Consider the following 53,620-nt stretch of genomic DNA (forward strand, 5'->3'; position numbering starts at 1 on the left):
GAGTCGACCTCCCCCTGGACGACGACTCGCCCGCCCCCACCCACCTACCCCAGCTCCGTTGACCGGCGGCGTGTTGTTGTTTTCGACGCGCTCATAACAACAACACGCCGCAGGTCAACAAGGCGGCGGCCCGGTGGGGGGTGGTTCCTTAGGGGAGACGTGGGTCACGTTCAGGGAACTTTCAGGTCTGTGCGCTTGGGTGGCCGTACAGGGCGCGCCCCGGGCTCGACGGGGAACGGGAGTCCGCGCCCTGGCCAACGTCATCACCGGGCCGGCCTCGCGCCGGGGCCCCGGCACCGCGGCTGAGGGGACGAATCGCCGCACGTCCCCCCGGTCGCGGTTTTTCATGCCTTGTCGGCTTTCAGCACACTTTCAGGTTGGATCCAGGCGGCCTGCAGCCGGGGAGCGCAGTCTCGTTGTCGAGGGAACGACAGGGGGATCCGAATGAACACCGACCGGCAGCAGCAGCCGCCATGGGAGCCGCAGAGACCCGACTTCACCCCGCACGGGGCCGCGCACGACGAGTACGGGGCCAGGCGAGACGAGTACGGCGGCGCGCACGGCGGCTACGGCGGCGCGCGAGACGAGTACGGGGCCGCGAACGGCGGCTATGGCGGCGCGCGCGGTGAATGGTCTGGGCAGAACGTTCCGGCGCCGGAGCGGCCGGCCGCCCGGCCGAGCCTGTTCGGCACGGCCCGGCGGAAGGTCGCGGCGGTGGGGGCCGCCACGGCACTGGCCCTCGGGGCGGGCGGCGCGGGCGCGGCGATGACGCTGGCGCTGACGCACGAGAAGACCGTCTACGCGAGCCCGACGGCGGTCTCCGGGGTGACGGCCGGCAGCACGACCGCGCAGGTGGCGGCGGCCGTCCAGCCGAGCGTGGTGTCGATCCAGGCGCAGACGGCCTCGGGCACGGCGACGGGCTCCGGGGTGATCCTCCGCTCGGACGGCGTCATCCTCACGAACGCGCACGTCGTGTCGGGGGCGCAGCAGGTCGCGGTGAAGTTCAGCGACGGCAGGACCGCGGCGGCGCAGGTCCTCGGGGCCGAGACCGGCGACGACATCGCGGTGATCAAGGCGCAGGGCGTGTCGGGCCTCAAGCCCGCGACGCTCGGTGACAGCGGCCGGCTCGCCGTCGGCGACCAGGTCCTGGCCGTGGGCAGCCCGCTCGGGCTGGACGGCTCGGTGACGTCCGGCATCGTCAGCGCGCTGGGCCGGCAGATCCACGAGGGCGACTCCGAGCAGCAGCTCCCGCCGGGGCTGCGCGGGCAGCTGTCCCAGCAGCAGCAGACCGTGATCAAGAACGCCATCCAGACGGACGCCGCCATCAACCCGGGGAACTCCGGCGGCGCCCTGGTGAACGCGTCCGGGCAGGTGATCGGCATCAACACCGCGATCGCCACGTCCGGCAGCAGCGACGGGAACATCGGGGTGGGCTTCGCCATCCCGATCGACTCCGCGAAGAAGACCGCCGACAGGATCATCGCCGGCGCCACGGTCTGACCCGGTCGCCGTCCGGCCAGGCTCTGGGGGGAGCGGGCGGACGGGCGGCGGACCGGTCAGAAGGTCCTCCCGGCCGGGCCGGGCATGGGAGGACCGGCAAGGGAGAACGGCCGCGTGACCAGCCTGTGGGTCACGCGGCCGTTCAGCCTGTTCATGGCCTCAGCCCTCTCGCGGGCTCGGCCTGTTCATGAGCCCGGCCTGTTCATGAGCTTCGTACCCTGATGGCCGGCTTGCGCTTGACCTTTGACAGCATCTTGCGCGTGGAGTGCAGGTAGACCTCCCGGGGCAGGGTGCGCACCCGCACCGGCAGCCGCGGGTACACCGTCGCCAGCACCGCGACGAGCAGCCGGAACCGCAGTTCCCGCGCCCGGCTCCACTTCCACCCGTACTGGACGCGGATGGGCTCGGGCATCATGCCCGCCGTGAGCAGCCTGATCACCATGAGGCCCGGCGCGTTCAGCGGCCCGCCCGGCAGCTTCGGGTGCAGCACCTGCTCGGCGACCGCCCGGGACGCGTCGCTGATCTCCAAGCTGTTGAGCATGCCCGCGTAGTACTCGCGAAAGTCGCGGTAGGTCTTCGGCATGCGCTCTTCCGGGCAGCCCAGGATCGTCGCGTAGACCTTGGTCTGCTGGTAGAACTCGTCAAGCTCGCGCTCGCTGAACGTCCGCCGGAACAGCAGCTGGTAGAACTGCGTCGCCACCGCGAACAGCGTGGACGCGACCCACACCTGCAACTCGGGGTCGTTCGCCTCGTAACCCGGCCCAGTGATGGACTCGTGCCCCTTGGTGACGAGGGCGCTGAGGGTCTCGGCCTCCTCCCGCGTCCCGAACTGCACGACGTAGAGCCACCCCATCGTGTTGCGCAGCCGCCGCGCGGGATCGTCCGCCGTATAGCTGTGGTCGTAGACGCCCTGCGCCACCTTGGGATGCGCGGTCTGCAGCAGCGACGCCGCCCCGCCCGCCGCGATGAGCGCCCCCTCCTGGGAGACCAGGCGGATGAGGTCGCCGTCCGTGAAGATTCCGTCCTTGAAGTTTCCGTCCGTGAAGATTCCGTCAGCCATGGCCGACAGTGTAAGTAAGTACTTGCAGTCGTCGCTACCGGAGGGTAATCCAGGCGACAAGATCAGATCGTTGCTGCGACAATGGGGACATGCCCGAGCAGATCCATGTCCGCGGCTCGGTCTCCATCCCGGAGTCCGAGCTCGGCTGGCGTTTCTCCCGCTCCTCGGGGCCGGGCGGGCAGCACGTCAACACCAGCGCCACCGCCGCCGAACTGTCCTTCGACGTCGCGAACTCCCCGTCCCTCCCCGAGCACCTGCGGGCCCGCGCCCTCGACCGCCTGGCCGGACGCCTCGTCCGCGGCGTCCTCACGATCCGCGCGGAGGAGTACCGCTCCCAGCAGCGCAACCGCGACGCCGCCCGGACCCGCCTCGCGACGCTCCTCGCCGACGCGACGGCCCCGCCACCGAAGAAGCGCGTCCCGAAGAAGATCCCGCGCGGTATCAACGAGCGCCGCCTGGAGAACAAGAAGCGCCGCGCCGCGGTCAAGCGCCAGCGTTCGGCCCGCTGGGACTGAGCGGCCCACCGCCACCCGAAGGCGGCAGTGGGCCCGGTCCCGGCGTCACCGGTTCCGGCGTCACCGGTTCCGGCGGCCGCGCTGGTCGGTGTCCTCCTCCAGCTCGATGTGCTCCTTGCGGACCTGGCCGCCGACGGTCCTCTGCTCCGTACGGGTCTCCTTGGTGGCCCGCACGCGTTCCACCGGGATGGTCTCCTTGGACACCACCGGCTCCTCTTCGTGCAGGGTCACGTCGTACTCGGCCTCGCTGATCTCCGGCCCGCGCATCGCCGCGTCCCGGTTCTCATCGGTGATCGGCTCGCGCTCGACCCGGACCTCCTCGTGGCTGACCGGGACGGTCATCTCCTGATCTTCGGTCACCACGTACTTGTGCAGCCTGGCCCGTCCGCTCTCGTGGGTCTCCTTGCTGACGTGCAACTGCTCCTCGGAGCGGGTCATCGCGTTGTCGCCGCGCGTGGGGTCCGGCTGCTGCCTGCGGCCCCGCTCGATGCTGTAGTAGTCGTACAGCCGCCGCTCCTCACTCGCCGACATGTGGCCGTTGGCGTCGACGTCGATGTCGGGCGCGTGCTTGATGAAGTCCTTCTCATAGAGCGACTCGATATGGTCGGCCACCACCTCGACGCCACTGACGGGTACGAAGGTCTCCTTGGTGCCCATCATCCCTGTCTGGACGCCCAGCCACTCGGGCCGTCCCGTGGCATCGTCCTGGAAGACGTTCTTCACATCGCCGACCTTGCGGCCCTCCGCGTCCTGCAGCGGGTGGTTCAACACCTGGGGAATCTGCCGTTCGTTGATCATTGCTTCCTCCCTCCGCTACGCGACCCTTAACCCCCGACCACGAAGACATCCACCCTCCAGGGCAAACCTCCTTAAAAGTCCCCTTTGTCCGCTTTTGCGTTCTCCTGGCTCGACCTTCCCCACCACCTGCCACGCGATGGTGGAGCTGCCCGTGATCAAGCCGGCGAACAGGCGCACATGGCCTAGGCTTGCCGTGTGGGCGAGGCTTGGGGCTCGTCACCAGCAATCCCACCGGCGAGGTTGCGAGTCACTCCTCGCAGGCACCTTCTGACCACCGAGGACGGAGCATGCGGGCATATGAGCGGCTGCGCCCGACGGCGATCGCCATCATGGAGCAGCTGGACGCGTACGGCGTGGAGCTTGATGACCAGGGCATCCACGTCATGATGAGCCCGGTCAACCGGCACGAGCTGGCAATTTCGCGACTGATGCGCCAATTGCTGCCGCAAGTCGGGGGGCACATGGTCGCACATGCCGGTACTCCGGAGATCGACGACCCTTCCACCGGGAGGATGCGCAGGCCCGATCTCGTGGTGGTACCCGAGGCCGCGTTGGAGCGCCCTGGCCGGAGCTACTTGCGGCCCGAGGACGTGGAACTGGTTGCCGAGGTGGTCTCCAGCCCCAACCCCGAGAACGACTACGAGCGCAAGACCGTCGACTACCCCGCGATGGGAATCCCCACGTACGTCATCATCGACCCGCGCAAGTCGACGGTCACGGTGTTCAGCGAGCCCGGCGCGGGTCCGGAGGGACCGCGTTACAACGCGCGACGGGACTACGTGTTCGGAGACCAGATCACGGCCGGCGGCTACGCCATCGACTCCGGCGCCTTCCTGCCCTACGAGGACGACGACTGACCTACCAGGTGCCCGGGAACATGCGGCGCTTGAGCAGGTTCGCGATCACCTCGGCCGCCGCGCCGGCGTTCCCGCAGTCCGCGAGGAATCCGGCGCGTCCGCGCTTGGCTTCGTAGTAGCTCCAGGCTCCGCCGGGGACGGCGAGAACGCTCACGGCGATCCCGACGTCCCGGACGTACACCCACAGCAGTGGCCCGGGGATCAGGAACTCCTCCGGCCGGTACAGCCGGACGAACCGCCACCCGTCCACCTGCATTTCGGCGACGAGCGCATCCAGGTACCGGACCGCGACCTCGGGCCGCCGCCGCGTACGCCACCACAGGACGCTCCGCCGCACTTCCCACGGGAGCATCATCGGACGTCCGCCTTGAGCGCCGCGCACACCCACTTGCCGCGCGGTGGCGTCGGATCTACCCAGCAGCGCGTGGCCAGGCTCTCCACGATCGAAAGCCCCCACCCTCCGTTGTCGTCGAAGTGCTCCGGGCAGAGGTCGAGCGTCTCCAGCGACAGTTCGACGTGACGAGTGACGGGCCGCGCGTCGCTCCCGTCCCACACCGCCAGGACGACCTCGCCGGCCCCGAGCCCGACGTGCACTTTGATGACGTCCGCCGCCCCGGACACCTCGACCGCGTTCGCCGCAAGCTCCCCGACGACGAGCACGGCGTCCGAAACGAGCATCGGCAGCCTCCACCTACGCAAGGCGCCCGCAACCTGATCCCGCGCCATTCCCGCAACGGCCGAAGAAGCCGCGAATTGCCGCGTTACGCCCGAATTCCACCCCATTGGCGTCATACTCGAATCACTCCCTTCCGAATTCTCGTGAGACACGCCACAGATTCGCCGCACAAGAGCCTCTTGTCGCGTGTACGGTCAGGAGTTGGGAAAGCCTGGGACAGGAGAAGATGGCCATGGCCACGAAAAGATCACCAAATGATCTTCCGCGCCCCAAGAACAACTTGTGGGACTTCATCGCCTACTACCTGCGCTTTCAACGCACCCAGCGCGGCCTGTCCGGCGAAGCGGCCGGACGCATCATCAACGCCAGCAAGTCAGAGGTGTCCCGTATCGAAATTGGCGCCGAACGCCTGGACGGGACACAGGCTGCCCTCCTCGACAAAGCCTGGGATACGGGTGGTTTTTTCTCCGTACTTGTCTGGTACGCCGCAATTGGCCACGACCCGCAGTGGTTCCCTCAGTACCTGGCGCTGGAGCAGCGGGCCAACATGATCCGGATCTTCGCCTCGCAACTGATCCACGGCCTCTTCCAAACCGAGGAGTACGCCTGCGAAATGATCAACGCGGGTAGCCCGGCGAACCTGGAGGAGGCCCTTCAAGAGCGACTCGCGAGACAGGCCGCCCTCGCCAGGCAGCCTGCGCCGTATGTCGCCGCCCTGATCTCGCAGGCGAGCCTAGAGTGGCCTATCGGATCTCCAGAGGTCATGCGAGCACAGTTTCAGCACCTTCTCGACCTGGCGGAGCGCCCGCACATCGTTCTCAGGGTTGTACCGCGCACCTGGAACGTCGGCGCCCACCCGGGCCTCGACGGAAGCTTCCAGTTGATGTGTGGAACGGACTTCGGCGAGGTGGCCTTCTCCGAGTCGGCAGGAGGCGGACGCCTGGTCTCCTCTCCGGCAGACGTGATGGACTATGCCGTAAGGTACGACCGCATCAGTGCGAAGGCTCTGCCGGAGGGGCCTTCGCTCGACCTCATCCGATCGCTGATGGAGGATCTCAAGTGAGCAGCCCAGTGTGGCGGAAGTCCAGCCACAGCGGCACCGGAGATCAGAGCGTATGCGTCGAGGTAGCTGGTCTCTACGTAGGCGTAGGCATCCGAGACAGCAAGAACCCTCAACTCGGACACCTCACCATCACCCCCGAAGCCTTCGCCGCCCTCGTGGCACGCGCCAAGCGCGACCAACTCAACTTCTGACTCCCCTCTCCCCGCGAGCCCCGGCCCATCCGCCGGGGCTCTGCCACGTCCGCGCAAGTCCAGTTACAGCGGGTTCCGGGTTGTATCGGTCGTCTGGTGGATGTGGTGGTCCGCTGGGGGCGTCAGGGTTGGGGCGTGGCTTTTAAACGGTGGCGGCGTGTGTCGCCTGGGGCATTGATCGTGCTGGCCTCGTTTGCCTTGGTGTGCGCGGCCGTGCTCTACGTGTTTGCGTGGGTGTCGTACGGCGTCTGGTACAAGCCGGATATGGCGTGCATGGCGGACGGACCGGATGCCGGCGCGTTACCTGCGGTGTCGCATCGCGACTTTCCCATCAGCCTCGTCTGCATCAATGACGAAGGTGTGCCGGCTGAGAGGGTCCCGCCGTGGCTCAATCCGATGCTCTTCGTCCTGCTGGGATCGGCTCCGGCGTTCTATGTCGCGGCGTTGGTCATGCAGGCCCGTTCACAGCTCCGACGGGACCTTCCGCCTATTCGCTGACCTCAGCGTTGCTCGCTGGGGTTCGTGAGGGCCTGCTCGGCGATTTGCGGTCACGCCCGGTTCGTAGGCGCGGGTGATCGTTTTCGGGTGGGCTCGGGCCAGGCGTGGCCAAAGCCGGGCAGAACGGGCGATGCGGCGGGGAGGATGGGAGCCGGTATTTCCTGGGACGGAGTGATTCTCGTGACCGAGATCGACACGGACGTGCCGCATTCGGCGCGCATCTGGAACTACTGGCTCGGCGGCAAGGACAACTATCCGGTCGACCGGGCGATCGGCGCACAGGTCGAGCAGGTGTTCCCGGGGATCGTGCTCGCGGCGCGGACGTCCCGGATGTTCCTCGGACGGGCCGTCCGGTACCTGGCGGCCGAGGCCGGAGTGCGGCAGTTCCTCGACGTCGGGACGGGGCTGCCGACCGTGGACAACACCCACGAGGTCGCGCAGCGTGCCGCGCCCGAGGCGAGGGTCGTCTATGTGGACAACGATCCGCTGGTCTTGGCGCACGCGCACGCCCTGCTCACCTCCACGGCGGAGGGGGCGACGTGCTACATCGAGGCCGAACTCCACGACCCCGCCGCGATCCTCGCGCGGGCGCGCGAGCATCTCGACTTCACTCGGCCGGTCGCGCTGATCCTCAACGGGATCATGGGGCATGTCGGTGACGACGGGGAGGCGCGGCGCATCGTCCGCGGCCTGCTGGACGCGCTCCCGCCGGGCAGCTACCTGTCGCTGTCGGACGGAACGGACACCGACGCGGCCTCGGTGGAGGCGCACCGGCAGTACAACGAGTCCGGCGCGATCCCCTACAACCTGCGCTCTCCCGAGCGGATCGCGGCGTTCTTCGAGGGGCTGGAGCTCGTCCCGCCGGGGCTGGTGACGTTCACCGAGTGGCGTCCCGAACCCTCGCCGTGGAACAGGGAGACGGTGCCCGGCCTGTGCGGCGTCGCCCGCAAGCCCTGACCCCGTGCGCGCGGAGGGCCCGCGGCGCCCCTCCCCGCAGGGGGCGCCGCGGGCGTGCGGTCAGACCTGCTGCCAGAGGGCGGGGACGTTCGGCGGCGTCCAGCCGGGCTGCGCGGTGTGGGCCTGCAGGCAGCGGTACGACGCGCCGTTGTAGGTCACCACGTCGCCGACGCCGTACGCCGTGCCGACCGCCCAGGTGCCGCTCGGGTCACCGGGGTCGCCCGGGTCTCCGGGGTCGCCCGGGTCGTCGACGCGGCTGCCGACGTTGACGCCGGCCCAGGCGTTCGCGGTGGCGGCGTACTCGGCGCTGTCCGCCCCGTACAGGCCGGACGCGGCCGCGAGGGTGGCGCGGCGGGCGTCGGCGTAGTCGGTGGTCGGGCGCATCTCCTCGGTGAGCGCCTTGTACCAGATCGCGGCGGCCTTCTCCCGGCCGATGCCGGTGACGGGCTGCCCGTCGGCGGTCGGCGAGTTGTACTGGACGCCGTTGATCACCTTCGACCCGCTGCCCTCGGACAGCAGGTAGAAGAAGTGGTTCGCGATGCCCGACGAGTAGTGGACGTCGACGTTCCCGGCGTTCGGCGACCAGTTGTCCAGGGAGCCGCCGTCCTTGCTGGGACGGTCCATGTACCGCAGCGGTGTGCCGTTGCCGCTGATGTTCAGCTTCTCGCCGATGAGGTAGTCGCCGATGTCGCTGGAGTTGTTCGCCCAGAACTCCATGGCGGTGGCCATGATGTCGGACGTCGCCTCGTTCAGCCCGCCGGACTCGCCCTGGTAGATGAGCCCCGCCGTGTTGGACGTGACGCCGTGCGTCATCTCGTGCCCGGCGACGTCCAGTTCGGTCAGCGGGCGGCTGTTCCCCTGCCCGTCCCCGTACGTCATGCAGAAGCACGAGTCGTCCCAGAAGGCGTTGACGTAGCCGCTGCTGTAGTGGACGCGGGAGTACGCGCCGACGCCGTCGCCGCGGATGCCCGTCCGGCCGAAGACGTTCTTGTAGAAGTCCCACGTCTCGCCGGCGCCGTAGGCGGCGTCGACGGCGGCGGTCTGGGCGCTGCTCGGCGAACCGGTGCCCCACACGTCGTCGCTGTCGGTGAACAGCGTCCCCCGACCGGACGTGGCGCCGTTCAGGTTGGTGGTGTCGTGGTTGCCGCGCCCGGTGTCGCGCAGGTAGTAGGTGCCGCCGGAGTTGGTGGTGCCCAGTTGCACGGTGCCGGAGTACTGGCTGTTACCGGTGCCGGTCTGGACGCCCTGCCACTCGATGATCTTCTTGCCGGTGAGGGCGTCGGTGATGACGTGGAGCCGGTTCGGGGTGCCGTCCCGCTGTGTCCCGCCGACGACGGTCTCCCAGGCGAGGACGGGCTCGCCGTCCGCCATCCAGACGACCTTGCGGGGCGCGACGCTGCCCTTCGCCTTGGGCGTCGCCGGACGCGTCGACACCAGCGTCTTCGGTGCGGTGTTCACCTTCAGGGTCTTGGTGACCCCCTGGCTGACGCGTGTGATGGAGCCGGACGGGGCCCGGTGGACGATCAGGTCGCCGCCGAGGACGGGCAGCCCGTCGTAGGTGCGCGTGTAGTGGGTGTGGGTGGTGCCGTCCTTGTCCTTGACGACAGTCTTCGCCTTCAACTCGACCTTGTCGCCGAGGTTCAACCGGGACGCGGTGGCGTCCTGCTGCGCCTTGGCCTGGCCGACGAGCGCCTTGTACTCCTTGGCGCTCACCTTGGCGGGCAATTGGCCGGGATTACCCGGGTTGGGCGGGGACGCGGCGGTGGCCGGCCCTGCCTGCAGCCCGATCGCCGCCATCGCGGCGGCGGTGACGAGAGCGCTGCTCAGGGCGACGCGCCTGTGGGCACGTCGGTGGACACGTCCGGGGGTCGTGGATCTCACGGGGGTACTCCTTCGGGGGCGCGCCCCGGCGGGCGCGGTGGCGCGGGCCGGGGCACTCCGGAGTGGTCGGAGGCGGGTGTGCCTGCGGAACGATCGCACGCATCTGCGGGCAAGTCACCGCAAAGTCGGCCCCCGGCGGGAACCGTAGGGAGATCCGTCCGGACGCAAGGGAAACCCCTACCGGGCGCAGGGGTGGACTATCGCGGCAGCGTCGCTCCCGGCCCGTCCAGCCGAGCCCCCGGCCCGTCCAGCTGAGCCGCCGGCCCGTCCAGCAAGGCCCCGAGTTGCGTGCGGGAGCGGATTCCGAGCTTCCGGTAGATGCGGGTGAGGGACGCCTCGACGGTCTTCACGCTCAGGAACAGCCGGTTCGCGACCTGCTGGTTGGTGGCGCCCTGCCCGACGAGCAGCGCGATCCGCCGCTCCCCCTCGCTCAGGGACGCCGGGTCGAGCGCGGCCCCGTCCCGGGGCCCCATGTCCAGGGTCGCGAGCCGGTGCCGCGCATGCTCCGCCCAGGGCCGCGCCTCGCACCGCAGGAAGATCTCCAGTGCGTCCGAGGCGGCCGCGCGGGCGGGCCCGGCGCGGCGCCTGCGGCGCTCGATCCGGGCCTGTTCGAGGAGGCAGTGCCCGGCTTCGAGGGGCTGCCCAAGGCGTTCGAACAGCGTCGCCGTCCGGCGCAGCAGAGCGACGGCCGCGTCCGGTTCGCCCCGGGCGGCGAGCAGGCAGGCGTCGGCGCGGTCGAGCCGCCCGGTCACGCCGATGCCGCGCGCCCGGTCGCCGACCACGATGCGGGTCGTCCGGATCACCTCAGCCGCCCGCTCGGTGTCGCCGAGCGCGACGAGCCCCTGCGCGAGGTCGCCGTGCCGCCGCAGGACCATCGGCGACAGCAGCCCGCGCCCCTCGCCGAGCGTGTCGATCCGCCAGAGCGCCTCGACGCCCGCGCGGACGTCGCCGAGCCGCATGCGGGCCACGCCGAGCACGTGCAGCAGGCGGCTCTGGAAGATGACGTCGTCCTCCTGCTCGGACGCCCGCAGCCCCCGCTCGGCGAGCGCCACCGCCCGGCGGAGGCTGCCGCCGGCCAGTTCCGCCAGCGCGCCGTGGTACCAGGCCGGTCCCGGGCTGAGCGCGGCCTCCTCGGTGACGCGCATGGCCCGGTCGGCGAAGTCGAGCGCCTCCCGGCACCGTCCGGTGTGGACGGCGACCTCCGACAGGTTCCGCAGGACGTGCACGACCTCCTCGCCCGAACCGCGTTCGACCAGCGCCAGCATCCGGAGCAGGTCTTCGCGGGCCTCGGCCAGGCGGTCCTCGAACACTGCGCAGTAGGCGGCCAGGTAGCGCGGCGTCATGTGCAGCTGCCCGTCCAGCGGCGGCTCCGGCAGGCGCCGCGCCCTGCGCAGGTCGGTGGCGTAGTCTCCGCGCCCCTCGATCAGCGAGATGTTCGCCCGGACGGCCAGCGCCTTCGCTTCGAGCGCCGTGTCGTCCGTCGCCCGCGCGTGCGCGAGCGCGCCGTTGGCCTCCTGCTCCGCGCGTCCGGGCGCGCCGTTCACCAGCGCGCCGAGCGCCATCCGCAGCCGCAGCGGGCCGAGCAGCGCGGGGTCGCCGGCCGCGTCGACCAGCGCGGCGGCGAACACCTCCCCCATCTCGGCGAGCCCCTGCCCGGACAGGTCCAGCAGCGCGAGCCGGACCCGCACCCGCTGCGCCGGCGTCGCGTCCGCGGCGAGGACCGCCTCGGCGGCCCGGTGCACCAGGTCGGGAAGGCCGCCGTTGGCGCCCGTCTCGGCCGCCGCGACCAGCCATTCCAGCCGTTCGGCCGGGGACCGGTCGGCGGCCAGCCGGTACAGCTCGGCGGCCATCCGGTGCGAGCCCTGCCGGACGGCCTGCTCGGCCGCCATGACCAGCGAATGGGCCAGTTCGGCGCTCGGCCCGGGGTCGGCGAGCGCGCGGTGCCTGGCCCGTCCGGCGGCGTCCGGCACCGCGGCGGCGAGCGCCCGGTGCACCCGCGCCAGGTGCCGCGCGTCGGCGGACTCGGCGAGGACGGTCCCGACGGCGGGCGGCGTGAACCGGATCCCGCCGCCCTCGCTGATCAGCAGCCCGAGACCGGCGGCGGCCCGGACGTCCCGCACGGCGCCGGCACGTCCGGCCCGGCACAGCAGGTCGGTCGTCGGCCGGATCGCGAGCGCCGCCGTCAGCAGCGTCTCGCGGGCCTCGGCCGGCAGCCGGGCCAGCCGCTCCGCGATCACCGACTGGACGCGCTGCGGCAGCGGAGCGGGCCGCCAGTGCCGCGGGATGCGGTCGGTGAACGCGCCGCCCAGGGCCAGCGCGAGATACGGGTTGCCTCCCGAGTCGGAGTGCAGCGTGTTCACCACCCGCACCGGGAGGCCGTAGCTGTCGAACATCTCGGCCAGCTCGTCCGGGCCCAGCGGGAGCACGGGCAGGTGCAGCGCGTCGGGCGCGGGAGCCCAGGGGGCGCCGCCGCCCGCCGCGAACCCGTCCGCCCACCGTCCCGCGACGACGGCCCGGACGCCCTTCCCCGCGAGCCGCCCGACCGCGTACCGGACGGCGTCGGCGGACTCGCCGTCCAGCCATTGCGCGTCGTCGACGAGCACCAGCACGGGACGTTCCTCGGCGCACCGGGCGAGCAGCCCCCGCAGGGACAACCGGCACCCGACATGGTCCGCGTGCGGTTCGGGCAGCCCGCTGAGGGGCTCGCGCGGCAGCTCACCGGCCAGCGGCGCGGGCAGCTGGTCGAGCAGCTCGGCGAGGCCCGAGCACGGCACCCACCGCTCGGTCTCCGTACCGGCGGCCCGCAGCACCAGCTCGCCGCGCGCGTCCGCCGCTGCCCCGGCGGCTTCGAGCAGCGCCGTCTTCCCGATGCCGCTCGGCCCGGTCAGCACGACGCTTGCGTTCGCCGCGAGACTGGCCTCGATGGTCGCGAGCAGTGCGGACCGCCCTGCCGGCGCGGGCGGTCTTCCCTTCCGGACCACCGTCGGCGCGGCACGGACGTCCATGGATCGCTCCTTCCAGGAGAAACCGGACGCCACCTCCGACCATAACCACGCCGACCCCCCACCCACAACGACCCCGCTCCACCGCCGACTCGGACGCCGGTAATCCTGGTGAAGAAGTGCGGGTCCTCCGCCGGCAAGGACGTCGGTCCTCCCTGGTCACGGAGGTCGATCCTCCCTGGTCAGAGACGTCAGTCCTCCTTGGTCAGGAACGTCAGTCCTCCTTGGGAGGATCGTCGAACAGCCCCTTGTCGCGCTTGTTGTAGTCGGGAACCATTTTCTGGATGGTCTCCGTGAAGTTGGCTCCGCCGGCCCCCTGGAGCAGACCCGCGAGACCGAAGCCGCCGGAGACGGGGCTTTTCCCGTGCCGCGACTGCCGCCATACCCATGAATTCGGCACCCGTCCGGTCGGGTCGGTCGCGGGCGCATTGGTCTTCATCCCGGCGCTCATCACCATCTGCTCCAGCTTGGCGAGGGTGCCCCAGACCATGTTGTCTGCCGCGTCGCGAAAGGATCCGCCCAGATCGGCGAAGACGGCATCGTTGTGGAACGCCTTCTGCCAACCCACGTCCATTGCCATGACCGCCGCGACGACTCCCGCGCAGGCGGCGGCCACCTTGGCCACCACGGTCGAGACCTGCTCCAGAAAGGTCTCGCATTCCACCGCGACCTCCGATGCCTGGGCGTACGCCGCCGGAGCGGTGAAGACGCCGGCCAACGCCGCCAGAACGTAGGCCAAGCACGCCAGCAGGATCACCGCTATCACGACCATCAACGCGACCACGATGAGCAGCAGGCCGCCGATCATGGTCATCGTGGTGCCGACCGCGAACGCGAGCTGCTTCGATCCGGTCAGCTGGCCGCGGTACTCGTCGATCCGCTCGTCATAGGCGTCCCTGTCGCGGCCCTGCCATTCCTCCTTGGGCAGCTCGGTGCCGTCGGCGGCCTCCTGGGCGCCGCCGAACTCCCCGTACATGTCCAGCCATTTCAGCCCGGCCTTGAACACGGCCTCGGGATCCCCTTGGTTCGCGTACATGAGCGCCGCGCAGGGCCATGCCGCCGGGATCACCATCGCCACGATGTTGGCACTGGTCAACGCGCCCACCGCAGCCTGGGAGCTGGCGCTGGTCATCGATCGGCTCCGATCGTCGGGTTCACGGGCGCCGAAGGGCGCTCTTGGTCTCCGCTGATTCCCAATTGGTGGCCGAGACGGCGAGGAGGTCCCGGAAGGCGTTGAGCGCCTTCTTCTTCGTCTCCAGGTCCTCCTCGGCGAACTCCACGGCCTCGGCGCACGCCATCGCGTACACGTAGGAGCTGGCGGTGAAGCCGCTCTGGACGGCGTCGCGCGACAACTGGAGATCGTTCCACGCGGCCTGCAAATGCTTGTTCACATTCGCATGCAGCCGCTGACCATGTTCGGCCATCCGGGCCGGCGTGGCACGCCGGTCATCATCACCGGGGCTCATCGCGCCTCCCGCTCTGACTGCTGCGGTTGTGCATCGTAGAGGCGCCGGAAAATATATGCAAGCGCGGTGATCGGCGACATCTCACCCGGCCTTCATGGCAGACTGGGACACCATGTCCGATCCGTTCTCCGCGTCCGTGGTCGTCGTGACGAACGAAGGTTTCGACGATGAGACCGGCCTGCTCTCCTATGTCCTCACCGACGGTGAGCGGAAGGAGATCGGCCGAGCGGTCGAGATAAAGCGCAAGAATCCGCTGCTCATGCGCATCGCGCCGCCGATCGAGCCCAAGCCGTTTCATTTCGAGTTGCTACTGAGCACCGGGGCCGGCATGCCATTGCTCAGGGTCGAGAAGCGGCAGCGCTTTCCCCAGCGCGTATGGGCCTCGGTCAGCGAACCCGCCGGACCGGTGATCGGCGTCCTGACCGCACCCGCGTTTCCGTGGCGGTCCTGGGACTACAAGATCAGAGACGCCGAGGGGATGGAGACGGCGCGTATCGAGCGTGTCCGCCGGCGCCATTTCCCCTATACCTGCGTCCAGGACGGCACGGAGATCGCCCGGGTGGACGCGACCAGGGGCTGGCAGACGAAGGTCCGCGGCACCAGAGACTTCTTCAACAGGTTCGGGAACGAGTACACCGTCCAGATCTCCGGCGAGGCGCGGGGGCCGCTGCGCACCCTGCTCGCCGTGTTCCCGATCATCGGCGACCTGAGCCGCAACGAGATGGCCAACCAGGTCATACGTCCCTGACCCAGAAAGGACCGCCCATGGCCGGCATGTTCGACGTGGAGGCGATGCTCGGCATCGACATCGCCGGTGCCGCCCAGTCCGCGCAGCGCATGGCCGAGAAATCGGTGGAGCTGCAGGAGCGCCTCGCGGGGCTGACCGGGGAGGCGGAGACCCCGGACGGCCGGGTGCGTGTGGTGTTCTCCCCCGAGGAGGGCCTTCCCGAGGTGCACATCGACCCGCGCGCGATGCGGATGGGCTCGGAGGAGCTGGCGGCGACCATCAGCAGGCTCAGTCGCGAGGCCGTCCAGGACCTGCAGCGGCGCAAGCAGGAGATCGCGGGCGAGGTGTACGGGGATGATGCGGCCGCCGATGTCCCCAAGCCCGAGGCGCTCAAGGAGACGCTGCGAGGCATGGACGACATCGTCCAGGCGGTGTCGCGGGACGCCAACGCCATGCTCGACCAGATCCGCCGGCAGATGCCACGCGAGAGCTGAGAGCCGTCCACGAGCACGTACGCCCGCCGCGCCGGGGTGGCGGGGCGGGCGTACGTGACGGGTGGGTGGGTGGGTCCGTGAAGGGTGGGTCAGTCGAACTGCTCGATGAAGGGGACCTTCTTGCCTGACTGGGTGTTGGTGCCTGCGCTCACTAGGGCGGACGTGCCGGGGCGGGGGTCGGCGTCGGTCACCTGGGCGGTGCCGGTGCGGGAGGGGCCGTTCAGGGTCGTCCAGGACGTGCCGTCGTAGTGCAGGTACTGGGTGTTCGCGCCGGTCGTGACCGGGAGCACGACCACGCCGCCGTTGCCGTCCGATGACATGCCGATGCCGGTCGCGGTCAGCGGGAGGTTGATCGTCGTCCAGGACGTGCCGTCGTAGTGCAGGACCGCGTTGGTGGTCTGGGCGTTCTGCCGGGCGCGCAGGACGTAGACGTTCGTCGGGGAGTCCGCGACGATGCGGTGCAGGGTGCCCTGGAATCCGGGGGTGCCGAGGCCACCGGGGACGTTGATCCGCGTCCAGGACGTGCCGTCGAAGTGCATCACCAGCCCGGTGACGGACGTACCGGTCTCGGCCGTGGTGCCGGCGAGCCACACGTCGTTCTCGGCGCGGACGTCCAAGGCGGTGATGGACGAGGACGGCGGCAGCGGCACAACGGGGTCGACCCAGGCGTCGCCCGTCCAGCGCAGGATGGCGCTCGGGCCACCGCCGGAGGGGTTGATCCCGGCGATGGAGTAGGCGGTGCCGTCGGGGGCGGCGGACACGGCGGTCGGGAAGCCCACCAGCGGGTAGGCGACCTGGCTCCACGCGGTGCCGTTCCAGTAGAGGCCGAGGGTGCCGCCGAGGTTGTAGCCGATGATCCACGCCTTGGACGGGCCGGCGACGGCGACGTCGATCGGGGTAAAGCCGACCGGGCTGGTGTCGGCGGCCCACGCCGAGCCCGTCCAGCTGACGATCTTCGCCTGCGGGCCGAAGAAGGAGCCGGCGGCGCCGACGGCCCAGCCCGCGTCCCCGGCGCCGAAGTCGACCCGGTCCAGGCTGCCGTCGTAGGTCAGGGCCGTGCTGGCGACGTCCGTCCAGCCGGCGGCGTGCGCGGGGGCGGCCACCGCGACCGTCCCGGCGCCGCAGGCCAGGGCGGTGGCGATCACCAGTGCCGCGTTGCGTCTCATAGGCTCCCACTTCCAAGATCACAGCAAGGGTGCGCCACAGAGTACGGGATCACTTACTGGCGCGGTGCGGGGAACCCCCGCCCGATCGGGATGGCGCCGGGCGCAGACGCCAAGACGCCCGGAACCTCGCGATTCCGGGCGTCTCACGACAGGGAGGGCTACTCGCCCTTCCAGTTCGGCTTGCGCTTCTCGGCGAACGCCGCCGGGCCCTCCTGGGCGTCCTTGGAGGTGAAGACCGGCAGGGTGATCTCCTGCTGCTTCTTCCACGCCTCCTCGGTCGACCAGTCCGCGGACTCGACGATGACCCGCTTGGTCGCCGCGAGCGCCAGCGGCGCGTTCTCGGCGACCTTCAGGGCCAGCTCCTTCGCCGCGGCGAGCGCGCCGCCGGACTCGGCGAGCCGGTTGACGAACCCGAGCTCGGCCATCCGCTCCGCCGGGTACTTGTCGCCGGTGAGGGCGATCTCCATGGCGATGTGGTACGGGATGCGCTGCGGCAGCCGCAGCAGCCCGCCGCCCGCCGCGACCAGGCCGCGCTTCGGCTCGGGCAGCCCGAACTGGGCGTCCCGCGCCGCGACGATCATGTCGCAGGACAGCGCGACCTCGCAGCCGCCGGCCAGGGCGTAGCCCTCGATGGCGGCGATCATCGGCTTGGCCGGCGGACGCTCGGTGAGGCCCGCGAAACCGCGCCCCTCGACGACCGGGTTGTCGCCGGTGAGGAAGCCCTTGAGGTCCATGCCCGCGCAGAACGTGCCGCCGGCGCCGGTGAGGATGCCGATGGACAGGTCCTTGCGGGTCTCCAGCTCCTCGACGGCCGCCGCGATCCCCCGCGCCACCTCGCCGTTGACCGCGTTGCGGGCCTCCGGGCGGTTGATGGTGATGACGAGGACGGCGCCGTCTTCCTCGGTCAGAACAGCGGCGTTTCCGGGGGGCGCGGGGGGTCGTCCCCCCTCGGGCGATACAGCGTCGGTCATTCAGTGCCTCACTTCGGCTGGAAGCGGATACCGCCGTCGAAGCGGATGGTCTCGCCGTTCATGTAGTCGTTCTCGATCAGGGCCTGGACGAGGTGCGCGAACTCGGCCGCCGTGCCCATCCGCTTCGGGAACGGGACGGGCGCGGCGAGCTTGGCCTTGAACGCCTCGGCCTGCTCGCCCGAGCCGTAGATCGGGGTGTCGATGATGCCCGGGCAGATGGTGTTGACCCGGACGCCGATCGCGGCGAGGTCGCGCGCCGCTGGCAGCGTCATGCCGACGATGCCGCCCTTGGACGCGGAGTAGGCGATCTGCCCGGTCTGGCCCTCCAGCGCGGCGACGGACGCGGTGTTGACCACCACGCCGCGCAGGCCGTCGGCGTCGGCGGGCTCGGTCTTGGAGATCGCGGCGGCGCCGATCCGCATCAGGTTGAAGGTGCCGATGAGGTTGACCCGGATGACGGTCTCGAAGGAGGCCAGGTCGTGCGGGGTGCCGTCGCGGCCCACGGTCCGCGACGCCCAGCCGATCCCGGCGCTGTTGACGATGACGCGCAGCGGGGCGCCGGTGTCGACGGCGGCCTGCACCGCGGCCTGCACCTGCTCCTCGTTGGACACGTCGGTCTTGACGAAGACGCCGCCGACCTCGTCGGCGAGGGCCTTGCCCTTGTCCTCGTTCAGGTCGGCGACGACCACCTTGGCGCCTTGGGCGGCCAGCGCGCGGACGGTGGCCTCACCGAGGCCGCTCGCGCCACCGGATACGACGGCGGAAACTCCGTTCAGGTCCATAAGCGACACCTTACGTGAGGGACCGAATGTGGTTCGGGGTGATGCTATCCAGACGGCACCGCGCGCTCCGCTCACACCCCGGCGGATCGCCGAGCGCGTTATTACTCACGGGTTACAATAGGGCCCGCGTTTGCTCCGCGCAGCTCCGGGCACCCGCGTCATGTGGACGGCGGGGTCGAGCCCGGGAGGAGCCGAGCATGAGCGAACGTCCGGCACAGAGCCAGTCCTACCCCGGCCGGACCGGCGACATGGCACCCGAACCCCGCGACGAGATGAGCGACCACCTCGGCAGCGACCTGCTGCACGGACGGCGCGCGCTGATCACCGGCGGCGACTCCGGCATCGGGCGCGCCACCGCCGTCGCGTTCGCCAAGGAGGGCGCCGACGTCGCGATCACCTACCTGGAGGAGGACGACGACGCCCGGCACACCGCGGGGCTGGTCGAGGCCGCCGGGCGGCGCTGCTTCACCTACGGCGGCGACATGGCCGAGGAGCGGCACTGCCGGGAGGTCGTCGAGCACGCCGTCCGGGAACTGGGCTCGCTGGACGTGCTCGTCCTGCACCACGGCACGCAGACGCCGGTGAAGGACGTCCGGGAGATCGACGGCGCGCAGCTCCGCCGGACGTTCGAGGTGAACGTGTTCGCGGTGTTCTGGACCATCCAGGAGGCCCTCGGCCACATGGAGCCAGGATCGTCCATCATCATCACGGGGTCCATCAACGGGCTGCGCGGCAACAAGTCGCTCATCGACTACTCCGCCAGCAAGGGCGCCGTGATGTCGCTGACCGCGAGCCTCGCCCAGAGCCTCATGGACCGCGAGATCCGCGTCAACTGCGTCGCGCCGGGTCCGGTCTGGACGCCGCTGATTCCGGCGACGTTCGACGCGGAACGTGTCGAGTCCTTTGGGAAGAACGCACCGATGGGACGTCCCGCCGATCCCGATGAGATCGCACCGTCCTACGTGTTCTTCGCCTCCAATCGGCAGTCGTCGTACTACACCGGACAGACACTGGTCCCCGCCGGCGGGGAGATACATCCGGGCTGATGGACGTCCAGCGAAGCGACACTGGAGAGTCCGGCTGCGGACGCCGGAAGGCGGGTTCGCGCTCGGCGCCCGGCTGAGCGGGCGGTGGGACGACCGGGAGATCACTCCCCTCCGCGCGATCTCACGATCGTCCACCGGCCCATCACGTAGGGCGAACGTTCACCAGGCCGACACCCGTTCCCGTGCGGGAGGTCCGTCTACGGGCTCGGGCACTTCCAGGCAGTACATGGCGTAGGCGTGCTGGATCACCGGCAGCGCCACGTTGCGCACCCGGATCCCGCCCGAGGTGAGGCCCTTCTCCGTCCCCTTGTGCGCGTGGCCGTGCACGGCGAGGTCGACAACGCCGGCCGAATCGATCGCCTCCCCCAGCAGGTAGCTGCCGAGGAACGGGTAGATCTCCGACGGCTCGCCTTCGAGGGTGTCCGCGCACGGCGCATAGTGGGTGAGGGCGACCGTGACGTCGGTGTCCAGATCGGTGAGGGACGTGTTCAGCCGGTCGGCGAAATCCTTGGTGTGCCGGATGAACGCCTTCATCTCCGGCTCGCCGAAGTCGCTGGCGCAGCGGCCCTCGAACCCGCCGCCGAACCCCTTCCCGCCCGCGATGCCGAGGCTCGTCCCGGCACAGTCGATCACCGTCGCGTCGCCTTCGAGGACGGTCACGCCGGCGTCCCGCAGCACGACCGCGATCTCGCTCTCGGCGTCGGAGTGGTAGTCGTGGTTGCCGAGCACGGCGACCACCGGGACGCCGAGGCCGCGCAGCTCACCGGCCGCGACCTCGCCCTCCTCGACCGTCCCGTGCCGGGTCAGGTCGCCGGCGACCAGGAACACGTCCGCCTGCTCGGCGAGCGCGGTCAGCCGCGCCCGGTACGCGCCGGCCACCTCCGGCCCGACGTGCAGATCGCCCGCCGCCGCGACGCGGATCATGAGATCCGCTCCGTTCCGTCCGGCGCGGGCACCGCGACGACGTGCAGCTCGTTGCAGATCCGGCGGCCCTCGGCGGCGTCGCGGGCCGCCTCCTCGACGGCCCGGCTCCGCTCCTGGCTCACCACCTCGCCGCGCAGGTGGACGACGTCGCCGCGGACGTCCACCCGGATGCCGAGCTCGTACGCCTCCGTCGCGAGCCGCTCCTGGATGTGCGCCGCGACGTACCCAGATATGTCGGTCATGACCTGCCCCCTTCGGTCACGGAATCCCGTCCAGTGCGCCGGCCTCGATCACGTCCAGCCGGGCCAGCAGCGTGAGGAACGCGTACGCGTACGGGGACCGCGCCGTCTCGGCGGCCACCCGGCGCCAGTCCACCTGCTCCCGCAGCGCCCGGCCGACGTGCAGGAACCCGCTGAAGTCGCAGGCGGTCTCGGTGAACGCCAGCAGCCGCATGATCACGAGATCGGTGGCGGGCAGCACCGGCATGAGCACCGCCCCGACCGCCATCTCCCCGGCCCGGCCGAGCAACTCCCCGTCCACCGGACGGCCCGACGGGGTGTGGATCAGGTCGATCAGGTGCTCGCCGTCGTACGCCTTCTCCAGCCAGTTCTCCGGGCTCTCCAGGCGCGTCATGCCCGCGGTGAGGAGCGCGTCCAGGGCCGCCCGCACGTCCCGCTCCCGCACCACGAAGTCGACGTCGTGCGTCGACACGGCCGCGCCGTGCGCGTACGCCGCGAAGCCGCCCGCGAGCGCGTACCCCACCCCCGCGTCGCGGAGCGCGGCCGCGGCCCGCTTCAGGGCGTTCAGCAGACCCTCGGCGACACCGCCCGAGCCCGGCCCCGGACCGGCGGTGCCGGACCCGCGCGTAGCGGCCATCGGCTCCGTCTGCACGTCCCCTCACGTGTTTTCCTGGTCGATTGCGGTCGCCGTGGCGGTACCCGTGGAGCCACAGGTCATGCCCTCGTCAGCGGACGCGGTAGGCGGCGGGCGGAGTCGGGGTCGTGCCGAGACAGGTCGCGACCGGATCCTCGATCGAGCACCAGCCGGGCGTGCGCACCGGCACGTACCCGGACGGGACGCCCCGGTTCGCGATGATCGACCGGTACGTGGGGACGGCGTCGGTCGGACGACGCGTGAGGGCCGGGTCGGTCAGCGCGTCCACCGTGTAGAGGCCGAACCGGGGACGGTAACTGCCCCACTCGTAGTTGTCGGTGAGGCTCCAGTAGTTGTAGCCCATCATCTTCACGCCGTCGGCCATCGCGCGCTGGATCCAGTAGATGTGGTCACGAAGGTGGTCCGAGCGCGTGTAGCCGTCCGCGCGTGGTTTTCCGTTGTCGGTGGACATGCCGTTCTCAACGATGTACACGGGCAGGTTGGGCAGCCGCTTCTGGTAGCTCTTCAGGACGTAGTACAGGCCCTCAGGCTCAGGGTCGATCTTCCAGAACTCCCCGGTGAGCGCGTACACCGAGGTGAGGTTCTGCAAGTTCGCGCCGTAGTAGTAGTCGATCCCTATGAAGTCGAGCTTGTCGGTGACGTCGTTGAACAGCGCGGCGTCGAAGATGCCGTTGAGGGCCGTCCCGTAGGCGACGTTGCTCGACACGAGGGCGCCCGGGTCGACCTGGTGAATCATGTCGTAGGCGGCGCGATGCGTCTTGATGAGGGCGTCGCGCATCTTCAGCATCTGCCCGAGGTCCATGGGACGGTGGGTGAGCTCCTTGTAGATGTAGGCACTGGCCTCGTTGAAGGTGATCCAGATGACGCCCTGGTTCTTGTAGCGGTTGACGACGAAGCGTGCGTTGCGGAGCCAGTCGTCCTGTGTTCGCGGGTTGTCCCAGGCGCCCTGGTCGGCGATCCAGCCGGGGTACACCCAGTGGTCGAGGGTGAGCATCGGCCGCATCCCGTTGGCCTTGATGCTGCGGATGAGGTCGTCGTAGTAGGCGAGCGCCTCCGGGTCCCGGTGGCCGCGTCGCGGCTCGATGCGGGCCCACTCGATGGACGTCCGGAAGACGTCCACGCCGAGGCCCTTGGCGAGCTTCAGATCGGCCGGGTAGCGGTGCCGGAAGTCGACGGAGTCGCCGTAGGGGTCGGACGCATCGCCCGCCCCGCTCTCGGCGTACCGCGTCCAGTTGCTGTCGGGGAAGGACCCTTCGCTCTGGAACCCGGACGTGGCCACGCCCCACAGGAAGCCTTCCGGAAACTTGGCTGTGGCCGGTGTGGGTGGCGTGGGTGTGGACGCGGCTGCGGGGGTCGTCGCGTAAGCGGCTGCGGGGGTCGTCGCGTGGGCGGCTGCGGGGGCGGACGCGAGGGTGGACGCTGAGGTAGATGCGGGTCGGCTCGGTGCTGCGGCGGCCGCCGGTGACGCACCCAGCGTCAGCGCGACCACCGCGGCAAGACAGACAGATCCGATGAAGCGGGCAGTGCTGGCGGCGGCGCGAGGAGAACGGGCGAGGGGGACGGGACCGGCGGGGCTGCCGAACACGGGACTCCTTCCCGGAACGGAACCTGCATCTCCTTCGGACTACAGGCGGCTCCTTCGGACTACAGGCGGCCGGGACCGGCCCGTCAACCCCTCGCCCGGCCGAATCGGGCAATCTCGTCCGTCCACAACCGGGCCACGCCGCCGCGCCCCGCCGCGCCCGCCGCGCCCGCCACGGCCGCTGCGGTCGCCGTGGCCGGGGTCCCACAGCGTCCACCCCATTTACCGATACGTGATATACGCCACAAATGATCGCCCGGCGGTGCCCGAGTTATCCACAGAACGCGATTCCAGTTCCCTCACGCCTCCGCACGCGTCACCATGAAATCGATCTTCCTGCGGGAATTCGTGACCTAGTTCACAGTTCTCGCAGCATGCCCGGAATCAGCGCAGGCCAAGGCGGGAGCAGACGTGCGGCCACCACCGTCCGCGAACCTCGAAATGCCCGGAGGGATTTGCCATGTTCACCCGACCCTGCATACGTTCCTGCCCGGTTCATGCGGCACAACCGCCGCCCAGATAACAGAACACGCACCCGACGCGCGGCAGCGGCGCGCACGGCCACCCTCGACCGGAGCCGGCGCGGATCCCCCAGGTCGTCCGACATGGATAGGTCGTCCAGCACGGACCCCGCACGAAAGCCGCCGTCGGACGCCGAATCCGTGCCGCCGAGAGGCACGGAACCGGAAGCGGCCATGTCCTTTCCCGCGTCCTCCGAATGACGCCGCGGAATGGCCGCGCCATCCCGCTCCCCCTGTGGAAGACCACCGGGGTGACGGCTGCCCTGTAGGCATCAACCGCGAGGTCTGGAGTTATTCTGCATACCCCTCGAAACCCCCTGAAGGCCGGATTCACCACCGGTGGCCTCATCCTCACCACGACCGCGGCGCTCGGCGCGTCCGTCCTCGCGACCGGACCGGCCGAGGCGGCGGCACCTGCTGCGGCGGCACCGCAGCAGCAGGCCGTCGTGGTGACGACCATCGCGAAGGTCTCCGCCAAGCAGTCCCGAGCCGCGAAGCAGAAGAAGCGCGCGGCCTACGCCGTGAAGTACGCGGCGAAACAGATCGGCGACCCGTACCGCTACGGCGGCACCGGCCCCGGCTCCTGGGACTGCTCCGGCCTTGCCGGAGGCGCCTGGCGCAAGGCCGGGGTCAAGCTCCCCCGCACCACCCAGCAGATCTACCGCGCCGTCAAGAAGAAGGTCTCCTGGAAGGGCGCCGTCAAGGGCGACCTGCTGTTCTTCTACGACGGCCGCACCCACATGGGCGTCTACGCCGGCCACGGCTACATGATCCACGCGCCGAGCTCCGGCAAGCGCGTCAAGAAGATCAAGCTGACGAAGTACTACAAGCGCAACTTCAACGGCGCCGTCCGCCCCGGCCTCTGACCAACCCGACCGAACACCACCCCGTGGCCCGGCCCCCATGCCGGGCCACACCCCACCCACCCCACAACCTGCCAGTCCCACGCCCCGTCCGCCCCACACCCCGTCCAGCCCACACCCCGTCCCCATCTCACGACCTGCCCACCCACGCCCCACGCCCCGTCCACCCCACGACCCGTCCGCCCCACGCCCTGCCCACCTCACACCTCGTCCACCTCACACTTCGTCCACCTCACGAACTGCCCCCCCAAAACACAACGCTGCGCGCGGCTGCCCGCCGCGGCGGCCACGCCCGGCCGGACTGCGGTTGAATCAGAAGCTCGACCTCGCGTCCCGTAAGGAGCCGCCCTGCCTCACTCCGAAGATCGCCCGACTGCCCGAGCCTCCCTCCAAGCCCTCGCTCTGGGGGACGCCCTGGCCGAGAGCTTCGCCGAACGGCACGACTTCGACCGCGGCTATGGTCCGTCCACAGGGCGGCTACTGCGACTCGTCCGCGAGGGCGGCGACTGGCGCACTCTCGCGCGGGAACCGTTCGACGGCGCCGGCTCCTGGGGAAACGGCGCCGCCATGCGTGTCGCACCCCTCGGCGCGTGGTTCGCCGATGCCCCCGCCGAGGCAGCCCGCCAGGCGGCACTGTCGGCCGAGGTGACGCACCCGCACCCCGAGGCGGTCGCGGGCGCGATCGCCGTGGCCGTCGCGGCGTCCATCGCGCCCACCGAACCACCGCCGGGCAAGTTCATCGATGAAGTCCTTCGGCACGTCCCGGACGGGGCGGTCCGCAAGGGAATCGTCGAAGCCCGACGCCTGCTGACCATTGGCGACCCGTCGACCGCGGCCGCCGTCCTCGGCAACGGCCGGCAGGTCGCCGCGCACGACACCGTTCCGTTCACCGTCTGGGCCGCCGCACGGCACCTCGGCGATTTCAAGCGCGCGTTCTGGACGACGGCCGCCGCCGGAGGCGATATCGACACGACATGCGCGATCGTTGGCGGCATCATCGGGAAAGCTCCCGCAGACTGGCTCGGCCACTACGAGCCCTTGCCGGGCTGGGCGCTATGAGCTTGCCGGGCTGGGCGCTATGAGAGGGTGCGGCCGAGGAACTCTTCGGTGAGGCGCCACGCCCGGTCGGCGGGCTCCGGCTGGTAGAACATCGGCGCCTTCCGATTGTGGAACGCGTGGCCGCCGTCCTCCTGGACGTGGATTTCCACGTTCTCCCGTCCGTCCACGGCCTGCTCCACTCGGGCGACGTCCTCCCTGGGGATGTAGGGGTCGGCGCCACCGAAGTGGAACTGCACCGGGGCATAAAGGGCATCGAGCTGGTCCAACGCCCCCGGCACGCCCGAGCCGTAGAACGACACCAGCGAATCGACCTCTGCGTTGGCGGCGAGCAGATACGCGAGCGTCCCACCGAAGCAGAACCCGAGGACACCGACCTTGCCGACCTCCGGGAGGCCCTTGAGGACGTCCAGCGCGGCCTTGGCGTCCTCCACGCCCTTCTCCCAGTCGAACTGCGAGACCATGGACATGCCCTTGGGAAGAGCCTCTTCGTTGTGCTTCGTCGTCCAGTTCGGCTGGATCCGCCAGAACATGTCGGGGGCCGCCACCACGTACCCGAGCGCCACCAGGTCCTCGGCGACGGCTTCCATGTAGTCGCCGACACCGAAGATCTCCTGGACGAGGAGGATCCCCGGCCCCCGCGTCCCCCACACGTGCAGGTCGAACGCACCGTCCGGAACAACGACCTTCTCAATACGCGTCATATCACCCGATGATGGCGTAGACGGCACTGGCATGGGCCACGGTCGCGGAATCCACCGTCATGTCGATCTCGGCGAACGCCAGCGTCCGCCCGAGCTTGGACAACTCGACTCGGACGAGCACGTCCTTCCCGATCACCGGCCGCTGGAACGAGGTGGTCAGCTGCACGGTCGTCATCGGCACGAACCCGCCCTTCGCCCCGGAGACCGCCAGGACAACGGCCGTGTCGGCAGCCGCCATCAGCGCCTGCCCCGACAGCGCGCCGCCCTCCCGCGCCAGCCGCTCGTTCCACGGCAGCCGCAGCACCGCCGTCCCGTTCCCCACCTCCTCCGGGACGAGGCCGAGGTCCAGCACCCACGGCGCGAAATTGTCACGCAGGATCTCATCGGGCTTCACCGTCATCCCGACATGATGCACGCTGATGGCATGCATGAGGAGATCTTCCTGCCCGCGACCTACGCCACCGGGGTCCCCTACGACGCGTTCGCCGGGCTCCGCGCCGAATCCCCGGTCACCCGCGTCCCCGAACCGGCCGTCGGCCCCTGGCCCGCCGGTCCCGGATACTGGGCGGTCTTCCGGCACGCCGACGTCAAGCACGTCCTGCGCTCCCCGGACCTCTTCTCCTCCAACCTCGGCGCCACCCAGATCCGCGACCCCGACACGCCCGAGGACCTCGCGTTCGTCCGTGCCATGATGCTCAACCAGGACCCGCCCGACCACTCCCGCCTCCGCCGCATCGTCGCCGCCGCGTTCACGCCCCGCGCCGTCCGCGCCCTGGAGGAGACGATCGAGCACCGGGCCCGCACCCTCATCGCCTCCGCCCTGGGCACCGAAACCGATTTCGTCGAGCTCGCCGCCGACCTTCCCGTCTGGACGCTCGCCCACATCATGGGCGTCCCCGACTCCGACCGGCGCCTCCTCTACGACTGGGCGTCCCGCGTCATCGGCTACCAGGACGACGAGTACGCCGGCATCTCCACCGCCGACGCCGCGTCCATGACCCCCATGGCGCGGAAGGCGATGAACTACCGTCCGACCACGTCCACCCACCCGGACGGCCGTCCCATCAACCCGCGCTCCTACACCGCGCTCGCCGACATGTTCGCCTACGCCCACGCCCTGGCCGACGAGAAACGCTCCAGCCCCTCGGGCGACATCATGTCCCGCATGCTCGAGGGCGGCCTCACCACCCACGAGTTCGAGAACATGTTCTTCCTCTTCGCCGTGGCGGGGAACGAGACCCTCCGCAACGGCATCCCCGGCGGCCTCCTCACCCTCCTCGAACACCCCGCCGACCTCGCCCGCCTCCGCGCCGACCCGTCCCTGCTCCCGTCCGCCATCGAGGAGATGCTCCGCTACTGGCCCCCGGTCATGGACTTCCGCCGCACCGCCACCCGCCCCGTCACCCTCTCCGGCCAGAAGATCGACGCCGGCGACAAGGTCGTCGTCTACCACGCCTCCGCGAACCGGGACGAAACCGTCTTCCCGTCCCCGGACCACTTCGACATCACCCGCACCCCCAACGACCACGTCAGCTTCGGCTTCGGCCCCCACTTCTGCCTGGGCGCCCACCTGGCCCGCACCCAGATGCGCGCCATCTTCCGCGAACTCCTCCCCCACCGCATCACCCCCACCGGCACCCCCGTCCGCCTGGCCTCCAACTTCCAGAACGGCCTGAAGCACCTCCCCGTCCACCTGACCCCCACCCCATAACCCCGTCGCAAACCCCCCGCCGATCTCGGTACCCTTGCGGGACGGGTCGCTAGCTCAATTGGCAGAGCTCCGGACTTTTAATCCGTAGGTTGTGGGTTCGAGTCCCACGCGACCCACCACCCTGACCAGCACAAACGCGAGATTGCCCGGTTTGCCCACCGCCCGACATGCCCCGGTTCGTCCCCATGGCGGCTCGCTGGCGGCTCGGCGGCTCAATCCGGGCCCCGCGTCCCCCAGGCAGCACCCCGAAACCGGCTGCCCTTCGCCCGCCCAAGCCGGTCATGTCGCCCACAGAAGCAGCGGCCAGACCCACCAGAGCTTTCAGCAACGCACCTCCGTGGGCGTGAATCCGCAGGCTCGCATTCCGTCGCGGGCGGCACCATCGAGCGAGATCACCACCGAGAACCGGACCCTCCGGCACGAGAACCGGAGGCTCACCACTACGTCCGTGCAGGTCAAGTGGCATGTTCGTACTCGTTGAGGTTCCGGCCCTGACGTTGCCCTCTTCGGAGGTTCAGGTGGGCGATCTGGTCTGGTTCGGTGATCGGTGCTACCGGGAGCCGGGCTCGCGGACCCGCAACGAGTACGGGCTCACCGAGTCCGGCCGTGCGCTCACGCTCGTCATCGGGGCTCTCGCGGGTTGGGGACGCGTCCATCGCCCGCGCCCGGACGGCACTTCCCCGTGTTTCGCCGGCGGAAAGTCGGGCAGCATCGCTCGGCTCGGTTTCGTCACCACCGACGGCGAGTTCGCCCTCGCGGAACTGATCACCCAGCGCACGCCGGATGCACAGCTCACCACACCCTGAGCCGCCGGCCCGGCGACACGGCTTCGACACGGCGACCCGGCCGTACCGGCACTGGACGCGCCTCGTCCAGTGCCGGTACGGCACTGGACGCGCCTCGTCCACGGTCGGGCTACAAGTGGACGGTCCGTTCATATTATCCTTATATGGACGGGTCGTTCATATCTGTCGAGAGGGGCACCTCATGAGCAGCACCGACACCACCGCCCGAGTCGCGATCGTGACGGGCGGTTCCGGCGGTATCGGCCGGGCCGTGGTCGATCGGCTGGCCGCGGACGGGTTCGCGGTCGCCGTCCACTACCTCGGCAACGCGCAGCGGGCGCAGCAGATCGTCGATGAGATCACCGCCGGCGGCGGCCAGGCGATCGCGGTCGGCGGGGACGTCGCCGACGAGGTCGCCATGGCCGGGGCCTTCGACGCAGTGGAGGCCGAGTTCGGCGGGATCGACGTCGTCGTCAACACCGCGGGGATCATGATCCTCTCGCCGGTCGCGACCCTGGACCTGGCCGACCTGGACCGGATGCACCGCACCAACGTCCGCGGCGCGTTCGTGATCTCCCAGCTCGCCGCCAACCGGCTCCGCCGCGGCGGCGCGCTGATCAACGTCTCGACCAGCCAGACCCGGCTCCAGCACCCGACGTACGCCCCGTACGCCGCCGGCAAGGCCGCGGTCGAGGCTCTGACGCTCGTCCTCGCCCGCGAACTGCGCGGCAAGGACATCACCGTCAACGCGATCGCACCGGGCCCGACCGCCACGCCGCTGTTCCTGGACGGCAAGGACGAGGAGACCATCGCCCGCCTCGCCCGGCTGCCACCGCTGGAGCGCCTCGGCGCCCCGGAGGACATCGCCGTGGTGGCCGCCTTCCTCGCCGGGCCGTCCCGCTGGATCAACGGCCAGGTCGTCTTCCCCAACGGCGGGATCGCCTGACCCGGCGCTCCGCATTCGCTCCGCAACCCGGAAAGGACAGATCATCATGACCGAGAACGATGTTCCCGTGGCGATCCGCGAGTTCCTCGAGGCCACGAACGACGGCGACTCCGAACGGTTCGCCGCCGCCTTCACCGACGACGCATACCTCAACGACTGGGGACGGGAATTCCACGGCCGAAGCGGCGTCCGCGCCTGGGACCGCACCGACAACATCGGCAAGCAATCGCACTTCGAGATCCTCGGCGTCGAGCCCGGTGACACCCCGGACATCTACGTCGTCACCGTGAAGGTCACCGGCAACGGCTTCAACGGCACCGGACCGCTGGCCTTCATCCTGCGGGACGGGCTGATCGCCGACCTGCGAATCAGCTGAGATGGCATCCCCGACACGGCCCTCCGCGAGCCGCGGACGCGGCCGCCGCCCCGCCGAGGAGGTGCGCGCCGACGTCCTCCGAGCCGTCGGGGAACTCCTCCTGGGCGAGGGCAGCGCGGATCTCACCTTCGAGCGGATCTCCCGCCAGGCCGGAGTGAGCAAGACGACCCTCTACAAATGGTGGCCGTCCAGGGGGGCTCTCGCGCTCGACGGCTACTTCCACGCCGTGCAGGAGACGCTCGCATTCCCTGACACCGGCGATGTTCGCGCCGACCTCATCAGCCAGCTCCACGCCTTCGGTAAGATCATGACCACGACCCCCGGCGGCCGCGCGCTGATCGAACTGATCGGCCAGTCTCAGACCGACGAGGACCTGGCCGTCTCCTTCCGCCGGCTGTATTCATCCCACCGCCGCCGCCTCGCCGGCGAACGCCTCCAACGCGCGCAGGAAATCGGCCAAATCCGTCCCGAGGTCGACGTGCAGATCATCGTGGACCAACTCTGGGGAGCCGTCTACCACCGGCTCCTCATCCCGGACGAACCCGTCACCGACCATTTCCTCAACGGATTGGTCTCCAATCTCCTCGACGGCATCGCAGCGGCCCCGTGAACACGCGATTCCACACGCAGAAGGGTGCGAGGCGTTCTTCCCCTCCGCCCGCGCCCCACTCCGCGAGGGGCGGCGACAGCCCGTCGGCCTTGTCCGCCCCGGCCGACGCCGGGGCATCGCAGGCCGTTCCGCGCATACTTTTACTGACGCGTACCCGGCTGCCGACACGTGCCCTGTTTCGTCGGCTTCACCGTGCAGCGCTGACTCCGCCGCCGCGCGTGCTGGTGCTCGGTCCGCGCGGCGCTCGAACCCGCAGCCAGGGTGAGGAGCCGCCGGCGCCGGTGGTGGCGTGTCCGCGTTTGCCGCCCAGGAGCTGCCGGGTGAGGTCGGAGCGGGGATCGGGCAGGGTGATGGGGCTGTTCCGCCCATCACCGCGCCACTGGGATGTCTCCGAGACCCGGCCACCGGATGGGACCGGCCAGCACGGCGTTGGGCCGGCCCAGGCCGGACTGCCCGCGGTCGCGGTACCGTTCCTCTCAGTACCGTTCGGTGTCGGGCGACGATTCCGCCGGGCGGGGGCGCCGCGTCACGGCGCTCACCCTGCCAGGACGGCGCGCACGGCGTCGTCCGCGGTCAGGTCGGCGTTGAGCGTGGCGGCCGCCGTGACCCCCGACGCCGCGGACTGCATGACGCCTGCGGTCACGTCGAGCACGTTGCCGGCGACCCATACGCCGGGCACACCGGTGAAGCCGCCGGGGTCGGCCTCGACCTGGTGGCCGATGCCGAGCGGGTGCTCGACCACCTTCACGCCGAGGGGGTCGAGCAGCTCGTGCCGGGACTCGAACCGCGGGCCGATGACGATGACCTCGCGCGGTCGGACCTCGCCCGAGGCGAGCCGGACGCCGGCGACGCGGTCATCGCTGACCTCGATCGCCTTCACCTCGCCAGGCACGACCGCGATGCCGCGGGCCGCGAGCCGGGCCAGTTCCTCATCAGTCGGCTCGGGCGCGGTGTGCTGGAACAGCACCACGTCCTCGCTCCACTGGCGCCACATCAGTGCCTGCGTCGCCGCGCCGGGTCCGGTGCCGAGGACGGCGAGGGCGCGGTCGCGGTGCTCCCAGCCGAAGCAGTAGGGGCAGTGGACGACGTCGCGTCCCCATCGTTCATGCAGGCCGGGAATGTCCGGGTACCGGTCCACCAGTCCGGTGGTCACGAGCACGCGCCGCGCCTCGTGGCTGGTGCCCTCCCGGGTGGTGAGGCGGAAGCGGCCGTCGTCGAGCCGCGTGATGGTCTCGACGGTACCCTCGATGATCCGCCCGCCGTAGCCGCGTACCTCCTGCCGCCCCAGCCTGAGCAGTTCCAGGGGTGGCGTGCCGTCGCGGGTCAGGTAGCCGTGCGAGTGAGCGGCCGGCGCGTTGCGCGGGTGACCCGCGTCGATGACGAGGACCGAGCGACGCGCGCGGCCAAGGGTCAGGGCGGCGCCGAGGCCGGCGAGGCCGCCGCCCACCACGACGACATCGACACGATCTCCGACGTTGCCCGATCCGGGTGCGGTTTCAGTTTCTGCTGGTGTAGTCATGCGCCCAGTGTGCGGCGGCCCAGCCGAAACTGGAAAGGACTTTGCGGAAAGCGCAAACTTGTTCCATGGCCGACAACCTCAATGCCATCCTCGACGCGGTCGGGCCGCGGCTGCGCGCCATCCGCAAGCAGCGCGGATCCACTCTGGAGCAGCTCGCCGAGTTGACGGGCATGTCCGTCAGCACGCTGTCCCGGATCGAATCGGGCCGGCGGCGCCCGACGCTGGAGGTACTGCTACCCCTCGCGCAGGCGTACCGCTTGCCGCTCGACGAACTGGTCGGTGCCCCGGCAACGGGCGATCCGCGCATTCATCCGCAACCGGTGAACCGTGACGGCGTGGTGTGGGTGCCCCTCTCCCGCGACCCGGGCGGTCTCCACGCGTTCAAGCAGGTCCTGCCGGTGCCCGCACGGGGCCCCGAGCGGCTGGAGCAGCAGGTGCACGAGGGCTACGAGACTACGTCCTCACCGGCAAACTGCGGCTCGCTCTCGGCGAGAAGGATTTCCTTCTGGGGGCCGGTGAGGCCGCCCAGTTCGACACCCGGGTGCCGCACGCGATCGCGAACGTCGGCCGCCAGCCCCTTGAGCTGCTCATCATCTTCGGGCAGCAAGGCGAGCGGATGCATCTGCGCGCTCGCACGCAGTGATCCCACCGCAGTGATCCCACCCCGGAGCCGCGGATGCCCTCGCGCCGGAACACGGCTGCGCACATGCCCCCGCCACGCGAAGTTTTTGCGGTTCTCGCAAGTTCCTTTGCCCATCTTGCCCGACCCGAAAGCACAGTGGGCCCATCGGAACCGGATCAACGAGAAAGCGGGTGCCACACCATGGCGTACGGCCGGGACATCACTGGTGAGCAGTTCACGCAGGACTGGAAGGCGTGGAGGACTGGATGGGAGAAGTGGCTCCTCGCACCGCACGGCTGGCTGTCGGCCCGATCTCTGGGCTGGCTGGATGACACCCCCCGCCGCCACCCGGGACTGCCGGGCTTGTGGTCCCAGGACCGCGACGAGGTCGTCATCGACCCGGAAGGGGCGACGATGTCGTTCGGCGGCGAGAACTTCGAGGCCGTGAGGCGGCTTCTGCTGGTCGACGCTCCCGACGACCAGCGGGTGACGACAGGTGAACTGGAGATCGGCATCACCTACCGCGGGACCTACATGATCGTGGTCTACGACCCGGACGCGGCGACGCGGCGAAACTTCCGCGGCGTCCCCGTCTTCGAGCCGAACCCCGATTGGGTGCTCACCGGCCACTACGAACCGTACGAGTCGTCCAGCCGGATCGAACTCGGCTCCGTCGATCCGGGGCTGAGCGAGCACGCATACGACTCCCCCGGGCTCGTGCACGTCCAGCACGACCATCACACGTACACCCTGCAGGTGCTGAGCACCGGCGGGACGCTGAACACCGTGTTCGCCGACGGCACGAGTGGCAACACCACCTACAGCGCGGGCCGCTCACTGGCGATCTCCGATGTGGGCGAGGACGGACGGGTGCGCCTCGATTTCAATCGGGCGGTGAACCTGCCGTGCGCGTTCAGCGACAACTTCCCCATCTGCCCCATCCCGCCGCGGGGCAACCGACTGCCCTTCGCCATCGAGGCGGGAGAACGGACGCCACGAGAGAGGACGGGCTGACTACCGCAGCCGCCTGGCCGAACACGCCGCATTCGACCATGTGTGTCCTCATTAGCGGAGGTCAGAATGGGTACTGCTCCTCCTGGCGTCGAAGCGTCTCTGGTTCGTACGTCCGGCGGTGCCATCATGGAAGACGTGATCATTACCGAATCTGAGCCTTGTCGAATCTTCCGGCCGGACCAGCCATCCACCTTGCAGAGAGAGAATTCATGACGAATACCGAGAGCGCACTGTCCCGCTTGCTTGACGAATCATCGGTCCGGGACACCATCACTCGCTTCGCCGACGCCGCCACCCGAGGTGACACTGACCGTTTCCGCGCGACATGGGCCGACGACGCGGAGTGGACGATCGGTGAGAGGGTCCATGCCGTTGGCGTGGACGACATCGTCTCCACGTTCCGGATGCTGCGCGACGACCGGGACTTCTTCGTGCAGTTCGCGGTACCAGGCCCGATCGAGATCGCTGGTGACGAGGCGACCACCAGCATCATCTGTCACGAGGCCGCACGCGGGCCCGGCGAGACGTTCTACCGGAACCACGCCGTCACCGCCGATCGATTGAGGCGCTCGGAGCATGGCTGGGTCTTCACCAGCCGCTCGTTCCAATACCTCTGGCTCGACACGTCTCCATTCTCTGGCGACAGCTTCCCGCTCCCCGCCGGTTTCTGATCCTGGTCGGCATTCACCGGGAGACGGATCGATCAGGCTCCGCGCGCAGTTCGGGTGACGTGATTCATCGGGGCGTCCAGGCTCAGCCGGGCCTTTGTGTCGTTTCCGTGGGTCGTTGATCGGCTATTGCCTGGTACCGGGTCAGGGTGGCGCCGTCGGCGCCGACGGCGAACACCGCCCGCAACTGCTCCTTGATCAGGTATCCCGGTAGAGACGCTTGTTGGTGGCCGCGATGGAGGCGATCGTCGTGCGCTGATCGCCCGGCAGGGCGGTGGGGTTCTTGATCAGCGCCCGGCGGAAGCCCGCTGGTGGGGAGCGGGGCGCGGAAGGTGCCGTCCATGACCCGGTGAGCCGGTCGAGCATGAGATGTCTTCTGAAAGTTCGGGCGGTTCACAGGTCGCGTCGCTGGACGGCGAGCACGGCGAGGACGGCGGTGGCCAGCGGCCACAGGGCGAACACCGTCCACGCGGCGGCCGTCGTGGGCAGCCCGGGAAGGTCTCGGGGGTCGCGCATGGCCAGGCAGGTCCGCCAGACGTAGTTGGGGAACATCGCGTACAGGTCGTTGACCCACTGGTGGACGGTCGGCTTGAAGAACGTCGGCACGACGACCAGGACCGCGCTGCAGGTGACGACGCTGGCGGCGGTGTGCCGCAGCAACGCCCCCAGGCCCAGGCCTGCCAGCGCCGAGATCGGCGCCAGCAGCGCGTTGGCGACCAGCACGTGTGCCACGCCGGGGTCGCCGAGGGTGAGGCCGATGCCGCGGCCGGACAGGATCGCCTGGCTCACGGCGAAGGTGGCAAGCGACACGACCGCCCCGACGCCGAGCATCACGACCGCCAGGACGGTCACCTTGGCGGTCATCACCAGATGCCGGGCCGGTACGGCTGTGAAGGTGGTGCGGACGGAGCCGGTGGCGTACTCGCCGACGATGGCCAGCGCGCCCACGCAGCCCGCGCCGATCATCAGCAGGGCCGCGGTGACGCCGCTGAACGCCTCGGTCATCGGGTCGAAGTGCGCCTTCTCCGCCGGCCGGAAGCTCGGCCAGTCCTGGTAGGTGCCCAGGCTCTTCTGCACGGCGATGGCGACGAACAGCAGCGTCCCGAGTCCCAGCACGTAGCGGGTCGAACGCAGCGTCCACAGCTTGGTCCACTCCGCGGCGAACAGGTCGCGGAACCGGACCCCGGGGTCGGCCGCCGAGTTCCGTCGGACGCGCGCGGCCTGAGCGGCGTCCGGGGTCTGCGGGGTCTGCGGGGTCTGGGCCGTCATCGGTGGTCTCCTGCCAGGTAGTCGGCGCGGTCGGCGGTGAGCTGCATGAACGCCTCTTCCAGGGACGCGGTGCGCGTGACGAGTTCGTGCAGCACGATCCCGTTCTGGAACGCCAGGTCACCGATCCGGGCGGCGGGCAGGCCGGTCACCGTCAGCGTCTGGTCGCCGCCTGGCCGCGCGCCGGCGCCGGCGGCGGTCAGCACGGCCGCCAGCCGCGAGATGTCGGGGGTGCGCACGGTGACGTGGGCGGCGGTGCCCCGCGCGGCGAAGTCCGCGACCGTCTCCTCGGCGATCAGCTCCCCTTGGCCGACGACGACCAGCCGGTCGGCGGTGTTCTGCATCTCGCTCATCAGGTGGCTGGAGACCAGCACCGTGCGGCCCTCGGCGGCCAGGGAGCGGAACAGGCCGCGCACCCACCGCACGCCCTCGGGGTCCAGGCCGTTGACCGGCTCGTCGAACATCAGCACCGGCGGGTCCCCCAGCAGGGCGGCGGCGATCCCGAGCCGTTGCCGCATGCCCAGGGAGAACCCGCCGACGCGGCGGCGGGCCACCTGAGCCAGCCCCACCTCCTCAAGCACTTGACGTACTCGGCGGGCGGGCAGGCCGTTGCCGCGTGCCAGCGCCGACAGGTGCGCGGCGGCGCTGCGGCCGGGATGGACGTCACCCGCGTCCAGCAGCGCACCGACGTGGTGCAGCCCGGCGCGGCGCTGCCCGAACGGGCGCCCCTGGACGGTGGCGGTTCCGGCCGTGGGCCGGTTCAGGCCCAAGATCATGCGCATCGTGGTGCTCTTGCCCGCCCCGTTGGGGCCCAGGAATCCGGTGACCTGACCGGGCGGCACCGTGAAGGACAGATCGTTGACCGCCAGGACGTCCCCGTAGCGCTTGGTCAATCCGTTGACTTCGATCACCCAGGCCACGCTGCACGAGCACCGGGGTGCGCCACATCGGTCTGGTGGCGGGAATCGCCGGCACCAGATCTGCCTGGGGGCATACGCCTGCGGGCATAGGCCTCAGGGCTGACGCGCGGTGCCCGCTCCGGCTTCTACGATCACGCCTGTGGATCAGACTGCGCCCACTGTCTTCCCCCCGCTTCCGAAACGCCTGCCCCTCCTCGCCCGGGTGGCACTGGCCGGGTGCGGCGTGGCCGCTCTGGCACTGGCGCTGTGCGCCACGCTCACCAGCGGTAACGGGCATGGCACTACTGGGGAGCGATGGGGCGGGCTCGTGGTCCCGATGGCCGTGGCCCTGGCATCGCCTGTCGCGTGGGCGCGCCACCGGCCGTGGCCGGTCTTGGCGGTGCTGCTGGCCGAGATGACCGTCGCCGCAGCGGCGCTGGGGTCGGGACTGGAACAGCTCTGGCCGCTCCTGCTGGTGGCGGGCCTGCTGGTCGCGCTCATCACCGCCACCCGCGCACGCCGGGCGGGAGTCGCCGCGGCGGCCCTCACCCTCATCGTCCAGCAGATCGCCTGGCAGGCGAGCCTGTTCGCCGAGAGCGGCTGGAGGCGCGTGCTGGCCCCGGGGTTCCTCGGGCTGACGGTGCTGCTGGCGTTGAGCGTCCTGGCGGCCTGGCTGGCCGGGACGCTGATCCGCCAGCGCCGCGAGTACGAGCAGGCCCTGCACGGGCACGCCACCGCCGAGGCGGTGACCGCCGAGCGCCTGCGCATCGCCCGCGACCTGCACGACATGATCGCCCACAGCATCGGCGTGATCGCGATCCAGGCCGGCGCGGGCAGCCGGGTCATCGACACCGCACCCGAGCAGACCCGGAACGCGCTGGACGCCATCGAGGACACCAGCCGCCGGACACTGTCGGAACTGCGGCGCATGCTCGGCATCCTCCGCCAGGCCGAACCGGACCCGGCAACACCCGCGGACACAGAACCGCTCGCCGGACTGGCCGCCCTTGATCGGCTGGTCGCGTCCACGGCCGACGCCGGTGTCCAGATGCAGGTGCGCCGGCGCGGAACCCCGGCCCCGCTGCCACCGACCATCGACCACGCCGCGTTCCGGATCGTCCAGGAATCGGTGACCAACGTGGTCCGCCACGTCGGCACACCCCGCTGCCAGGTGACGATCGAGCACCGGCCCGGCGAACTGCTCGTCCAGATCACCGACGACGGCCCCGGCAACGCGCCCGCCACCGGACCCGGCTACGGCATCTCCGGCATGCGCGAACGCGCCGCGCTGCTGAACGGGCACCTCACCGCCGGCCCCCGTCCCGACGGCGGCTTCGCCGTCAGCGCGCGGCTCCCGATCCCCGCCACCGCCCCCGGCCCGCCCCACCCGTCCCACCCGTCCCAGTCGATCAGGGCGCGATGACGATCCGCGTCGTCCTCGCCGACGACCAGGAACTCATCCGCGCCGGGCTGCGCATGGTCATCGACGCGGCCCCGGACCTCCGCGTCGTCGGCGAGGCCGAAACCGGAACCCAGGCGGTCCGGCTGGTCCGCCGCCTGCGTCCCGAGGTGGTCGTCATGGACATCCGGATGCCCGGCATGGACGGCATCGAGGCCGCCCAGATGATCGCCGCCGAGGCGACGGCCCGCGTCGTCATGCTCACCACCTACGACGACGACACCAACGTCTACGCCTCGCTCCGCGCCGGAGCCAGCGGCTTCCTGGTCAAGGACATGGCCCTGGACGACATGATCACCGCCATTCGGGTCGTCGCCGCCGGGGACGCGCTGATCGCCCCCGGCGTCACGCGCCGGCTCATCGCCGAATTCGCCAGTCGTCCCGAGCCCGCTCCGACACCCGCGAGCCTTCCGGGCGTCACCGATCGCGAACGCCAGGTCCTCACCCTGGTCGGACGCGGCCTGTCCAACGCCGAACTGGCCGCCGAACTCCACATCAGCCCGGGCACCGCCAAAACCCACGTCGCCAACCTGCTCACCAAGCTCGGCGCCCGCGACCGCGTCCAACTCGTCATCCTCGCCTACGAACACCGACTCATCACACCGTCCCGCTAACCGACACCCCGACCATCACAGTCCCAGTCAGCCCGGCCCCGGCCCCGGCCCCGGCCCCGGCCCCGGCCCCGAGAAGGAAACCCTGGACGTGCCGGCTGTCGAGATCGAACTGACCGCCTGAGCAGCCCATCTGATGATCGGCATTTACCCGTGAAACCAGACATCACCCGTGACTCGCCTGTCACCTGAGCCCGGTGCCGCGTGAGCACCGGTGCCGGCGCCAGGAAAGCAGCGCGGTCGTGCTGGCGGGCATGCGGGAGAGGCCCATTGGCCGTGTGCTCGACGTCGGCGGCCGGCCCGGCCGTTTCGGCCTGGACCAGGCAGCGTGCCGGCGCCGGACAAGGTCATGGTGCCAGCGCATCGCCGTGTCCGGGCGCACCACTCACCAGTGGCTGCCAGGCACCGAGTCTGCCTGATCAGTGCCCCGGCGACTCGCATTAGGTGGGCGGCATCGAGTGGTGGACGGCCGTGGCGGCGGCCGCGATGACGTGCGCGACGTCCTCGGGGGTGCGGGTCTGGTCGCGGGCGGCGATGGCGTCGTAGGTCTCGAATGAGGTCAACTGCCAGATCACGTCGATCGTCGCGGCGTCGGGGGTATCGGTGAAGCGGAGGAGCAGTTCGGTCAGGGCGGTGCGGCGCATCTCGTCGCGGCGGCGCAGCAGGCGCTCGAGGTCCTGGTCCAGGACGGCCATTCCGCGGAGCCTGCGCAGGACGGTCCGGTCGTTCGCCCAGAAGCGGCAGAACATCTGGGTGAACGCGGTGAGGGCCTGGTCCGCGTCGGGTGCGGTGAAGGCGTCCGCCAAGCCCATGCCCGCCCGGTCGGCGAGCGTGTCGAACAGGGCCTCGAGTAGCCCGGACTTGGAGCCGAAGGCGTTGTAGACGCTCTGGCGTGAGACGTCGGCCGCCTTGGCGACGGCGTCCACGGACAGGCGGGGCGGCGCGGCGTCCGCCAGCAGGGCGCGGGCGGCGTCCAGGATCCGCCGCCGCGTCTCCTCGGCGGCGGCCTGGCGTTTGTCGGATCGGTACTCGCGAGGGCTCATCTCATCACCTTGACAGCATCAAATATTGGATTTACAGTCTGTCCAAAGAATTCTACCAGTACCGGCATCCGATGAGAAGGAGCAGGTCATGAGCAGTGAACGTCCCCTGGACGGCCGGGTCGCCATCGTCACCGGCGCGAGTCGCGGTATCGGCGCGGCGACCGCGCGGGCGCTGCACGAGGCCGGTGCGGCCGTCGTCCTGGCCGCCCGGGACGGCGCCGCGCTGTCGGCGCTCGCGGCCGAGATCGGCGCGGCGGGCGGCCGCGCGCTGGCGGTGCCGACCGACGTGACGGACCCGGACGCGGTCGAACGACTCGTCCACCGCGCGGTCGGGGAGTTCGGGCGGCTGGACGCCGCGGTCAACAACGCGGCCGGCGGCGGCCACCCGCCCACCCCGCTGGCCGATGTGGCCACCGCCGACTTCGACAGTGCGCTGACGGTCAACCTGCGCGGGGTCTTCCTGTGCATGAAGCACCAGATCCCCGCCATGCTCGACGGCGGCGGGGGCGCGATCGTGAACATGGCGTCCACGGCGGGCCTGCAGGCCGTCGGCGGGCTGGCGGGCTACGTGTCGAGCAAGTTCGGTCTCATCGGGCTGACCCGGTCGGCGGCGCTGGACTACGCCGAGACCGGGGTGCGGATCAACGCGCTGGCCCCTGGCCCCATCCACACCGAGCAGCTCGAGCGCGCCGGTGCGCAGGCGCGGGAGATGGCCGGACGGGCGATGCCCATGCGGCGGATCGGACGGCCCGGAGAGGTCGCGGACGCCGCGGTGTGGCTGTGCTCGGACGCCGCGTCGTTCGTCACCGGCGCGACCCTGCCGATCGACGGCGGCAAGCTCGCCGGCAATGCCCCCTTCGGCCGCCGGCCCGAGACGGCCGCCGCGCGACCGGCGCCCTGATCGAGGAGGCGTGCCGGGCTCTGAACTCTGATGGAAGGAGATGGGGATGACCGCTGGTACGGCAGCAGAGACTGCCGGGGGAAACAAGCCGCCCGAGGCCGGACGCGGCTCGCGAGGACGGGGCCGGTCGGGGCCGCCGCTATGGATACCCGCATTGGCCTTCGCGGCACTGATGATCGTCTCGGTGGTGCTGGCGAGGCAGATGCCGCAGCCCACGGCCTCCGCCGCCGAGGCGCTGGCCTACTATCGCGATCATGAGACGGCGGCGCGGGTCGCCGGCGTCCTGCAGTTCGGTGCCGCGTTCCCGCTCGCGGTCTGGTCCGCCGTCGTCTACAGCCGGCTGCGACTCCTCGGGGTGACGGCTCCCGGGCCGGCGATCGCGCTGGCGGGCGGGGTGGTGTCGGCGGTGGCGATGGCACTGTGCGGGGTGCTCGGATGGGCGGCGTCCCGCTCGGGCTCCCTGCAGAGCCCCGCGCTCGCCCGCACCCTCGCCGACCTGGTATTCGCGACCGGAGGCCCCGCCCACGTGGTGGCGTTCGGCCTGCTCCTCGCCGGCGTCGCGGTCCCGGCGCTGCTGGTGCGGCTCGTGCCCGCCGTGTTCGCCTGGTCCGGGATCGCACTCGCCGCGGTGGCCGTCCTGGGGACGCTCGCGCTGCTGGACACCTCGCTGGGAATCGTGCTGCCCATCGCGCGGTTCGGCGGGCTGATCTGGCTGGTCGCGGCGAGCGTGATGCTGCCCCGCGAGCGCCGGCGGAGGAACCGGCCGCAGCCGACGGGGCCGGCCGGCGTCGGGGCGGCTTCAGCATGATGGGGGCATGGGGCCGCGGGAGACTGGTCGTGGTGGGCGCGGCAGGCCGCACCGGCCGGTTGATCGTCGAGCACGGGCTGGCGAACGAGTACGAGGTGCGCCGCGCACGCAGTGACATTGGACGGCAGGGGGATCGGGCCGAATGCGGACGGTTCGGGCAGCAGCGCGATCGCCCGGACCGCCGCCAGCTTGGGAGGGCTGGTCGCTCGCCGACCCCGCCTACGTCGTCCGCGCCGCGCTCGACGGCATCGAGGCCGGTGCGGTCACCGCAGGCTGGCCTCGTCGTCCTCCGGCGCGAGGCGTGACCAGATCCGTGTGAGGTCGCGCAGGTCGTCGTCGTCGAGACGGTCGAGGAAGAGTCGGCGCACGTCGGCATGCTGCTGCTTCCATGCCTTGCGCAGGAGGTTGCGCCCATCGGGTGCCAGGACGGCGACGTAGCCGCGCCCGTCCCCGGCCGCACGCTGACGCTCGATGAGCCCGCGGCGCTCCAGCCGGTCGGCGAGCCGGGTGAAACCACCGGTCGACATCAGCCGATCCCTCGCCAACTCGGACATCCGCATGCCGGAGCGACCGGCTCGACCCAGCAGGGACAGGACGCTGTACTCGGCCATGCTCACGCCCAGCGGCGCGATCCCTGCCTCGACCTCACGCCAGATGCGGTCGTGGGCGTACAGGAAGCCCTGCCAGGCCTCGTTCTCAAGGTCGCTCAGACGTGGAGTCGCCACTTCCGAAGTGTAGCGCGACGGCCGTCCTCATCGTCCGGCATACATGTCTGCGCAGGCAGACGCCGGGGTGGAATATCTGCCTGCGCAGACACCTTATTGCGGTCGGAACACCGAACACCGTCCGCACAAGGACCGTAAGGAGAGCACGTTGCCTACCACCGTCACCGGCGAGCGATCCCCCTTCGAGATCGGCTTCATGACGTTCGCCGAGATCACCGCCGACCCAGAGACCGGCACGCTTCCCTCCGCGCACCAGCGCGCCCAGGAGACCATCGAGCAGGCGCGGCTCGCCGACGAGGTCGGGCTCGACCTGTTCGCCGTCGGCGAGCACCACCGCACCGACTTCCTCGGCTCGGCCCCCTCCGTCGTCCTGGCCGCGGCCGCCCAGGCCACCACGAACATCAGGCTGACCAGCGCGGTCACCGTGCTCAGCTCCGACGACCCGGTGCGCGTCTGGGAACAGTTCGCCACGCTCGACCAGTTGTCCGGAGGCCGGGCCGAGATCATCGCCGGCCGCGGCTCCTACACGGAGTCCTTCCCCCTCTTCGGCTACGACCTGGCCGACTACGCCGACCTGTACCGCGAGAAGCTCAACCTACTGCTGCGGATCCGCGCGCAGAACCCGATCACCTGGAACGGACGGTTCCGCCCCGCACTGGACGCCGCCGACGTCGGTCCCCGCGCGATGCAGGAGGAGCTGCCGATCTGGGTCGGCGTCGGAGGGACCCCCGCCTCCGCCATCAGCACCGGCCGACTCGGCCTCCCCATGGCCATGGCGCTGCTGCTCGGGCCGATCACACATCACCGGCAGACCATCGACCTGTACCGAGAAGCCGCACAGCAGGCCGGGCACGACCCCGCCACGCTGCGCACCAGCATCAACCTTCACGGCTACGTCGGGCGTACGAGCCAGGGCGCCCGCGACACGATGTACCCCTACTTCGCGGAGGGCATGATGGCCAACAACCATCAGCGTGGCCGTGGGTTCGCGATGCCGCGGGCCGCCTTCGAAGCCCAGACCTCCCCCAACGCCGGACTCGTCGTCGGCAGTCCGCATGAGGTCATCGAGAAGCTGCTGGCCTACCACGAGCTCTACGGCCTGGACCGCGCCCTGATCCAGATCGGCTTCGGCGGGATGCCGCAGGAGGACGTTCTCGAGGCGATCGAGCTGCTCGGCACCGAGGTCGCCCCCGTCGTACGCCGCGAGGTCGGCTCCCGGAAGGAGCAGGCGGCGTGACCACCACCGTGAGCGACCAGCGGGCTCTCATCGGCGGCCGCACCGGCCGTGCCCCCTCCCGGGAGGAGGCTCGGACACTGCGGGTGGTGGTCGTCAACGGCAGCCCGAGCGAGAAGTCCAAGACCGTCGGACTGGTCGGCGTCGTGCTGCGAACACTCACCGGCGTGCTCGCCGTCCACGACGTCGCGGTCGAGCACACCCGGATCGACGTCTACCGGCTCGGCCCCGCCTTCACCGGAGCCTTCGAGCGGGAGGGCATCGCCCCCGAGATCGAGGACGTGCTCCGCCGCGCCGAGGAAGCCGACCTGCTCATAGCCGCCACCCCGGTGTTCCGCGGCTCGTATACCGGCCTGTTCAAGCACTTCTTCGACCTGGTCGACCAGTACGCACTCGCGAACAAGCCGGTCTTCCTCGCCGCCACCGGCGGCGGGGACCACCACGCGCTGGTCCTGGAACACGCCCTTCGCCCGTTGTTCGGGTTCTTCCAATCGATGACCCTCCCGGTCGCCGTCTTCGCATCCTCCGGCGACTTCGACGGCACCACGCTCCTCACCCCACGCGTCTACAGCCGCATCGAGATGGCCGTCGAGGACGTGAGCGACATCCTCACGCTCGTGGCGACTCGCGGGCGGCCGGCTGACTGACACCAGCCGCGTCACGGTGACCACAAGGGACTAACCAAGGAGAAAGTCATGCCGCACACGCCACTTACCGCCGACAACAGCGCGGTCGTCCTCATCGATCACGAGGTCGGATTCTCGAACCTCATCGGATCGCACACGATCGAGGAGAACCTCAACGGCACGCTCGCGCTGGCCAAGACCGCGAAGCTGTTCAACCTGCCGCTGATCGTCACCGCCGGTCCCGAGGACTTTCCCGCAGGTCCTCTCTACCCCGAGCTCGCCCAGGTCCTCGGCGACACTCCCGTCATCTACCGTCCGCCGGTCTTCGACGCTTTCGAGAACGACCAGTTCACTGCGGCCATCGAGGCCGCCGGACGCAAGAAGCTGATCATGGCGGGCATCCAGACCGACGTCTGCCTCGCCCTGACCGCCTTGACCGCTCTCGACCGCGGCTACGAGGTCTACATCGTCGTCGACGCCTCTGCGGCGACCACCAGAGAGACACACGACACGGCGGTCATGCGCCTCGTTCAGGCCGGCGCGATCCCCGTCAACTGGCTTGCCGTCGGCTCGGAGATCCTCCGCGGTTGGGTCGACCAGCCGCTCGCACCAGCGTTCGGGGAGCTCATCTACGAGCACCTGCCGTCCTGGCGGCACAACCACGTGGCGAGCAACGCCATCGCGAAGTACGCCACCAAGTAGTCCCAAACCGCACCCCGGGCCGGGCGCGCCCCGCAAAGGCCGCCCGGCCCGGCTGCGCTTCCCCTGAGATCGTGGAGACCGAACCTGGGAGAAGGTCGGGTCGGTGGACACCGAGAGACGATCGTTCGATCCGGAGTTCCGGGCATGTCACTTGCTCGGCTGGGGAACCTTGCAGTTGGCGGTGGGGTTGAGACCGATGTAGTTGAGCGGACCGGAGGCCAAGGTGATTCCGATCGTGGCGATTCTGGCGCAACTGCCGTCAAACTGGGTGTAGTAGTGGCGCTGTCCCGCCGCGAGCGCTCCCACGATCAGCCAGGCGACGAGCATCCACCGTCCGGACCTCATCGCTACCTCCGGTGACCGCTTCGCCGACCCTGGGGTACGACAGTAACGACAAGATCGTCCATAGTTAAGCAAGTCGGGCCGAGCGTGTCATGTCACCGACGTCGCGCGCGGACGCCGTGTTCTCAACGACCCGACCGTGCACAACCCACTCGCCCCCCGACTGGCGGTAGCGTCCGGCCGCCGACGGGCTCGGAAACTGTGCCGTGCACGCGGGCGGCGCTCTGAATGAACCGCAACGGATCTCGGCGGAATCGCCATGTAGCCGCTGCCGACATCATCGCCACGCCTCCCTCACGGTTGGTCACCGCACGGAAAGCGGCCCGGCTGAGACCTGCTTCCGCTATCCGGTGCTGCACCTGCTCGCGACGACAGGAGCCGCGCCGGCGGGGGCGTCGAGGGTGCGGGCGAGATCACGGCGCGGTCCACCCAGAAGAACCGGTCGCACATCGCCTGCTCGGCGGAACTGGCGCCACGGCCGGGAAGACGTCCGGCCTGCTGCAGCAGCGACGCGCCGGCCGGCACCAGGCGCTGGGCGACGGCGATGTGGACTTGCTGATTGACCTGATAGGCGCGCAACACGTCGTCGACGGCGGTGGTTCGACCGATGCGATGCAGCCGGCGCAGAGCCGTGCTGACCTCGGGGTAGTCGGCGCACCATTCGGCGCTGAATGACGGGTCGACGGCGCGAAGTTCGGCGCGAACCGTCGCCTCATAGCGTTCGGCGGTCTCCGGCCTTGGATCGGTGACGACGTGCTGGAGAGCGACCGACAGCAGCTGCCAGACGGGGAAGGCGGCTTGCCGCCCTGTCCGCAGCCGGTACCACAGCCGGGCGTCGGGGTCAGCGGGTGCGGCCAGACGCGACACGGGACGGCCGCCGCCGCCCGCTCAAGGATCGCCAAGTCTGCCGACGTGGGCTGAGGACAGGGCACCGGCGACGAGCAGGTCGCCGTGGTGCCAGAGCGAGGCAGCAGAATCCGGTCCACGATCGACCGTGATCGCGTTGTCTCCGTCGGTGTCCAGCGTCTGGAAGTACGCGGCGTAGTCGGCCGCGTTGAACCCGACTGCGGCCAGCAGCGCCACGAATTCCGGCTGGCTGATCTTGCCGTCGTCGTCGACGTCGCCGAGGGCGGCGACGGATTCGGCCAGCGGCTTGATGTACCGGCCGTAGGAGTCGGCCCCGAAGAAGCGCTGGGCGTACTCCTCGAACGTCACCCTGGCGTCGCGGTCGGCGTCGGCCTCGGCCGCCAGACCGGCGCAGTGCCGCCGGTGGCCGTCCAGCACCGCCAACGCCTTGCCGGGGTCTCACCTGTAGTCGCTGACAAGACGCGCGAGATCGGCCGCCTTGACGTCGTCGCGCGCGGCGTCGAGTACGACACCGAACCTCGACTCGCACCAGGACGCGGACGGAACGCGCGGTCACCCGGTGGTGTAATGCCGCCGGGAACGCCCGGTCCGGCGCGGTGAACCGCATGGCCGGACTGACAGGTCCTCGTCGGGTGCTTATGATGTCCGGGATGAAGAACAACTCCTCGTACAGAACGGGGGAATCGTTCGCGCAAGGTGAGTGCTGATGGCACATCACTTCGCGAACATTCCGGCCCATCTGCTGATGTGGCAGCGCGTGCGCGAGTACGCCGTGCCACCGTCCATGATCGAGACTGCGACCGCGCGGCGTGCGGTCGGTGACTGGGCGGGGGCCTGCGCTTCCGCTCGGATCGACATCGGTTTCGATCTGCGAGCCGTGCGCGACCGCTACGGCACCGAATTCGTCACCCGCCTCAGAGCGGATCTGCGTCGGCTGGCACCGGATCTGCTTCGCTGGCACATGCCCCGAATCGCTCCCCACGGGCGGCTCCGGCCCGGGCTGACCATCTCCCTCAGCCGCTATGGCGGTTCTGGCACCACGCCGTTGCAGTTGGTGGTGCGGACACCGCCGGCTTGGGCGGACGCCGCCCAACGGATGTCCCTGGCCCTCTGGGACGAGCACGGTGACGGCGCACCGAGGCACCATCCGCACCCACATCCCGCCCGGCGTTTCCGGCTCGACCTGCACCGGCATCTGTGGGACTCCAGTCGGTGCGGCGAACTGACGTCGCGCTGCGGTGCGGACGCCGCGCCGGTCCCGGCACCCCCCGACCCGCCCCGACCGCTCGTCCGGGTGAAAGGGCCGGTCGGGCCCAATCGCTCCGACGTCGGGGATTACCCGTGGGCGTCGGCACGGTGGGCCGCCGAGGCAGAGCTGTTGCTGAGGGCGGAGGGCGACTCCAGCGGGGTTTTCACCGTGCGGCTCGGCGCAGGTGACCGCAGGGCGTTCGAACTCGTCGCCCCCGATGACCACCATGTCCCGACGTTCCGGTCGTTTCGAGGGGCGCTGCCGCCTCAGGCGTACGCAGCGCTGCCGGTGCTGCCGGAGGCGGCGGCCCGGATCCTTCCGGATCTGGCGTTGCTGCGGGCCGGGCTCGTCACTGCCGATCGGCTGCATCCGCTTGTGGCCAGAGCGTTGTCGGCGTCCGGAGCAGGACCCGCGCCCTGCCCTGAGCATCAGCCCGGCGACCCGCACAGAGTGGAGTGCCGGGGCGAGGTCCACCGGATCGCGCTGCGGGACGGGGTACTGACGGCGGTCGACCACGACCCGGCACAACTGCGCCGGGAACAGTTGCTGGTGGCACTCGGTGGCCCCGGGCTGCCGTGCCTTCGCGCGATCGACGCGGTACACCGCGCCCCGCAGGCACTGCCCGCCGTCCGGGAGCGGCTCGGCCACGGCGATGTCTCCGGGGCGCTGGCCGTGGTCGAGGGCCTGCTCGGTCCTGCCGCGGTCCTGCGCGACGGGCCGCTGCGAGAGACGCTGGAGTCGTCCGCGGCCCGCCATCTCGACCACGGGCTCTTCCGCTCCGGGCTGCGCCCCGCACACCATCCCGCAACGCGTCCCGCACGGCGCGATCGGGCGCGACTCCGTACCAGTCCAGCGCGGGCGAGCTGACCGCTCGCACCCGAACCCGCGCACGCACACGCGCCGCAAGTTCCGCACGGCCTGGCCTCACCGTCCTCCGGCCATGCCGTCCATTTCGACTACCCCCAGGTGATGCCCGTGATCTCCAATGCCCTTCCGCCCGCCTCGGTCCTGACGACCGGGATGTCCGCCGACGCATCCGTAACCGACCCGCAACTCGTCCTCGCTGACGACCTCCTCTCCCTGCTGCGAACCACCACGACCGAGACACGCCCCTCCGAGCAGCTCGAAGCGCTCACCCTGGCTGTGGCGGCCGACCTGCCCGTGCTGCTGTGGGGCGAACCGGGCATCGGCAAGACCGCGGCTCTGACGCAGCTCGCCGCCTCGCTCGACCTGCCGCTGACGACCGTGATCGCCAGCGTCCACGAGCCGACGGACTTCTCCGGGTTGCCCATCGTCGGCGATGACGCGGCAATGCAAGGAGTGCCCATGGCGCCGCCGCAGTGGGCGGTGGACCTCGTACGCGCCGGGCGGGGACTGCTCTTCCTGGACGAACTCTCCACCGCCACCCCGGCCGTCCAGGCCGCGCTGCTCAGGGTCGTGCTGGAGCGCAGAGTCGGTGCGTTGCAGCTGCCGCCGGCGATACGGATCGTGGCCGCCGCCAATCCGCGCGCATCGGCGGCGGACGGATGGGAGCTGAGCCCGCCGCTGGCCAATCGATTCGTCCACCTGAACTGGGTCCACGACCAGGACACGGTGGTGCGCGGGTTGGGCGGGGTCTGGCCCCGGGCACGACTGCCCCGGCTCGTACCGGAGGAGCTGCCGGAAGCGGTGGCCTACGCCCGGCGGGCGGTCTGCGGATTCCTGCGGGCACGGCCGACGCTGATCCACCGGCTGCCGAGCACTGAGACACGACGCGGCGGCGCCTGGCCGTCACCCCGGAGCTGGGAAGCCGCGCTGACACTGCTGGCCTTCGGTACGGCGGCGTCCGTGTCACGGGAGGTGCTGGCGTTGCTGGTGCGGGGCGCGGTGGGGGACGGGCCAGGGCTCGAACTTCTCGCCCATCTGGACCGGATGGACCTGCCGGACCCCGAGTCGCTGCTGGCCGATCCCGCATCCGCCGAGCTGCCGATGCGGGGAGATCTGCGTCAGGCGACCTTGGAGGCGGTAGTGGCCGCCGTGGACGCACGGCCGCAGCGGGAGCGCTGGGAAGCGGCCTGGGCGGTACTGGTCCGGGCGCTGGAGACCGGGGCCGCGGACCTGCTGGTCGCCCCGGCGGTGGTCTTGGCCTCGCTGCGACGTGACGATTGGGAAGTGCCGGAGTCGGTGGAACGGCTGGCCGGAGTGATCGACCTCGCCCGGCGGGCCGATCAGTCGGTACTGCGGGCCACGGGGTCGGCCGATGCCGCGCGGACGGCGGGGGTGGGCCGATGACGACGACCTCGAAGTCTCCGATGCCCCGGCCCTCGCCGCCGCGCCGTGTGCGGGCCGCCGTTCCGGCACGCCGCCCGACCGGCTCCGGCGAGCCGGACGGACCGCCCGGCCTCCCGCTGGACCTGGAGAAGTTGCTGGCTGCTCGACTGCACGCGGTGAAGGTCCGTCCCTACCTGGCGAGCGCGCTCTTCGCGCTGCACGTCGTGGAGGACCGTTCGGTGCCGACGATGGCGGTGGACGCGCACTGGCGCTGCTACGTCTCCCCCGGCTTCGTCGCGCGCATCCCGGTGGAGGAGCTGGCGGGCGTCTGGGTGCACGAGGTCTCCCATCTGCTGCGTGACCATCACGGGCGTGGGGAGCGGTACGCGAAGGAGCACGGGGAGACCGGGCCGGGCGAGCGGCTGCGGCGGAACATCGCCGCCGACTTCGAGATCAACGACGACATCTACGGTGACGGTCTTCCGCGGCCCGCCGGGGCGGTCCTGCCGTCGATGCTGAGGCTGCCCAACGGGATGCTCATGGAGGAGTACCTGCGGACGGCTTCTCTGTCCGGGCTCACGCCGGACCTGGCCTGGCTGGACTGCGGCAGCGGGGCCGACGGGCAGGGCCGTCCATGGGAGTTGGGGCCCGATGGGGCACACGGTCTGAGCAGACAGCAGCGGGACGCGGTGCGCTTCCGGGTCGCCGAGGGGATCAAGGGCCGGCCGGGCGACGCACCGGAAGGCTGGCGCCGCTGGGCGGACGAGGCGTTCCACCCGCCTCAGCCGTGGCGGCAGTTGCTGGGGGCGGCGGTCCGCTCGGCGGCGGGAGCCCCCGGGGCGGGAGAAGATCACAGCTATCGGCGTCCGTCCCGGCGCGCGGCCGCCGTCCCCGGCGTGCTCCTGCCGAGCCTGCGCCGTAAGCCGCCCCAGGTCTGCGTGGTGATCGACACATCCGGATCGGTCAGCGACGCCGAACTGGGCAGCGCGCTGCTGGAGGTGGCGGCGATCTCGCGGGCGGTGGGCGGGCGGCGCGACCTGGTGTCGGTGATCTCCTGCGACGCGGCGGCCGGGGTCGCCGTTCCACTGTGCCGAGCCGAGAACCTCGAGCTGATCGGTGGCGGAGGAACGGATCTGCGCTCGGGTTTCGCCCGGGCGCTCCGCTCTCGGCCCCGCCCGGACGTGATCGTCGCCCTGACGGACGGCCAGACCCCGTGGCCCGCCGAGCAGCCCCCTTGCCGCACCGTGGTGGGTCTCTTTCCTCGTCCAGCGCGCGCAGTGGACGAGGACGACCCCCACTATGCCCCGGACCACCCGCCGCGCTGGGCCCGCGTGGTCACGATCAACTGAGAGAGGGCGATGATGCAGCCGGCCCCGGTCGGGGTGATAGCATGATGCTCGTTGGTGTTCGATCGACGTGAGAGGGAGGTGAGGTTTGATGACCGCGGTGAAGACCGTTGCCCTGCGCAACGCCCGGACCAACCTCACGTCCCGGGCCCCGGTCTGACCCACTTCTTCTCCTAGCCTTGAGCCGCTCGGCTCGCCGGGCAGGATGATTCCGCGTCTCGTCGGGGCCCCTTCATCGCAAGGGTCTCACGTTGCCACATACGTTCACCGATCCATCCGACCTGTCCAGGTACGGGTGGACCGGGGCTCTCGACCAAGCCTTCATCGAACACTACGAAGCGGGCCTCGTACCGGCCCGGATCTCCCGCGTCGACCGCGGCAGGTGCACGGCGATCACCGCGTCGGGCCCGGTGCGGGCCACGTTCGCCGCGCCGCATCCGCCCGACCCGCTGCTGACGCCCTGCACCGGCGACTGGGCCGCGCTGCGTCCGGGCGCCGAGCCGCACCTGGCGGCGCTGCTGCCGCGGCACAGCGCGATCGTGCGCTCGTCGGCGTCCAAGTCCTCCCACGGGCAGGTGCTCGCCGCCAACGTCGACACGGTCGTCATCGCGCTGTCCCTGGCCGCGCCGCTGGACGCGGCCAAACTGGAGCGGCTGCTCGCCCTGGCCTGGGAGAGCGGGGCGCAACCGGTGATCGTCTTGACCAAGGCGGACCTGGCCGCCGATCCCGAGGCCGTCCACACCGAGGCCGCCGCGCTGGCCCCCGGCGTGGACATCCTGGTCACCAGCGTCGCCACAGGTCGCAACATCGACGTGCTGGCCGCGCTGCTGCACGGCACCACCGTGCTGCTCGGCCCCTCGGGTGCGGGCAAGTCCACCATCGCCAACGCGCTGCTCGGCGAGGAGCTGCTGGCCACCGGCACGGTACGCGCACAGGACGGCAAGGGCCGCCACACCACCGTCCGCCGCGAGTTGGTCCCGCTGCCCGGCGGCGGGGTCCTCATCGACACGCCCGGCCTGCGCGGGATCAGCCTGCACGACGCCGCCGACGGCCTGGAGCAGGTCTTCGCCGAGATCGAAGACCTCGCCGCGGAGTGCCGCTTCAACGATTGCGCCCACGACGCCGAGCCGGGATGCGCGGTCCGGGCCGCCATCGAGGCGGGTGAACTGCCCGAACGTCGCCTGCACAGCTATCAGAAGCTGCAGCGGGAGAACGCCTGGGCGGCCTCACGTACCGATGCCCGGCTCCGCAATGAGCGCGCCAACCAGAAGAAGGCCATCACCAGTCACCTGCGCGCCACCTACCGGTTCCGGGACCAGCAGTCGTGACCGGCAGCGTCCCGCGGTCCTCGCCGACCGCTCATCCTCCATCGGGTTCGAGACCGCGCTGCGCTCCTGGCGGCGGCTGCTCGCCCCGAGCGGCCGACCCGGCCGTCCCCGGGATGCACGAGGCGGCCGCGACCACCCTGCAGGAGATCACCCTGCGCCACGAGCACGGCACGGACTACCGGTACACCGGCTACGTCCTGCACCCGCACAATGACGAGGAGACGAACCCGACCGTGAGCATCACCTGGACCACCCGCCCCGAGCGTTCCGACGACGTCGCCGCCATCCGCGACATCACCCTGGCGGCCTTCCCCGGCCCGCACGAGGCCGACCTCATCGAGGCGCTGCGGGCCGACCCGCAGGCGTGGCTGCCCGGCCTGTCCTGGCTGGCCGAGGCCCCCGGCGGCGAACTCACCGGATACTCGCTGCTCACCCGCTGCCATGTCGGCGACTCGCCCGCCCTCGCCTTGGGCCCGTGCGCGGTCAGGCCCGAGAACCAGCGGGGGGGCGCGGGTTCCGCCGCCATCCGCGCCGGCCTGCAGGCCGCCCGCGAGCAGGGGGAGAACCTGGTGGTCGTGCTCGGCCACGCCGAGTACTACCCGCGCTTCGGTTTCACCCCGGCCTCCGGATTCGGTATCCGCCCGTCCTTCGAGGTCGAGGACAAGTACATGATGGCGCTCGCCCTCAACCCTGAAGAACCGGTCCCGAGCGGCATCATCCGCTATGCGGCGGCGTTCGGCGTCTGATCTCCCGCTCTTGATCGCGGCGAACGGCCCGAACGGCCCTTAGCGCGCTCGGGCCGCCGCCGCACTGCCGATCGACCCGTCAGGGGCGTCACCGAAACCGTCGGTGACGCCCCTGAACGACAGCCATCCGGACCGTCCTCTCCGGACTTGGCCGAGGTTCTCGCCGTGCACCCCAACGCGGGCCCGAGCCCGCGTTGGGGTGCACGCCCTTACGCTGCCTCGGCTTCCGGTCTCATTGGTCGATCATGCCGATGCCGTGGTCGCCGTATCGGGCTCCTTGGGCTCCGGTGGCGGGGACGGCGGTGTCGATGGCATGGAGGTCGGCCGCGGACAGGTGCAGGTCGAGGGCGGCCAGGTTGTCGCGCAGGTGGGGGCGGCGCGAGCTGCCGGGGATGGGGATGACGTCGCTGCCGCGAGTGAGGAGCCAGGCGAGGGCGACTTGGGCGGGGGTGGCGTTCCTGGTGGCGGCGAGGTGGGTGATGGCCTCGACGATGGCCAGGTTGGCCTTGAGGTCGTCGCCGTTGTAGCGGGGGGCGGTGGCGCGGAAGTCGCCGCGGTCGTAACGCGTGGTGGCGCGGACGGCTCCGGTGAGCAGGCCGCGGCCGAGAGGGCTGTAGGCGACCAGTGCGGTGCCGAGGTCCCGGAGCGTGGGCAGGATGTCGTGCTCGACATGGCGTTCCCACAGTGAGTACTCGGTCTGGACGACGCTGATCGGGTGGACGGCATGGGCGCGGCGGAGGGTGCCGGCCGCGACCTCGGACAGGCCGACGTAG

Annotated in this window: 58 protein-coding genes, 1 tRNA gene and 1 pseudogene (1 of these 60 cut by a window edge); 33 read left to right on the forward strand and 27 right to left on the reverse strand. The window is 70.5% G+C overall.

The window, feature by feature from the left end:
• Positions 1-444 precede the first annotated feature (444 nt).
• A complete protein-coding gene (locus ABZ806_RS27480; protein ID WP_500220285.1) occupies positions 445-1,500 on the forward strand; it encodes a S1C family serine protease in 1,056 nt (351 codons plus the stop codon).
• Positions 1,501-1,702: 202 nt separating this feature from the next.
• On the opposite strand, the gene ABZ806_RS27485 is transcribed toward ABZ806_RS27480, so the two are convergent.
• Positions 1,703-2,560 carry an oxygenase MpaB family protein gene (locus ABZ806_RS27485; RefSeq protein WP_500220286.1) on the reverse strand — a complete coding sequence of 286 codons (858 nt, stop codon included), beginning with the start codon at positions 2,558-2,560 and terminating at the stop codon, positions 1,703-1,705.
• Between the two features lie 89 nt (positions 2,561-2,649).
• Here ABZ806_RS27485 and arfB point away from each other — a divergent pair, with 89 nt between their 5' ends.
• Complete coding sequence (gene arfB / locus ABZ806_RS27490; RefSeq protein ID WP_500220287.1) at positions 2,650-3,075, forward strand: alternative ribosome rescue aminoacyl-tRNA hydrolase ArfB; 426 nt, start codon at positions 2,650-2,652, stop codon at positions 3,073-3,075.
• A 60-nt stretch (positions 3,076-3,135) separates the two neighbouring features.
• Here the strand turns inward: arfB and ABZ806_RS27495 are convergent, their stop codons facing one another.
• Positions 3,136-3,873, reverse strand: a complete 738-nt coding sequence (locus ABZ806_RS27495; RefSeq protein ID WP_500220288.1) for a DUF2382 domain-containing protein — start codon at positions 3,871-3,873, stop codon at positions 3,136-3,138.
• Positions 3,874-4,160: 287 nt separating this feature from the next.
• On the opposite strand from ABZ806_RS27495, the gene ABZ806_RS27500 reads away from it, so the two are divergent.
• Complete coding sequence (locus ABZ806_RS27500) at positions 4,161-4,730, forward strand: Uma2 family endonuclease (RefSeq protein ID WP_500220289.1); 570 nt, start codon at positions 4,161-4,163, stop codon at positions 4,728-4,730.
• A 1-nt stretch (position 4,731) separates the two neighbouring features.
• Here ABZ806_RS27500 and ABZ806_RS27505 read toward each other — a convergent pair whose 3' ends face one another.
• Both ABZ806_RS27505 and ABZ806_RS27510 read right to left on the reverse strand, forming a co-directional pair.
• Positions 4,732-5,085 carry a hypothetical protein gene (locus ABZ806_RS27505; RefSeq protein ID WP_500220290.1) on the reverse strand — a complete coding sequence of 118 codons (354 nt, stop codon included), beginning with the start codon at positions 5,083-5,085 and terminating at the stop codon, positions 4,732-4,734.
• Positions 5,082-5,522 carry an ATP-binding protein gene (locus ABZ806_RS27510; protein WP_500220291.1) on the reverse strand — a complete coding sequence of 147 codons (441 nt, stop codon included), beginning with the start codon at positions 5,520-5,522 and terminating at the stop codon, positions 5,082-5,084. Before ABZ806_RS27510 ends, ABZ806_RS27505 begins: the two co-directional genes overlap by 4 nt.
• Positions 5,523-5,632: 110 nt before the next feature.
• Between ABZ806_RS27510 and ABZ806_RS27515 the strand changes: the two genes are divergently transcribed.
• From ABZ806_RS27515 to ABZ806_RS27530, 4 genes are all read left to right on the forward strand, one after another.
• Positions 5,633-6,469 (forward strand): DUF5753 domain-containing protein, encoded by an 837-nt coding sequence (locus ABZ806_RS27515; protein WP_500220292.1) that lies wholly within the window; start codon positions 5,633-5,635, stop codon positions 6,467-6,469.
• Positions 6,470-6,477: 8 nt separating this feature from the next.
• Positions 6,478-6,660 carry a DUF397 domain-containing protein gene (locus ABZ806_RS27520; RefSeq protein WP_500220349.1) on the forward strand — a complete coding sequence of 61 codons (183 nt, stop codon included), beginning with the start codon at positions 6,478-6,480 and terminating at the stop codon, positions 6,658-6,660.
• A gap of 96 nt (positions 6,661-6,756) precedes the next feature.
• Complete coding sequence (locus ABZ806_RS27525; protein WP_500220293.1) at positions 6,757-7,158, forward strand: hypothetical protein; 402 nt, start codon at positions 6,757-6,759, stop codon at positions 7,156-7,158.
• 144 nt (positions 7,159-7,302) lie between these two features.
• Entirely contained in the window at positions 7,303-8,115 is an 813-nt protein-coding gene (locus tag ABZ806_RS27530; RefSeq protein ID WP_500220294.1) for an SAM-dependent methyltransferase, read from the forward strand.
• Between the two features lie 60 nt (positions 8,116-8,175).
• Here ABZ806_RS27530 and ABZ806_RS27535 read toward each other — a convergent pair whose 3' ends face one another.
• From ABZ806_RS27535 to ABZ806_RS27550, 4 genes are all read right to left on the reverse strand, one after another.
• Complete coding sequence (locus ABZ806_RS27535) at positions 8,176-9,996, reverse strand: M4 family metallopeptidase (protein WP_500220295.1); 1,821 nt, start codon at positions 9,994-9,996, stop codon at positions 8,176-8,178.
• Between the two features lie 197 nt (positions 9,997-10,193).
• Positions 10,194-13,001, reverse strand: coding sequence for a helix-turn-helix transcriptional regulator (locus ABZ806_RS27540; protein WP_500220296.1), 2,808 nt, complete (start codon positions 12,999-13,001; stop codon positions 10,194-10,196).
• Positions 13,002-13,212: 211 nt separating this feature from the next.
• A complete protein-coding gene (locus tag ABZ806_RS27545) occupies positions 13,213-14,130 on the reverse strand; it encodes a hypothetical protein (RefSeq protein ID WP_500220297.1) in 918 nt (305 codons plus the stop codon).
• Positions 14,131-14,152: 22 nt separating this feature from the next.
• The gene (locus ABZ806_RS27550; RefSeq protein ID WP_500220298.1) at positions 14,153-14,389 is read right to left on the reverse strand and encodes a hypothetical protein; all 237 of its coding nucleotides are present in this window, start codon (positions 14,387-14,389) and stop codon (positions 14,153-14,155) included.
• A 187-nt stretch (positions 14,390-14,576) separates the two neighbouring features.
• Here ABZ806_RS27550 and ABZ806_RS27555 point away from each other — a divergent pair, with 187 nt between their 5' ends.
• Both ABZ806_RS27555 and ABZ806_RS27560 read left to right on the forward strand, forming a co-directional pair.
• Positions 14,577-15,212 (forward strand): hypothetical protein, encoded by a 636-nt coding sequence (locus ABZ806_RS27555; protein WP_500220299.1) that lies wholly within the window; start codon positions 14,577-14,579, stop codon positions 15,210-15,212.
• A 17-nt stretch (positions 15,213-15,229) separates the two neighbouring features.
• Complete coding sequence (locus ABZ806_RS27560; protein ID WP_500220300.1) at positions 15,230-15,685, forward strand: YbaB/EbfC family nucleoid-associated protein; 456 nt, start codon at positions 15,230-15,232, stop codon at positions 15,683-15,685.
• Positions 15,686-15,774: 89 nt separating this feature from the next.
• Here the strand turns inward: ABZ806_RS27560 and ABZ806_RS27565 are convergent, their stop codons facing one another.
• The 3 genes from ABZ806_RS27565 to ABZ806_RS27575 form a co-directional block, all read right to left on the reverse strand.
• Entirely contained in the window at positions 15,775-16,851 is a 1,077-nt protein-coding gene (locus ABZ806_RS27565) for a hypothetical protein (protein ID WP_500220301.1), read from the reverse strand.
• Between the two features lie 158 nt (positions 16,852-17,009).
• The gene (locus ABZ806_RS27570; RefSeq protein WP_500220302.1) at positions 17,010-17,822 is read right to left on the reverse strand and encodes a crotonase/enoyl-CoA hydratase family protein; all 813 of its coding nucleotides are present in this window, start codon (positions 17,820-17,822) and stop codon (positions 17,010-17,012) included.
• A gap of 8 nt (positions 17,823-17,830) precedes the next feature.
• Entirely contained in the window at positions 17,831-18,604 is a 774-nt protein-coding gene (locus ABZ806_RS27575) for an SDR family oxidoreductase (protein WP_500220303.1), read from the reverse strand.
• A 197-nt stretch (positions 18,605-18,801) separates the two neighbouring features.
• On the opposite strand from ABZ806_RS27575, the gene ABZ806_RS27580 reads away from it, so the two are divergent.
• Complete coding sequence (locus ABZ806_RS27580) at positions 18,802-19,650, forward strand: SDR family oxidoreductase (RefSeq protein ID WP_500220304.1); 849 nt, start codon at positions 18,802-18,804, stop codon at positions 19,648-19,650.
• A 159-nt stretch (positions 19,651-19,809) separates the two neighbouring features.
• On the opposite strand, the gene ABZ806_RS27585 is transcribed toward ABZ806_RS27580, so the two are convergent.
• The 4 genes from ABZ806_RS27585 to ABZ806_RS27600 form a co-directional block, all read right to left on the reverse strand.
• Positions 19,810-20,574, reverse strand: a complete 765-nt coding sequence (locus ABZ806_RS27585; RefSeq protein ID WP_500220305.1) for a metallophosphoesterase family protein — start codon at positions 20,572-20,574, stop codon at positions 19,810-19,812.
• Positions 20,571-20,816: a BON domain-containing protein gene (locus ABZ806_RS27590; RefSeq protein WP_500220306.1), complete on the reverse strand. Its 246-nt coding sequence runs from the start codon at positions 20,814-20,816 to the stop codon at positions 20,571-20,573. The genes ABZ806_RS27585 and ABZ806_RS27590 overlap by 4 nt, the downstream gene beginning before the upstream one ends.
• A gap of 16 nt (positions 20,817-20,832) precedes the next feature.
• Entirely contained in the window at positions 20,833-21,450 is a 618-nt protein-coding gene (locus tag ABZ806_RS27595) for a nucleotidyltransferase family protein (RefSeq protein WP_500220307.1), read from the reverse strand.
• Between the two features lie 88 nt (positions 21,451-21,538).
• Positions 21,539-23,053 carry a glycoside hydrolase family 1 protein gene (locus tag ABZ806_RS27600; RefSeq protein WP_500220308.1) on the reverse strand — a complete coding sequence of 505 codons (1,515 nt, stop codon included), beginning with the start codon at positions 23,051-23,053 and terminating at the stop codon, positions 21,539-21,541.
• A 964-nt stretch (positions 23,054-24,017) separates the two neighbouring features.
• Here ABZ806_RS27600 and ABZ806_RS27605 point away from each other — a divergent pair.
• Positions 24,018-24,437: a C40 family peptidase gene (locus ABZ806_RS27605; RefSeq protein WP_500220309.1), complete on the forward strand. Its 420-nt coding sequence runs from the start codon at positions 24,018-24,020 to the stop codon at positions 24,435-24,437.
• A 411-nt stretch (positions 24,438-24,848) separates the two neighbouring features.
• Positions 24,849-25,493 carry an ADP-ribosylglycohydrolase family protein gene (locus ABZ806_RS27610; RefSeq protein WP_500220350.1) on the forward strand — a complete coding sequence of 215 codons (645 nt, stop codon included), beginning with the start codon at positions 24,849-24,851 and terminating at the stop codon, positions 25,491-25,493.
• Positions 25,494-25,510: 17 nt separating this feature from the next.
• Here the strand turns inward: ABZ806_RS27610 and ABZ806_RS27615 are convergent, their stop codons facing one another.
• Positions 25,511-26,194 (reverse strand): dienelactone hydrolase family protein, encoded by a 684-nt coding sequence (locus ABZ806_RS27615; RefSeq protein WP_500220310.1) that lies wholly within the window; start codon positions 26,192-26,194, stop codon positions 25,511-25,513.
• Between the two features lies 1 nt (position 26,195).
• A complete protein-coding gene (locus ABZ806_RS27620) occupies positions 26,196-26,594 on the reverse strand; it encodes a PaaI family thioesterase (protein WP_500220311.1) in 399 nt (132 codons plus the stop codon).
• 24 nt (positions 26,595-26,618) lie between these two features.
• Between ABZ806_RS27620 and ABZ806_RS27625 the strand changes: the two genes are divergently transcribed.
• From ABZ806_RS27625 to ABZ806_RS27650, 6 genes are all read left to right on the forward strand, one after another.
• Positions 26,619-27,905 (forward strand): cytochrome P450, encoded by a 1,287-nt coding sequence (locus tag ABZ806_RS27625; RefSeq protein WP_500220312.1) that lies wholly within the window; start codon positions 26,619-26,621, stop codon positions 27,903-27,905.
• A gap of 43 nt (positions 27,906-27,948) precedes the next feature.
• Positions 27,949-28,024, forward strand: a tRNA-Lys gene (locus ABZ806_RS27630).
• 399 nt (positions 28,025-28,423) lie between these two features.
• Positions 28,424-28,711, forward strand: coding sequence for a hypothetical protein (locus tag ABZ806_RS27635; protein ID WP_500220313.1), 288 nt, complete (start codon positions 28,424-28,426; stop codon positions 28,709-28,711).
• Positions 28,712-28,892: 181 nt separating this feature from the next.
• Entirely contained in the window at positions 28,893-29,636 is a 744-nt protein-coding gene (locus tag ABZ806_RS27640) for an SDR family oxidoreductase (protein WP_500220314.1), read from the forward strand.
• A gap of 46 nt (positions 29,637-29,682) precedes the next feature.
• Positions 29,683-30,012: a nuclear transport factor 2 family protein gene (locus ABZ806_RS27645; RefSeq protein ID WP_500220315.1), complete on the forward strand. Its 330-nt coding sequence runs from the start codon at positions 29,683-29,685 to the stop codon at positions 30,010-30,012.
• Positions 30,013-30,073: 61 nt separating this feature from the next.
• Entirely contained in the window at positions 30,074-30,622 is a 549-nt protein-coding gene (locus ABZ806_RS27650) for a TetR/AcrR family transcriptional regulator (protein WP_500220316.1), read from the forward strand.
• Positions 30,623-31,157: 535 nt separating this feature from the next.
• Here ABZ806_RS27650 and ABZ806_RS27655 read toward each other — a convergent pair.
• Positions 31,158-32,141: an NAD(P)/FAD-dependent oxidoreductase gene (locus ABZ806_RS27655; RefSeq protein WP_500220317.1), complete on the reverse strand. Its 984-nt coding sequence runs from the start codon at positions 32,139-32,141 to the stop codon at positions 31,158-31,160.
• Positions 32,142-32,206: 65 nt separating this feature from the next.
• Between ABZ806_RS27655 and ABZ806_RS27660 the strand changes: the two are divergent.
• The 3 genes and pseudogenes from ABZ806_RS27660 to ABZ806_RS27670 all read left to right on the forward strand — a co-directional run bounded on the left by ABZ806_RS27660 (position 32,207) and on the right by ABZ806_RS27670 (position 34,448).
• Positions 32,207-32,784 (forward strand): annotated as a pseudogene (locus tag ABZ806_RS27660) (helix-turn-helix domain-containing protein).
• 180 nt (positions 32,785-32,964) lie between these two features.
• On the forward strand, positions 32,965-33,777 hold the full coding sequence (locus ABZ806_RS27665) for a DUF1684 domain-containing protein (RefSeq protein ID WP_500220318.1): 813 nt from the start codon (positions 32,965-32,967) through the stop codon (positions 33,775-33,777).
• 209 nt (positions 33,778-33,986) lie between these two features.
• Complete coding sequence (locus tag ABZ806_RS27670; protein ID WP_500220319.1) at positions 33,987-34,448, forward strand: nuclear transport factor 2 family protein; 462 nt, start codon at positions 33,987-33,989, stop codon at positions 34,446-34,448.
• Between the two features lie 195 nt (positions 34,449-34,643).
• Here the strand turns inward: ABZ806_RS27670 and ABZ806_RS27675 are convergent, their stop codons facing one another.
• From ABZ806_RS27675 to ABZ806_RS27685, 3 genes are read right to left on the reverse strand one after another with little or no spacing between them, the layout of a single operon-like run.
• A complete protein-coding gene (locus ABZ806_RS27675; RefSeq protein ID WP_500220320.1) occupies positions 34,644-34,811 on the reverse strand; it encodes a hypothetical protein in 168 nt (55 codons plus the stop codon).
• A 27-nt stretch (positions 34,812-34,838) separates the two neighbouring features.
• Entirely contained in the window at positions 34,839-35,714 is an 876-nt protein-coding gene (locus ABZ806_RS27680; protein ID WP_500220321.1) for a hypothetical protein, read from the reverse strand.
• Positions 35,711-36,622, reverse strand: a complete 912-nt coding sequence (locus ABZ806_RS27685; RefSeq protein ID WP_500220322.1) for an ATP-binding cassette domain-containing protein — start codon at positions 36,620-36,622, stop codon at positions 35,711-35,713. The genes ABZ806_RS27680 and ABZ806_RS27685 overlap by 4 nt, the downstream gene beginning before the upstream one ends.
• 148 nt (positions 36,623-36,770) lie before the next feature.
• Here ABZ806_RS27685 and ABZ806_RS27690 point away from each other — a divergent pair, with 148 nt between their 5' ends.
• Together ABZ806_RS27690 and ABZ806_RS27695 are read left to right on the forward strand one after the other, a co-directional pair.
• Complete coding sequence (locus tag ABZ806_RS27690; protein WP_500220323.1) at positions 36,771-38,033, forward strand: sensor histidine kinase; 1,263 nt, start codon at positions 36,771-36,773, stop codon at positions 38,031-38,033.
• Positions 38,030-38,683 carry a response regulator gene (locus ABZ806_RS27695; RefSeq protein WP_500220324.1) on the forward strand — a complete coding sequence of 218 codons (654 nt, stop codon included), beginning with the start codon at positions 38,030-38,032 and terminating at the stop codon, positions 38,681-38,683. Before ABZ806_RS27690 ends, ABZ806_RS27695 begins: the two co-directional genes overlap by 4 nt.
• A gap of 437 nt (positions 38,684-39,120) precedes the next feature.
• Here the strand turns inward: ABZ806_RS27695 and ABZ806_RS27700 are convergent, their stop codons facing one another.
• Positions 39,121-39,723, reverse strand: coding sequence for a TetR/AcrR family transcriptional regulator (locus ABZ806_RS27700; protein WP_500220325.1), 603 nt, complete (start codon positions 39,721-39,723; stop codon positions 39,121-39,123).
• Positions 39,724-39,811: 88 nt separating this feature from the next.
• Between ABZ806_RS27700 and ABZ806_RS27705 the strand changes: the two genes are divergently transcribed.
• On the forward strand, positions 39,812-40,624 hold the full coding sequence (locus ABZ806_RS27705) for an SDR family NAD(P)-dependent oxidoreductase (RefSeq protein WP_500220326.1): 813 nt from the start codon (positions 39,812-39,814) through the stop codon (positions 40,622-40,624).
• A gap of 154 nt (positions 40,625-40,778) precedes the next feature.
• Entirely contained in the window at positions 40,779-41,432 is a 654-nt protein-coding gene (locus ABZ806_RS27710) for a hypothetical protein (protein ID WP_500220327.1), read from the forward strand.
• 263 nt (positions 41,433-41,695) lie between these two features.
• Here ABZ806_RS27710 and ABZ806_RS27715 read toward each other — a convergent pair whose 3' ends face one another.
• Positions 41,696-42,157, reverse strand: coding sequence for a MarR family winged helix-turn-helix transcriptional regulator (locus ABZ806_RS27715; protein ID WP_500220328.1), 462 nt, complete (start codon positions 42,155-42,157; stop codon positions 41,696-41,698).
• A 148-nt stretch (positions 42,158-42,305) separates the two neighbouring features.
• Between ABZ806_RS27715 and ABZ806_RS27720 the strand changes: the two genes are divergently transcribed.
• From ABZ806_RS27720 to ABZ806_RS27730, 3 genes are read left to right on the forward strand one after another with little or no spacing between them, the layout of a single operon-like run.
• Positions 42,306-43,394: an LLM class flavin-dependent oxidoreductase gene (locus ABZ806_RS27720; RefSeq protein ID WP_500220329.1), complete on the forward strand. Its 1,089-nt coding sequence runs from the start codon at positions 42,306-42,308 to the stop codon at positions 43,392-43,394.
• Positions 43,391-44,038 carry an NAD(P)H-dependent oxidoreductase gene (locus tag ABZ806_RS27725; protein WP_500220330.1) on the forward strand — a complete coding sequence of 216 codons (648 nt, stop codon included), beginning with the start codon at positions 43,391-43,393 and terminating at the stop codon, positions 44,036-44,038. Before ABZ806_RS27720 ends, ABZ806_RS27725 begins: the two co-directional genes overlap by 4 nt.
• Positions 44,039-44,086: 48 nt before the next feature.
• The gene (locus ABZ806_RS27730; protein ID WP_500220331.1) at positions 44,087-44,719 is read left to right on the forward strand and encodes an isochorismatase family protein; all 633 of its coding nucleotides are present in this window, start codon (positions 44,087-44,089) and stop codon (positions 44,717-44,719) included.
• Positions 44,720-44,866: 147 nt separating this feature from the next.
• On the opposite strand, the gene ABZ806_RS27735 is transcribed toward ABZ806_RS27730, so the two are convergent.
• The 3 genes from ABZ806_RS27735 to ABZ806_RS27745 form a co-directional block, all read right to left on the reverse strand.
• Positions 44,867-45,046: a hypothetical protein gene (locus ABZ806_RS27735; protein ID WP_500220332.1), complete on the reverse strand. Its 180-nt coding sequence runs from the start codon at positions 45,044-45,046 to the stop codon at positions 44,867-44,869.
• Between the two features lie 309 nt (positions 45,047-45,355).
• Entirely contained in the window at positions 45,356-45,928 is a 573-nt protein-coding gene (locus ABZ806_RS27740) for a hypothetical protein (protein WP_500220333.1), read from the reverse strand.
• Between the two features lie 21 nt (positions 45,929-45,949).
• Positions 45,950-46,345, reverse strand: coding sequence for an EF-hand domain-containing protein (locus ABZ806_RS27745; protein ID WP_500220334.1), 396 nt, complete (start codon positions 46,343-46,345; stop codon positions 45,950-45,952).
• 289 nt (positions 46,346-46,634) lie between these two features.
• Here ABZ806_RS27745 and ABZ806_RS27750 point away from each other — a divergent pair, with 289 nt between their 5' ends.
• The 5 genes from ABZ806_RS27750 to ABZ806_RS27770 all read left to right on the forward strand — a co-directional run bounded on the left by ABZ806_RS27750 (position 46,635) and on the right by ABZ806_RS27770 (position 52,847).
• Positions 46,635-48,044 carry a hypothetical protein gene (locus ABZ806_RS27750; protein WP_500220335.1) on the forward strand — a complete coding sequence of 470 codons (1,410 nt, stop codon included), beginning with the start codon at positions 46,635-46,637 and terminating at the stop codon, positions 48,042-48,044.
• Between the two features lie 102 nt (positions 48,045-48,146).
• The gene (locus ABZ806_RS27755; RefSeq protein WP_500220336.1) at positions 48,147-49,448 is read left to right on the forward strand and encodes an AAA family ATPase; all 1,302 of its coding nucleotides are present in this window, start codon (positions 48,147-48,149) and stop codon (positions 49,446-49,448) included.
• Complete coding sequence (locus tag ABZ806_RS27760) at positions 49,445-50,776, forward strand: vWA domain-containing protein (RefSeq protein ID WP_500220337.1); 1,332 nt, start codon at positions 49,445-49,447, stop codon at positions 50,774-50,776. The genes ABZ806_RS27755 and ABZ806_RS27760 overlap by 4 nt, the downstream gene beginning before the upstream one ends.
• 248 nt (positions 50,777-51,024) lie before the next feature.
• Positions 51,025-52,101 (forward strand): ribosome small subunit-dependent GTPase A, encoded by a 1,077-nt coding sequence (rsgA, locus tag ABZ806_RS27765; RefSeq protein ID WP_500220338.1) that lies wholly within the window; start codon positions 51,025-51,027, stop codon positions 52,099-52,101.
• Between the two features lie 113 nt (positions 52,102-52,214).
• Positions 52,215-52,847 (forward strand): GNAT family N-acetyltransferase, encoded by a 633-nt coding sequence (locus ABZ806_RS27770; RefSeq protein WP_500220339.1) that lies wholly within the window; start codon positions 52,215-52,217, stop codon positions 52,845-52,847.
• A gap of 232 nt (positions 52,848-53,079) precedes the next feature.
• Here the strand turns inward: ABZ806_RS27770 and ABZ806_RS27775 are convergent, their stop codons facing one another.
• Positions 53,080-53,620, reverse strand: partial view of an aldo/keto reductase gene (locus tag ABZ806_RS27775; protein ID WP_500220340.1) — the 3' portion only. The gene runs 440 nt beyond the window's last position; 541 of the gene's 981 nt are visible here — the last part of the coding sequence; its start codon lies off the right edge, out of view — the gene reads right to left on this strand; the stop codon is at positions 53,080-53,082.

It is taken from the genome of Spirillospora sp. NPDC047418 (genome assembly GCF_040643275.1).
Lineage (GTDB): Bacteria > Actinomycetota > Actinomycetes > Streptosporangiales > Streptosporangiaceae > Spirillospora.

What these genes read in the sequence shown, in the direction of transcription:
- ABZ806_RS27480 (WP_500220285.1), top strand. Translation starts at nt 445, where the DNA reads ATGAACACCGACCGGCAGCAGCAGCCGCCATGGGAGCCGCAGAGACCC.
- ABZ806_RS27485 (WP_500220286.1), bottom strand. Translation starts at nt 2,560, where the DNA reads ATGGCTGACGGAATCTTCACGGACGGAAACTTCAAGGACGGAATCTTC.
- arfB (WP_500220287.1), top strand. Translation starts at nt 2,650, where the DNA reads ATGCCCGAGCAGATCCATGTCCGCGGCTCGGTCTCCATCCCGGAGTCC.
- ABZ806_RS27495 (WP_500220288.1), bottom strand. Translation starts at nt 3,873, where the DNA reads ATGATCAACGAACGGCAGATTCCCCAGGTGTTGAACCACCCGCTGCAG.
- ABZ806_RS27500 (WP_500220289.1), top strand. Translation starts at nt 4,161, where the DNA reads ATGCGGGCATATGAGCGGCTGCGCCCGACGGCGATCGCCATCATGGAG.
- ABZ806_RS27505 (WP_500220290.1), bottom strand. Translation starts at nt 5,085, where the DNA reads ATGATGCTCCCGTGGGAAGTGCGGCGGAGCGTCCTGTGGTGGCGTACG.
- ABZ806_RS27510 (WP_500220291.1), bottom strand. Translation starts at nt 5,522, where the DNA reads ATGACGCCAATGGGGTGGAATTCGGGCGTAACGCGGCAATTCGCGGCT.
- ABZ806_RS27515 (WP_500220292.1), top strand. Translation starts at nt 5,633, where the DNA reads ATGGCCATGGCCACGAAAAGATCACCAAATGATCTTCCGCGCCCCAAG.
- ABZ806_RS27530 (WP_500220294.1), top strand. Translation starts at nt 7,303, where the DNA reads ATGGGAGCCGGTATTTCCTGGGACGGAGTGATTCTCGTGACCGAGATC.
- ABZ806_RS27540 (WP_500220296.1), bottom strand. Translation starts at nt 13,001, where the DNA reads ATGGACGTCCGTGCCGCGCCGACGGTGGTCCGGAAGGGAAGACCGCCC.
- ABZ806_RS27545 (WP_500220297.1), bottom strand. Translation starts at nt 14,130, where the DNA reads ATGACCAGCGCCAGCTCCCAGGCTGCGGTGGGCGCGTTGACCAGTGCC.
- ABZ806_RS27555 (WP_500220299.1), top strand. Translation starts at nt 14,577, where the DNA reads ATGTCCGATCCGTTCTCCGCGTCCGTGGTCGTCGTGACGAACGAAGGT.
- ABZ806_RS27560 (WP_500220300.1), top strand. Translation starts at nt 15,230, where the DNA reads ATGGCCGGCATGTTCGACGTGGAGGCGATGCTCGGCATCGACATCGCC.
- ABZ806_RS27565 (WP_500220301.1), bottom strand. Translation starts at nt 16,851, where the DNA reads ATGAGACGCAACGCGGCACTGGTGATCGCCACCGCCCTGGCCTGCGGC.
- ABZ806_RS27570 (WP_500220302.1), bottom strand. Translation starts at nt 17,822, where the DNA reads ATGACCGACGCTGTATCGCCCGAGGGGGGACGACCCCCCGCGCCCCCC.
- ABZ806_RS27575 (WP_500220303.1), bottom strand. Translation starts at nt 18,604, where the DNA reads ATGGACCTGAACGGAGTTTCCGCCGTCGTATCCGGTGGCGCGAGCGGC.
- ABZ806_RS27580 (WP_500220304.1), top strand. Translation starts at nt 18,802, where the DNA reads ATGAGCGAACGTCCGGCACAGAGCCAGTCCTACCCCGGCCGGACCGGC.
- ABZ806_RS27585 (WP_500220305.1), bottom strand. Translation starts at nt 20,574, where the DNA reads ATGATCCGCGTCGCGGCGGCGGGCGATCTGCACGTCGGGCCGGAGGTG.
- ABZ806_RS27590 (WP_500220306.1), bottom strand. Translation starts at nt 20,816, where the DNA reads ATGACCGACATATCTGGGTACGTCGCGGCGCACATCCAGGAGCGGCTC.
- ABZ806_RS27595 (WP_500220307.1), bottom strand. Translation starts at nt 21,450, where the DNA reads ATGGCCGCTACGCGCGGGTCCGGCACCGCCGGTCCGGGGCCGGGCTCG.
- ABZ806_RS27615 (WP_500220310.1), bottom strand. Translation starts at nt 26,194, where the DNA reads ATGACGCGTATTGAGAAGGTCGTTGTTCCGGACGGTGCGTTCGACCTG.
- ABZ806_RS27620 (WP_500220311.1), bottom strand. Translation starts at nt 26,594, where the DNA reads ATGACGGTGAAGCCCGATGAGATCCTGCGTGACAATTTCGCGCCGTGG.
- ABZ806_RS27625 (WP_500220312.1), top strand. Translation starts at nt 26,619, where the DNA reads ATGCATGAGGAGATCTTCCTGCCCGCGACCTACGCCACCGGGGTCCCC.
- ABZ806_RS27640 (WP_500220314.1), top strand. Translation starts at nt 28,893, where the DNA reads ATGAGCAGCACCGACACCACCGCCCGAGTCGCGATCGTGACGGGCGGT.
- ABZ806_RS27645 (WP_500220315.1), top strand. Translation starts at nt 29,683, where the DNA reads ATGACCGAGAACGATGTTCCCGTGGCGATCCGCGAGTTCCTCGAGGCC.
- ABZ806_RS27655 (WP_500220317.1), bottom strand. Translation starts at nt 32,141, where the DNA reads ATGACTACACCAGCAGAAACTGAAACCGCACCCGGATCGGGCAACGTC.
- ABZ806_RS27665 (WP_500220318.1), top strand. Translation starts at nt 32,965, where the DNA reads ATGGCGTACGGCCGGGACATCACTGGTGAGCAGTTCACGCAGGACTGG.
- ABZ806_RS27670 (WP_500220319.1), top strand. Translation starts at nt 33,987, where the DNA reads ATGACGAATACCGAGAGCGCACTGTCCCGCTTGCTTGACGAATCATCG.
- ABZ806_RS27675 (WP_500220320.1), bottom strand. Translation starts at nt 34,811, where the DNA reads ATGCTCGACCGGCTCACCGGGTCATGGACGGCACCTTCCGCGCCCCGC.
- ABZ806_RS27680 (WP_500220321.1), bottom strand. Translation starts at nt 35,714, where the DNA reads ATGACGGCCCAGACCCCGCAGACCCCGCAGACCCCGGACGCCGCTCAG.
- ABZ806_RS27695 (WP_500220324.1), top strand. Translation starts at nt 38,030, where the DNA reads ATGACGATCCGCGTCGTCCTCGCCGACGACCAGGAACTCATCCGCGCC.
- ABZ806_RS27700 (WP_500220325.1), bottom strand. Translation starts at nt 39,723, where the DNA reads ATGAGCCCTCGCGAGTACCGATCCGACAAACGCCAGGCCGCCGCCGAG.
- ABZ806_RS27705 (WP_500220326.1), top strand. Translation starts at nt 39,812, where the DNA reads ATGAGCAGTGAACGTCCCCTGGACGGCCGGGTCGCCATCGTCACCGGC.
- ABZ806_RS27730 (WP_500220331.1), top strand. Translation starts at nt 44,087, where the DNA reads ATGCCGCACACGCCACTTACCGCCGACAACAGCGCGGTCGTCCTCATC.
- ABZ806_RS27735 (WP_500220332.1), bottom strand. Translation starts at nt 45,046, where the DNA reads ATGCTCGTCGCCTGGCTGATCGTGGGAGCGCTCGCGGCGGGACAGCGC.
- ABZ806_RS27750 (WP_500220335.1), top strand. Translation starts at nt 46,635, where the DNA reads ATGGCACATCACTTCGCGAACATTCCGGCCCATCTGCTGATGTGGCAG.
- ABZ806_RS27755 (WP_500220336.1), top strand. Translation starts at nt 48,147, where the DNA reads ATGCCCGTGATCTCCAATGCCCTTCCGCCCGCCTCGGTCCTGACGACC.
- ABZ806_RS27760 (WP_500220337.1), top strand. Translation starts at nt 49,445, where the DNA reads ATGACGACGACCTCGAAGTCTCCGATGCCCCGGCCCTCGCCGCCGCGC.
- ABZ806_RS27770 (WP_500220339.1), top strand. Translation starts at nt 52,215, where the DNA reads ATGCACGAGGCGGCCGCGACCACCCTGCAGGAGATCACCCTGCGCCAC.